This is a genomic window from Halobacillus aidingensis (assembly GCF_900104185.1).
Classification (GTDB): Bacteria; Bacillota; Bacilli; order Bacillales; family Halobacillaceae; genus Halobacillus; species Halobacillus aidingensis.
The window spans coordinates 1-57336 of the sequence record NZ_FNIZ01000005.1 but is presented as its reverse complement, the minus strand read 5'-3'; the positions used below and the strand labels follow the sequence as shown (position 1 = coordinate 57336).

60 protein-coding genes and 5 tRNA genes (1 of these 65 only partly in view) are annotated in these 57336 nt (G+C 42.0%); 17 read left to right on the top strand and 48 right to left on the bottom strand.

All coding sequences use genetic code 11. The annotated features are described in order from the left end of the window. The 4 genes from BLS23_RS06460 to BLS23_RS06445 all read right to left on the bottom strand — a co-directional run. Positions 1-1338: the 5' portion of an LTA synthase family protein gene (locus BLS23_RS06460; RefSeq protein ID WP_089651727.1), read on the bottom strand. It extends 543 nt beyond the left edge of the window; 1338 of the gene's 1881 nt are visible here — the first part of the coding sequence; the start codon lies at positions 1336-1338; the stop codon falls past the left edge of the window. Positions 1339-1637: 299 nt separating this feature from the next. Continuing rightward, a complete protein-coding gene (locus BLS23_RS06455; RefSeq protein ID WP_089651726.1) occupies positions 1638-2594 on the bottom strand; it encodes an ROK family glucokinase in 957 nt (318 codons plus the stop codon). Then, complete coding sequence (locus BLS23_RS06450; protein WP_089651725.1) at positions 2591-2809, bottom strand: YqgQ family protein; 219 nt, start codon at positions 2807-2809, stop codon at positions 2591-2593. The genes BLS23_RS06455 and BLS23_RS06450 overlap by 4 nt, the downstream gene beginning before the upstream one ends. A 66-nt stretch (positions 2810-2875) precedes the next feature. Beyond that, positions 2876-4357 (bottom strand): spore germination protein, encoded by a 1482-nt coding sequence (locus tag BLS23_RS06445; RefSeq protein ID WP_089651724.1) that lies wholly within the window; start codon positions 4355-4357, stop codon positions 2876-2878. Positions 4358-4495: 138 nt separating this feature from the next. Here BLS23_RS06445 and BLS23_RS06440 point away from each other — a divergent pair, with 138 nt between their 5' ends. Beyond that, the gene (locus BLS23_RS06440; protein WP_244157113.1) at positions 4496-5347 is read left to right on the top strand and encodes a hypothetical protein; all 852 of its coding nucleotides are present in this window, start codon (positions 4496-4498) and stop codon (positions 5345-5347) included. Here the strand turns inward: BLS23_RS06440 and BLS23_RS06435 are convergent. The 5 genes from BLS23_RS06435 to rpmG all read right to left on the bottom strand — a co-directional run bounded on the left by BLS23_RS06435 (position 5344) and on the right by rpmG (position 9660). Further along, positions 5344-6876, bottom strand: coding sequence for a rhomboid family intramembrane serine protease (locus tag BLS23_RS06435; protein ID WP_089651722.1), 1533 nt, complete (start codon positions 6874-6876; stop codon positions 5344-5346). The genes BLS23_RS06440 and BLS23_RS06435 overlap by 4 nt on opposite strands. Positions 6877-6985: 109 nt before the next feature. Beyond that, entirely contained in the window at positions 6986-7171 is a 186-nt protein-coding gene (locus BLS23_RS06430) for a hypothetical protein (protein ID WP_089651721.1), read from the bottom strand. A 30-nt stretch (positions 7172-7201) separates the two neighbouring features. After that, on the bottom strand, positions 7202-8185 hold the full coding sequence (locus BLS23_RS06425) for an L-lactate dehydrogenase (protein ID WP_089651720.1): 984 nt from the start codon (positions 8183-8185) through the stop codon (positions 7202-7204). A 92-nt stretch (positions 8186-8277) separates the two neighbouring features. Then, on the bottom strand, positions 8278-8847 hold the full coding sequence (locus BLS23_RS06420) for a 5-formyltetrahydrofolate cyclo-ligase (protein WP_089651719.1): 570 nt from the start codon (positions 8845-8847) through the stop codon (positions 8278-8280). Between the two features lie 663 nt (positions 8848-9510). Further along, entirely contained in the window at positions 9511-9660 is a 150-nt protein-coding gene (gene rpmG, locus BLS23_RS06415) for a 50S ribosomal protein L33 (protein WP_035509116.1), read from the bottom strand. Between the two features lie 183 nt (positions 9661-9843). Between rpmG and BLS23_RS06410 the strand changes: the two genes are divergently transcribed. Continuing rightward, positions 9844-10221, top strand: a complete 378-nt coding sequence (locus BLS23_RS06410) for a hypothetical protein (RefSeq protein WP_089651718.1) — start codon at positions 9844-9846, stop codon at positions 10219-10221. Then, positions 10218-10667, top strand: a complete 450-nt coding sequence (locus BLS23_RS06405) for an endolytic transglycosylase MltG (protein ID WP_089651717.1) — start codon at positions 10218-10220, stop codon at positions 10665-10667. The genes BLS23_RS06410 and BLS23_RS06405 overlap by 4 nt, the downstream gene beginning before the upstream one ends. 190 nt (positions 10668-10857) lie before the next feature. Here BLS23_RS06405 and phoU read toward each other — a convergent pair whose 3' ends face one another. From phoU to BLS23_RS06340, 13 genes are all read right to left on the bottom strand, one after another. Continuing rightward, entirely contained in the window at positions 10858-11517 is a 660-nt protein-coding gene (phoU, locus tag BLS23_RS06400; protein ID WP_089651716.1) for a phosphate signaling complex protein PhoU, read from the bottom strand. 19 nt (positions 11518-11536) lie between these two features. Continuing rightward, on the bottom strand, positions 11537-12385 hold the full coding sequence (gene pstB, locus BLS23_RS06395; protein ID WP_244157108.1) for a phosphate ABC transporter ATP-binding protein PstB: 849 nt from the start codon (positions 12383-12385) through the stop codon (positions 11537-11539). 22 nt (positions 12386-12407) lie between these two features. Then, positions 12408-13286 carry a phosphate ABC transporter permease PstA gene (gene pstA / locus BLS23_RS06390; protein WP_089651715.1) on the bottom strand — a complete coding sequence of 293 codons (879 nt, stop codon included), beginning with the start codon at positions 13284-13286 and terminating at the stop codon, positions 12408-12410. Next, a complete protein-coding gene (gene pstC, locus BLS23_RS06385; RefSeq protein ID WP_089651714.1) occupies positions 13286-14233 on the bottom strand; it encodes a phosphate ABC transporter permease subunit PstC in 948 nt (315 codons plus the stop codon). The genes pstA and pstC overlap by 1 nt, the downstream gene beginning before the upstream one ends. Positions 14234-14311: 78 nt before the next feature. Continuing rightward, positions 14312-15310, bottom strand: a complete 999-nt coding sequence (locus BLS23_RS06380; RefSeq protein WP_089651713.1) for a PstS family phosphate ABC transporter substrate-binding protein — start codon at positions 15308-15310, stop codon at positions 14312-14314. A gap of 209 nt (positions 15311-15519) precedes the next feature. Then, on the bottom strand, positions 15520-17667 hold the full coding sequence (locus BLS23_RS06375; RefSeq protein WP_089651712.1) for a peptidoglycan D,D-transpeptidase FtsI family protein: 2148 nt from the start codon (positions 17665-17667) through the stop codon (positions 15520-15522). 85 nt (positions 17668-17752) lie between these two features. Continuing rightward, positions 17753-18988, bottom strand: coding sequence for an MFS transporter (locus BLS23_RS06370; RefSeq protein WP_089651711.1), 1236 nt, complete (start codon positions 18986-18988; stop codon positions 17753-17755). Positions 18989-19090: 102 nt separating this feature from the next. Continuing rightward, the gene (locus BLS23_RS06365; RefSeq protein ID WP_089651710.1) at positions 19091-19705 is read right to left on the bottom strand and encodes a superoxide dismutase; all 615 of its coding nucleotides are present in this window, start codon (positions 19703-19705) and stop codon (positions 19091-19093) included. Between the two features lie 176 nt (positions 19706-19881). Beyond that, positions 19882-19954, bottom strand: a tRNA-Phe gene (locus tag BLS23_RS06360). Positions 19955-20016: 62 nt separating this feature from the next. Then, a tRNA-Ser gene (locus BLS23_RS06355) sits at positions 20017-20109 on the bottom strand. An 11-nt stretch (positions 20110-20120) separates the two neighbouring features. Then, positions 20121-20197, bottom strand: a tRNA-Ile gene (locus BLS23_RS06350). A 3-nt stretch (positions 20198-20200) separates the two neighbouring features. After that, positions 20201-20276 (bottom strand) — tRNA-His (locus BLS23_RS06345). A gap of 24 nt (positions 20277-20300) precedes the next feature. After that, positions 20301-20377: transfer RNA gene (locus BLS23_RS06340), tRNA-Met, on the bottom strand. 824 nt (positions 20378-21201) lie between these two features. On the opposite strand from BLS23_RS06340, the gene BLS23_RS21325 reads away from it, so the two are divergent. After that, positions 21202-21420, top strand: a complete 219-nt coding sequence (locus BLS23_RS21325) for a hypothetical protein (RefSeq protein ID WP_143015234.1) — start codon at positions 21202-21204, stop codon at positions 21418-21420. A 9-nt stretch (positions 21421-21429) separates the two neighbouring features. Here the strand turns inward: BLS23_RS21325 and BLS23_RS06330 are convergent, their stop codons facing one another. The 7 genes from BLS23_RS06330 to BLS23_RS21700 form a co-directional block, all read right to left on the bottom strand. Then, positions 21430-22179, bottom strand: coding sequence for a GntR family transcriptional regulator (locus tag BLS23_RS06330; RefSeq protein ID WP_167356022.1), 750 nt, complete (start codon positions 22177-22179; stop codon positions 21430-21432). Next, entirely contained in the window at positions 22154-23002 is an 849-nt protein-coding gene (locus tag BLS23_RS06325) for a YitT family protein (RefSeq protein ID WP_089651707.1), read from the bottom strand. The genes BLS23_RS06330 and BLS23_RS06325 overlap by 26 nt, the downstream gene beginning before the upstream one ends. A 347-nt stretch (positions 23003-23349) precedes the next feature. Next, positions 23350-25215, bottom strand: a complete 1866-nt coding sequence (locus BLS23_RS06320) for a PAS domain-containing sensor histidine kinase (RefSeq protein WP_244157107.1) — start codon at positions 25213-25215, stop codon at positions 23350-23352. Between the two features lie 168 nt (positions 25216-25383). Further along, positions 25384-26253 (bottom strand): DNA-3-methyladenine glycosylase family protein, encoded by an 870-nt coding sequence (locus BLS23_RS06315; RefSeq protein ID WP_089651706.1) that lies wholly within the window; start codon positions 26251-26253, stop codon positions 25384-25386. Positions 26254-27067: 814 nt separating this feature from the next. Continuing rightward, positions 27068-27847, bottom strand: a complete 780-nt coding sequence (gene pdaA, locus BLS23_RS06310) for a delta-lactam-biosynthetic de-N-acetylase (protein WP_089651705.1) — start codon at positions 27845-27847, stop codon at positions 27068-27070. 84 nt (positions 27848-27931) lie between these two features. Then, positions 27932-29239: a Na+/H+ antiporter family protein gene (locus BLS23_RS06305; RefSeq protein WP_089651704.1), complete on the bottom strand. Its 1308-nt coding sequence runs from the start codon at positions 29237-29239 to the stop codon at positions 27932-27934. Between the two features lie 111 nt (positions 29240-29350). Beyond that, a complete protein-coding gene (locus tag BLS23_RS21700) occupies positions 29351-29500 on the bottom strand; it encodes an SE1561 family protein (RefSeq protein WP_167356021.1) in 150 nt (49 codons plus the stop codon). Between the two features lie 140 nt (positions 29501-29640). Here BLS23_RS21700 and BLS23_RS06300 point away from each other — a divergent pair, with 140 nt between their 5' ends. After that, entirely contained in the window at positions 29641-30519 is an 879-nt protein-coding gene (locus BLS23_RS06300; protein WP_089651703.1) for a mechanosensitive ion channel family protein, read from the top strand. On the opposite strand, the gene BLS23_RS06295 is transcribed toward BLS23_RS06300, so the two are convergent. The 3 genes from BLS23_RS06295 to BLS23_RS06285 form a co-directional block, all read right to left on the bottom strand. Beyond that, positions 30489-31283, bottom strand: a complete 795-nt coding sequence (locus BLS23_RS06295; RefSeq protein ID WP_089651702.1) for a YfkD famly protein — start codon at positions 31281-31283, stop codon at positions 30489-30491. The genes BLS23_RS06300 and BLS23_RS06295 overlap by 31 nt on opposite strands. Before the next feature lie 62 nt (positions 31284-31345). Next, positions 31346-31957 carry a YczE/YyaS/YitT family protein gene (locus BLS23_RS06290; RefSeq protein ID WP_089651701.1) on the bottom strand — a complete coding sequence of 204 codons (612 nt, stop codon included), beginning with the start codon at positions 31955-31957 and terminating at the stop codon, positions 31346-31348. Positions 31958-32698: 741 nt separating this feature from the next. Continuing rightward, complete coding sequence (locus BLS23_RS06285) at positions 32699-33091, bottom strand: OsmC family protein (protein ID WP_089651700.1); 393 nt, start codon at positions 33089-33091, stop codon at positions 32699-32701. Positions 33092-33244: 153 nt separating this feature from the next. Here BLS23_RS06285 and BLS23_RS06280 point away from each other — a divergent pair, with 153 nt between their 5' ends. Further along, entirely contained in the window at positions 33245-34417 is a 1173-nt protein-coding gene (locus BLS23_RS06280) for an MFS transporter (protein WP_089651699.1), read from the top strand. A gap of 87 nt (positions 34418-34504) precedes the next feature. Here the strand turns inward: BLS23_RS06280 and BLS23_RS06275 are convergent, their stop codons facing one another. From BLS23_RS06275 to BLS23_RS06250, 6 genes are all read right to left on the bottom strand, one after another. Next, a complete protein-coding gene (locus BLS23_RS06275) occupies positions 34505-35572 on the bottom strand; it encodes a metal ABC transporter solute-binding protein, Zn/Mn family (RefSeq protein ID WP_089651698.1) in 1068 nt (355 codons plus the stop codon). A 136-nt stretch (positions 35573-35708) separates the two neighbouring features. Next, positions 35709-36119 (bottom strand): Fur family transcriptional regulator, encoded by a 411-nt coding sequence (locus BLS23_RS06270; protein WP_089651697.1) that lies wholly within the window; start codon positions 36117-36119, stop codon positions 35709-35711. Then, positions 36119-36973 (bottom strand): metal ABC transporter permease, encoded by an 855-nt coding sequence (locus BLS23_RS06265; protein ID WP_089651696.1) that lies wholly within the window; start codon positions 36971-36973, stop codon positions 36119-36121. Before BLS23_RS06265 ends, BLS23_RS06270 begins: the two co-directional genes overlap by 1 nt. Next, positions 36966-37751 (bottom strand): metal ABC transporter ATP-binding protein, encoded by a 786-nt coding sequence (locus BLS23_RS06260; protein WP_089651695.1) that lies wholly within the window; start codon positions 37749-37751, stop codon positions 36966-36968. The genes BLS23_RS06265 and BLS23_RS06260 overlap by 8 nt, the downstream gene beginning before the upstream one ends. 371 nt (positions 37752-38122) lie before the next feature. Next, a complete protein-coding gene (locus BLS23_RS06255; RefSeq protein WP_089651694.1) occupies positions 38123-38815 on the bottom strand; it encodes an amino acid ABC transporter permease in 693 nt (230 codons plus the stop codon). Positions 38816-38825: 10 nt separating this feature from the next. Continuing rightward, positions 38826-39707, bottom strand: a complete 882-nt coding sequence (locus BLS23_RS06250) for a transporter substrate-binding domain-containing protein (RefSeq protein WP_089651693.1) — start codon at positions 39705-39707, stop codon at positions 38826-38828. Between the two features lie 233 nt (positions 39708-39940). Here BLS23_RS06250 and BLS23_RS06245 point away from each other — a divergent pair, with 233 nt between their 5' ends. After that, positions 39941-41851, top strand: coding sequence for a heavy metal translocating P-type ATPase (locus tag BLS23_RS06245; RefSeq protein ID WP_089651692.1), 1911 nt, complete (start codon positions 39941-39943; stop codon positions 41849-41851). A 46-nt stretch (positions 41852-41897) separates the two neighbouring features. On the opposite strand, the gene BLS23_RS06240 is transcribed toward BLS23_RS06245, so the two are convergent. The 3 genes from BLS23_RS06240 to BLS23_RS06230 are packed head-to-tail and all read right to left on the bottom strand — an operon-like array spanning position 41898 to position 43559. Next, positions 41898-42728 (bottom strand): YihY/virulence factor BrkB family protein, encoded by an 831-nt coding sequence (locus BLS23_RS06240; RefSeq protein WP_089651691.1) that lies wholly within the window; start codon positions 42726-42728, stop codon positions 41898-41900. A gap of 22 nt (positions 42729-42750) precedes the next feature. Beyond that, complete coding sequence (locus BLS23_RS06235) at positions 42751-43080, bottom strand: YtxH domain-containing protein (RefSeq protein ID WP_089651690.1); 330 nt, start codon at positions 43078-43080, stop codon at positions 42751-42753. Between the two features lie 11 nt (positions 43081-43091). Then, positions 43092-43559 carry a low molecular weight protein-tyrosine-phosphatase gene (locus tag BLS23_RS06230; protein ID WP_089651689.1) on the bottom strand — a complete coding sequence of 156 codons (468 nt, stop codon included), beginning with the start codon at positions 43557-43559 and terminating at the stop codon, positions 43092-43094. Between the two features lie 221 nt (positions 43560-43780). Here BLS23_RS06230 and BLS23_RS06225 point away from each other — a divergent pair, with 221 nt between their 5' ends. Then, entirely contained in the window at positions 43781-45172 is a 1392-nt protein-coding gene (locus BLS23_RS06225; protein WP_089651688.1) for an alanine/glycine:cation symporter family protein, read from the top strand. A 652-nt stretch (positions 45173-45824) separates the two neighbouring features. Here the strand turns inward: BLS23_RS06225 and BLS23_RS06215 are convergent. From BLS23_RS06215 to BLS23_RS06195, 5 genes are read right to left on the bottom strand one after another with little or no spacing between them, the layout of a single operon-like run. After that, positions 45825-46490 carry an SOS response-associated peptidase gene (locus tag BLS23_RS06215; protein WP_089651686.1) on the bottom strand — a complete coding sequence of 222 codons (666 nt, stop codon included), beginning with the start codon at positions 46488-46490 and terminating at the stop codon, positions 45825-45827. A gap of 60 nt (positions 46491-46550) precedes the next feature. Continuing rightward, positions 46551-46922: a DnaJ family domain-containing protein gene (locus BLS23_RS06210; protein WP_089651685.1), complete on the bottom strand. Its 372-nt coding sequence runs from the start codon at positions 46920-46922 to the stop codon at positions 46551-46553. A gap of 11 nt (positions 46923-46933) precedes the next feature. Next, positions 46934-47389, bottom strand: coding sequence for a nucleoside deaminase (locus BLS23_RS06205; protein WP_089651684.1), 456 nt, complete (start codon positions 47387-47389; stop codon positions 46934-46936). A 14-nt stretch (positions 47390-47403) separates the two neighbouring features. Beyond that, on the bottom strand, positions 47404-48045 hold the full coding sequence (locus BLS23_RS06200; RefSeq protein ID WP_089651683.1) for an MOSC domain-containing protein: 642 nt from the start codon (positions 48043-48045) through the stop codon (positions 47404-47406). Beyond that, positions 48035-48778: a YkgJ family cysteine cluster protein gene (locus tag BLS23_RS06195; RefSeq protein ID WP_089651682.1), complete on the bottom strand. Its 744-nt coding sequence runs from the start codon at positions 48776-48778 to the stop codon at positions 48035-48037. Before BLS23_RS06195 ends, BLS23_RS06200 begins: the two co-directional genes overlap by 11 nt. A gap of 163 nt (positions 48779-48941) precedes the next feature. Here BLS23_RS06195 and mreBH point away from each other — a divergent pair, with 163 nt between their 5' ends. From mreBH to BLS23_RS06175, 4 genes are all read left to right on the top strand, one after another. Beyond that, positions 48942-49949 carry a rod-share determining protein MreBH gene (mreBH, locus tag BLS23_RS06190; RefSeq protein WP_089651681.1) on the top strand — a complete coding sequence of 336 codons (1008 nt, stop codon included), beginning with the start codon at positions 48942-48944 and terminating at the stop codon, positions 49947-49949. 438 nt (positions 49950-50387) lie between these two features. Beyond that, positions 50388-50693: a hypothetical protein gene (locus tag BLS23_RS06185; RefSeq protein ID WP_089651680.1), complete on the top strand. Its 306-nt coding sequence runs from the start codon at positions 50388-50390 to the stop codon at positions 50691-50693. Between the two features lie 26 nt (positions 50694-50719). Continuing rightward, positions 50720-51091, top strand: a complete 372-nt coding sequence (locus BLS23_RS06180; RefSeq protein WP_089651679.1) for a DUF1428 family protein — start codon at positions 50720-50722, stop codon at positions 51089-51091. 21 nt (positions 51092-51112) lie between these two features. Beyond that, the gene (locus BLS23_RS06175) at positions 51113-52033 is read left to right on the top strand and encodes a ketopantoate reductase family protein (RefSeq protein WP_089651678.1); all 921 of its coding nucleotides are present in this window, start codon (positions 51113-51115) and stop codon (positions 52031-52033) included. Positions 52034-52072: 39 nt separating this feature from the next. On the opposite strand, the gene BLS23_RS06170 is transcribed toward BLS23_RS06175, so the two are convergent. Continuing rightward, the gene (locus BLS23_RS06170) at positions 52073-52633 is read right to left on the bottom strand and encodes a M15 family metallopeptidase (protein ID WP_089651881.1); all 561 of its coding nucleotides are present in this window, start codon (positions 52631-52633) and stop codon (positions 52073-52075) included. Between the two features lie 154 nt (positions 52634-52787). Here BLS23_RS06170 and BLS23_RS06165 point away from each other — a divergent pair, with 154 nt between their 5' ends. The 5 genes from BLS23_RS06165 (at position 52788) to BLS23_RS06145 (ending at position 56700) form a co-directional block, all read left to right on the top strand. Continuing rightward, positions 52788-53516, top strand: coding sequence for a hypothetical protein (locus tag BLS23_RS06165; protein ID WP_341845036.1), 729 nt, complete (start codon positions 52788-52790; stop codon positions 53514-53516). Between the two features lie 399 nt (positions 53517-53915). Then, positions 53916-54551 (top strand): hypothetical protein, encoded by a 636-nt coding sequence (locus BLS23_RS06160; RefSeq protein ID WP_089651677.1) that lies wholly within the window; start codon positions 53916-53918, stop codon positions 54549-54551. Positions 54552-54665: 114 nt separating this feature from the next. Continuing rightward, positions 54666-54857 carry a hypothetical protein gene (locus tag BLS23_RS06155; RefSeq protein ID WP_089651676.1) on the top strand — a complete coding sequence of 64 codons (192 nt, stop codon included), beginning with the start codon at positions 54666-54668 and terminating at the stop codon, positions 54855-54857. Positions 54858-54878: 21 nt separating this feature from the next. Next, entirely contained in the window at positions 54879-55880 is a 1002-nt protein-coding gene (locus BLS23_RS06150) for an acrylyl-CoA reductase family protein (RefSeq protein ID WP_089651675.1), read from the top strand. A gap of 421 nt (positions 55881-56301) precedes the next feature. Further along, on the top strand, positions 56302-56700 hold the full coding sequence (locus BLS23_RS06145) for a hypothetical protein (protein WP_089651674.1): 399 nt from the start codon (positions 56302-56304) through the stop codon (positions 56698-56700). An 85-nt stretch (positions 56701-56785) separates the two neighbouring features. Here BLS23_RS06145 and BLS23_RS06140 read toward each other — a convergent pair whose 3' ends face one another. Continuing rightward, on the bottom strand, positions 56786-56980 hold the full coding sequence (locus tag BLS23_RS06140) for a YwbE family protein (RefSeq protein ID WP_089651673.1): 195 nt from the start codon (positions 56978-56980) through the stop codon (positions 56786-56788). Between the last annotated feature and the right edge of the window lie 356 nt (positions 56981-57336).

Here is a 57336-nt window from a genome sequence, read left to right as displayed (position 1 = left end):
TTCATCCGTGTAACGAGCGGTTTGAAAATAAGAATTCAACGTTTTTGAATTGGAATCATATTTATCGATATTCGCTTTTTCCTCAGGAAGTTCAAATGGAAAATGGTGAGTCAAAGTAATGAACTTACTGTAGAACGGTTTTTCCTGGGATTGCAAATATTTAATGGATTGTTCAAAAAACGCTTTGTCTTCCAGTCCCCAACCAAAAGAATTTTCAGGGGTCACTTCGTAAGATTTCTCATCATAGAACTGGTCATACCCTACATTGTCATACATAACGTCCCTGTTCCAAAAGCTTGCGTTATTGGCATGAAAAACAGATGTTTCATAACCTTCTTCATTCAATATTTCAGGCAAAGCATTGTATTCATTCCCTGCATGTGTGAAATACACAGAACCTCTTCCCAGCGGGTAAAGGGAATTTTCAACAATAAACTCCGAATCGGATGTTTTCCCTTGTGCTGTTTGATGGTAGAAGTTTTTAAAGGTGATCGTGTCATTGCTTTGTTTCAAATCATTAAGGAACGGCGTCGTTTCTGTACCATTGATCTCTGAATCAAACAGGAAGTTCTGGAAAGACTCGACACTGACAAAAATAACGTTTTTATCTTCTGCAATGCCATATAGCTCGGAATCTTTATTTGTTTGATCAGGAGAAGTTTCTTTTAAATACGTTTCTATCTCACTGATTTCACTGCCATCAGCAAAGACGCGCTGAGCCTTTGTTTTCGTTTGCATCGTAGCATCATAAAGGTGGTAGTTGTATATACCAATATTCTTCACAAGGTATTCCCTGTCAAAGGCCCGTACAAAAAGCATCGGACGTTCAATCTCTGCAAGCACAACATTCCCAGCCAAAAGCAAAAATGTAACAGCTGTAGCTGCAATTTTCCCACGTTTCGGGAGTTTTACAGTAAGGTCAAACTTTTGTCGGCTCAAATACCATACGAGTGCCACATCAGCGAAGATGAAAATGTCTTCGATGTGAAGCAATGTCAAAAAACTTCCTGTAAGGTCTGCGGCGTTGTTCCCCTGGAATAATACAGGAATGGTAATAAAGTCTGTAAAGTTCCTATAGAAAATCAAGTTTAAAAATAAGACCAATGAACCGATCAACGTCGTCCATCGTAAATATTTCATTTGATTTTTAGGTTTCATCCATACACTGATGGCGAAAATCAAATAGGCACTGGCAATCGGATTAAATAAAAGTATGAATTCTTGCATTGGATTCTCAATCGATAAATCGAACATGAATCTATACACGACATATGTCTTCAGACCAAATAACAATGTCGCAATGATAAATAATGGCATGTTCTTCATTCTCCATTGCATCATGGTTCCTCCTCTAGTACGATACTGGTCCTTTTTAACAAAAATTAACCAGGTTCCTTATCTTCTTTAACAATTTCCACTTATAATCCATATTAAACTCTTTCTTCATATATGACGTAAATGGTCCCATAAAGGTTTCATTAAATTTACAATTTCCATCATTTTCAAAATGATGTGATGGAGCTTTTCTTATCATAAGACAAAAACATTATAAAAAGAAGTCCTAGCGGTTAAAATCTTTTTACAAATTTTATACAAATGAAACATAAAAAAGTTGGAGCCCCGAGGCTCCAACTTTTTTAATTATTCTTTTTAACTAAGAAAGCTCCACCAATGACACCGGCATCATTCCCTAATTCCGCTATGCCAAAACTCGATGCTTCAGCCGTTCTTGGTAAGGCATATTTCCGATAAGCTTTTTCAAGGGGTTCCAGCAGCAATTCTCCTGCTTTGGATACTCCGCCGCCAATCACGATTTTTTCCGGGTTGATAGCAATTGCCATGTTTGCAATCGCCATTCCAAGGACATCTGTGATTTCCGCAATCACACCACTCGCTGCTTTATCGCCATCCTTGGCTGCTTCAAATACATCCTTGGAGGTCAACGTCGCATCATTTAAATACGCATTCAGCTTAGATTCGGGGTATTTTTCCGCTGCTTCTTTTGCCTTTCTTACAATACCAGTCGCTGAAGAAACGGTCTCAAGACATCCGGTTTTTCCACAGTTACAAGGAGCTCCACCATCAGGTACAACTGTAACATGGCCTAGTTCTGCTGCTGTACCATTGGCTCCATTAAGAATCTGCCCGTTTGCAATAATGCCACCACCTACACCTGTACCAAGAGTAACCGCAATCAGTTCTGTGCACCCTTCTCCAGCACCGAGCCAATTCTCACCTAAAGCAGCCAAATTAGCATCGTTATCTACCCATACAGTCATTCCTGTCAATTCTTTGAGAAGGTTTCCGAAGTCAAAATCTTTCCAACCAATATTCACGGCTTCATGAATATAACCTGTTGTCGTATCAACAAACCCTGGTGCTCCTGCACCAATCCCTGCAACCATCGACGTGTCGATGGCCTCTTCTTTCAAAGTGTTTGAAATGGACGCTGCGATATCAGAAGGAATGGCTTCTCCCTGATTGTCAGTATTGGTTGGGATCTCCCACTTTTTAGTGATTGTTCCGTTTTCCTCAATAATAGCCAATTTTACTGTTGTTCCACCGATGTCTGCACCAATATAGTAATGACTCATCGCTTTTCCTCCCCTAATTGACGATCCTTTTGTTTCGCGATTTCACTTCTTAAAAGCAGGATGGCCATCTGATAGTCTTCTGACGGCATGCATTGGGCCTTGTACAACTCCCTTACTTCATCTTCCATCATTTCTAAATCGGCCAACCTGTCACCTATGTAAATGATCGTTCCAAATTTTTTCAAGTACTGCTGAATATCATAAATCGTTTTCATTCTTCATCACCACCATTCATTATACCAATACCTTTCAAACTTGAAAACGTAAAAAACCCCGATCGATCAACGATCAGGGTCATCTGGGTGTAAAAATGCCGGTCTCCGGTTTTTCAAAGGTATCGGAGAACGCAGCAACACATCTCTTAGTGGTTTCCATGAGAAAGGTAGGAACGGCCATAAGTATGGTGTTTTGAATGACTTCATGCTGGAAATATAAAGCAGCCAAAGAGTAATCCCTAACACATACCCTTTTAACCCGAATAAGCCAGTAATGAGAAGCAGCACAAGCCTTGTTATCCGATCAGCCAGTCCAAATTCGTAACTAGGAGTAGCAAATGTCCCAATAGCAGCAAGGGCTAAATATAAAACCACTTCGCTTGAGAACATCCCAACCTCTACAGCCACTTGGCCAATTAATATGGCAGCCACTAAACCAAGAGCGGTCCCTAACGTAGACGGAGTATGGATCGCTGCCATACGCAGCATATCGATGCCTATTTCTGCAATTAGAAACTGGACGATGAGCGGCAGGGTTCCCGTGTCCGTAGGTCCAATAAATGCGAGGGCTTCAGGAAGCAAATCCGGTCTTTTAGAGAAAAGAAAATACAGGGGCAAAATAAAGATCGACGCAAAGAAAGCGAAAAATCGCACGGCACGCAAATAAGCGCCTACCAACGGTTTTTGTCGATATTCTTCTGCATGTTGTAAATGGTGCCAAAAGGTTGATGGAGTAATCATGACACTCGGTGATCCATCAATAATTACGAGAATATGCCCTTCATAAAGGTGGGCAGCTGCCGTATCAGGGCGTTCTGTGTATCGGATGACTGGATAGGGGTTCCAATAACGACCACTGATATATTCATCAATGGTCTTTTCGGCCATCGGAAGCGCATCGGTATCGATCTCCTGCAATACTTTCTTCAATTCATCGACCCGGTCGGAATCTGCAATATCTTTGACGTAACAAATACACACGTCCGTTAATGATCGGCGTCCGATTTGCAAATATTCCATTCTTAAAGAACGGTCTCTGATTCTTCTTCTCGTCAAAGCCGTATTGAAGATAATAGTCTCTACGAAACCATCTCTCGATCCTCTCACTACTCTTTCGAGATCAGGCTCTTGCAGTCCACGAACAGGATAAGTACGAGCGTCAATCATAATGATTTCATCTACGCCTTCGACGACTAACGCTGTTGGGCCTGCTAACACCCAATCCGCAGCTGTATTCAAATCTTTTTTCTTCTCTAACTCCACATAAGGAAGATGGGTTTTCAATAACTTCTCAAGAGGATCCGGGTCCAGTTGATCTGGGTCCAACTTTGAGAGGAGCTTCATTAAATAGTGAAGAATATCATCTTTTACAAAGCCATCTACGAGAAATAAGGACATGCCTCGTCCAGCGTAGACAAGATCAAGATGAACCATGTCGAAACTTTCTTCCACTCCAAGCCGATCTTTGAGATACGATACATTTTTTTCATAACTATCAAATAAACGTTGTTCTTCCAAAACGCATCCTCCTCTTAACCTTCTTTGCATAGTTTCTTCCAAATTTAATTATTCATACACAGAAGGAAGAGGTAGGATTATACGCATGTCCGCGGAAAATGGGACATATCCTGAACTATAGATCACCTATGCAGAGAGGATGTATGAGGAGATGATGGTTTGAGAAAAGTGTGGGTACATTGGGTACTTGTTCCTTTGGCCTTAGCCATATTCATCGCATTATATACTCAATATTTTAATGAAGAGGCAGTCATCAAATATTTCCCTTTAGATGAAGGAAGTGGGTTTCATTCTTACGGGACTACCTTGAATTTCGCTTCCGAGGAAGATGAGGACGAATATGAGATCCTATGGAATATGTTCTCAGAGAGTGATAAAGCCATGTACTTGAGACAGGACGTCTCCCTTTTATATGTAAATGGGAGACTAAAAGGTGTGGTGAGCAAGTGGGAGGAAAACACATCAAAAATAAAGAAAGAAACGTCATTACACGGAGAAGATAGTCAAAAATACCAGGCTATCTCTTTCCACCACGGGGAAATACATGAGGATAGTGGTCCGATAAGAAGCATCCAAGCAAGCTCGAAGGACGAGCTTTATGTTATCGACTCTCCCCATTCAAAGAGAACCGCATTCAAAGAACCAGCAAATCAAGAGGAGGAAGAATGGAAACAGCGACTGGATCATTCCATTCAGCAACAACTCGAAGTCCAATGGGAAGAGTTGCTAACATACTACGGCATCAACAAAGAAGATTACACCCTTGTTCCATTGACTGAACTCGCAGCATTTGAAGACAAGCCGCTACCTGGAACGAATGAAGATGACTCAGAACGAATAAAAGGACAACTGTGGGAAGGTTTGTATAAAAACTATGTGCTGGGCATTAGTGATACAAAATCCTCCCACCCTATACAAAGCTATATTCCACTCATTCTTTTTGATAAAAAAGGAAAGCATTTGATCGTCCTTTATGAGGATGATACTGGGAAAAAACATCGCCTCATTCAGTCCTATTAACGGAGGTTGTCGAAGAGTTCTTTAAAATCATTTTGATCAGGATTAATGTCAGCGGCTCGTTCCGCATGGTCAGCCGCTTTCTCTTCTTCTCCTACCTGTTGGTATAAGAGGGCTAAATTATAATGAGCTTCTGCCATCTCAGGGGAGAGTTCAAGGACACGGAGCAAATCTTTCTTTGCTGCACTGGTTTCGTCTTTTTGTAAATAAGCAAAAGATCGATTGAATAGAAGAGCAGCTTCATATTTACCAGGTTCCTCCAAGGCTTTACTAGTGATTTCAATCACTTCGTCATAGTCACCCGATTGATTTAACTCCTGTGTCTCCTGGACCTCGCTCAACCCTTCCTCATCATTGAAAAGCCCCATATAGCCAGTAACCGCCATACCTGAGATAAGCAATAAATAAATCACAAAAGCAATTAACTGTTTAGATCTATCCCTCTGCTTCGGCATTCGTACGACCGAAGTGGCAAAGAAACCGCCGATCATTCCTCCGATATGTGCTCCATTATCAATTTGAGGAACGAGCAATCCGAATGAAATATTGATGATGACGATAAAAATGAGATTCCAACCCATTGTCCGGAAAAACAACTGTTTATGCTGGACACCAAAGAACAAGAGCGCCCCAAACAAACCGAAAATGGCGCCTGATGCTCCAGCTGCCACATGAGGATTCAACATAAAACTCGCCATACCGCCAAACAAACCCGAAAGTAAATAGGTCCAGGTGAAACGCCACGTCCCGTACAACTTTTCAACGGCAGTACCTAAATAGTAAAGGGCGAACATATTCATAAATAGATGGAGAAACCCTATATGTAGAAACATAGAAGTGGCGATCCTCCACCATTCCCCATCCATGATTGCTGGATTGAATTTTGCTCCGTATTGTATAAGGGTTTCTACTGAAGTACTATCACCCACCCATTCAATGTAAAGAAAAATGAATACATTGACAGCAAGTAAAAAGTAGGTCATTCGAGGTTTGCCATAATCGAATATCGACATGACTTGTCTTCTTTGATCTTGTTGTTTTTTGACAAGCTGATGTTTCAAGTATGGAAGCATGGCCTCCATTTCGATTTCACTAATCTGCTGATCAATGAGAGGTTGTTCTAATTGAAAGGCATCATAAAGCTTTTTCTTTTCTAATGTTTTGTTTTCATCATCCATATAGTAAAGAAAGATTGGATTTTTTTGTGATGAAGGGATGTCATTTTCAACATTCTCCCACTCTTCCACAGGAGGGTACTCCGAAACATACAGAGCATGGAATTGGACTTTTCCGCCTCGGAATATTTTTTTGTTTTGAGACAACTGTCGATATGATTTTTCCAGGTCCCTCCGCAATTCATTCTTCCAATTGATTTGTTTATGAGATAAACGGATGACATGCGTCTGCCAATCATGTTCTTTCTCAAGCCAAACTTCCCCTCGTTCTGTACTCATGTTAAGCACTTGAAAGTCTTGTGCTACAACCAGGTCATAGGTAAGTTTCCATAAATAATATTCTTGTTCAATAAACACGTTGCATCCCCCTCAATAACACCTACATCATATCATGCCCCTTTGTTAAGGAGCTAACTGAAAGCATTGAAAAAAGCCGCCAGGAATATATCCTGACAGCTTATTATATTCATAGCCCACGGAACATTTGTGAAAGAAATTTTTGCCGAATCCAAGGAATGTTCATGGACAACCGGACAAGGAGCTTCCGAAGAAAAGGGATTTTCGTAACGAAGTCCAACGCTTTGTATCGGTACTTATAAATCGTTGCTACAACCGAGCCGATGATCATGACCCATCTGAAAAATTGACGCATCTCATCCACCTCTTCTTTTGTTAGGTGAACTTATCTTTCACTAGAGTCCCCATCCTTATACACATAGTTATGAATGACAGGTTTCATCGTTTCCTTTAATAAGGAAGCAGACGCATGAAACTTTTCCATTTCATCTTGATCAAGATTCAATTCAATGATTTCTTGAATTCCTCTTCGATTAACAATCGCAGGCACACCTATAAAGAGATCATCCATGCCATACTGCCCCTGTAGATAACCCGATACAGTCAAAACCGCGTTTTCATTGTGAAGAATCGCTTTTGTTAAACGAACAAGCCCCATTGCGATCCCATAATGAGTGGCTCCTTTGCGTTCGATAATGTGATAGGCGGCATCTCTGACCTGTTCAAAAATACCTTCAAGGTCTTTTTCATCATACAAATCAGGATGGTCTTTGATACGGTCGAACACAGAGCGTCCAGCGACGTTTGCGTGACTCCAAACCGGGAGCTCAGAGTCTCCGTGCTCCCCCATAATATACGCATGGACATTACGTGTATCGATATTGAAGTATTCACTGAGCTTGAAACGTAGTCGAGCTGTATCAAGGATTGTCCCTGACCCAATAACACGTTCAGCAGGAAGGCCGGAAAACTTCCATGTCATATAGGTTAAGATATCAACAGGGTTTGTTGCTACAAGGAAAATACCATCAAAACCACTCTCCATTACGGAATCAACAATGGACTTAAATATGGCCGTGTTTTTTTCAAGCAAATCCAACCTTGTTTCGCCAGGTTTCTGATTCGCCCCTGCTGTAATGACGACAATATCCGCACTTTCACAATCAGCATAATCCCCAAACCATATCTTCTTGTTTGCAGGAGCAAAAGCAAGGCCATGATTCAGATCCATCGCATCGCCTTCCGACTTTTCTTTGTTCAAATCAATCATGACCAATTCATCTGCAACTCCCTGGTTCAATAAAGCAAACGCATAGCTGGAACCTACCGCACCCGTACCGATTAGTGCCACTCGATTTACATGTTCCAATCCAACCCCTCCTCATTTAATCTAACCCCATTATAACTCATAAGTTTGCTCAATACTTCACAATGAATGAATGTTTTGTGACATCCTCAGAACTAAAGATGGTATGTAGATCGAACGCCGCTTTCTGTAAGCACGTATTCCACTCTCTGATCAAATTCTTCGAAAGGAAGTGGTGAGTATTCTTGTCGATCCGATGCAATCATTAATGTCTTCCCCGGGAACCCTTCTATGAAACGATCAAAATATCCCCCGCCGTAACCTATTCTGTATCCTTTTTCATTAAACAATAGCCCTGGTACAAGAAGAAGGTCAATATCATTTTTCTTCACCAGCGCTGAGGCTTCAGGCTTGGGTTCTCTTAAACCAAAATAGACTCTCTCCAATTGATCATACTTCTCCAGGTGGTAAAATTCCATCTGCCTACTCTCAGGAATACATTTTGGCACGACCATCTTCTTGCCGGTCCGCCACCCTTCCTCGATAATAGGTTCTGTAGACCATTCATGCGTATGAGATAACGTGACACCCACGACATCGGCATCCTTCCATATTTCACTGTTGAACAATTCCTCCTGCATTCTTGCTTCTATAAAGAGTCGCTCTTTCACACTAATGTCCTGAAGAATCTTCTTTCCTTTGAACCTGAGTTCGTTCTTTTCCATTTTCCACACCTCATCTTCTACTCATAAAATTAATTTCACAAAAGCTCCCTTTTCTGGAAGACTCAGTTTCGAGATGTTTCCGGGATTCGTTGCCCTGTTGGGCGTCAGGGGTGGTTGGGAAGCTACTCGCTTTCCTGTGGGGGAGCGCCGAGCTTCCTCGGACTACGTCCTGCGGGATTCGCCTATCTCCTTTCTCCCACGGGAGTCCCGCAGCTTCCCAACCACCCCATTCGATGTATGTGAGAAACGAACCCCTTTACCATGGGGCGTCTCCCATCCCCACTTAGAAGTAGGCATAAAGCGCTCTATATCAAGCTTTCACATTCGGATTCACACCGGGGAGAGTCTTATATTATCCACTTCACTTGAGCATACAAGCAGAGTTTCTGAGAAGTGGTTTCGAGACACTTACATAGTAAAGGGGCGGAGGGGAATGGGGAGACTCCTGTGGGAAAAAAGTGCATGGTGAGACCCCGCAGGACGCAGTCCGAGGAGGCTTACCGCGCTCCCACGGAAAGCGACTCATTCCCCGCAGCCCCATTCACTCAACAAAAGTCTCGAAACTGATTTTTCAACAATCCTGTCATATTGTTTAATAACGAATATACAGGCGATTAGCAGAGGTTTGGATATAAAAAAAACAGTAGGAAATAATCCTACTGCTTACTTTGTTTCACGGTGAAGCGTGTGCTTCCCTACGCGTGGGCTGTATTTCATAAGCTCTAGACGCTCTGGGTTTTTACGCTTGTTTTTTGTGCTAATATAATTGCGGTCACCAGTTTCGGTGCATGCAAGTGTAATGTTTACGCGCATTATTATTCCTCCTAATCATAAAAGCTATTCACTGTCTCATTCACATTATCAGACTAATTCATAATACCAAAAACGATTGAACCTTTCAAGTAGTTATTCAGCTAAAAACGGTGAAATATCCCATAGCCACGCATCTAATTCTATGATATAAATAAATGTGGACAATCAAAGGAGTGATACAGCTTGATTTATGTTATCAGTACAATGGCTGCTGTTGCCCTCGGCCTTTTTGTTCTTTCATTTTTCATGAATGACCGCATGAAAGAACTTGAAAACCAAGTCGAACAGGTCAATATGACAATGATGCAAAGCAACTACCAGCTCAAAAAGAAAATGAAGGTTTTGGAAGAAGAGCTTCTGGCTGAAGATTTAACTCAAGAAATAATGAACCAGCCTCCGAAGAAAAAAGAAGCACCTCAAACCCTTCCATTAGTCGATACTGTTCGATCCATGTATCAAAAAGGCTATAAGACCCATTACATAGCAAAACAGACGAATTTGAGTGAGCATGATGTCCATTCGATGATACAACAGCAAAAAAGTGGCGGTGTTCAAACATGAAACAATGGACACGATCTTACGCCCTAGGTTTACTTACGGCGGTTCTTGTGTTTGCTATATCCTACTGGAACACAGATGCGACATCCACGACAGCCGTAGAAAAAGAGTATAAAACGGAAGAGTTGATTGAACAGCTCGAAAGGGAAGGATATCGAACTTTAACTACGGATGAGTGGGAAACTCTCAAGGAAAAAAATAATAGAGAAGCATCGACTCCTACCCCTGTTGAGGAACCTATATCGACCTTTTCCATTGACATCGTCTCAGGTACTACAACAGATGATATCAGTGAAAAACTGCTGCAGGCCAATATCATTAAAGATGATGCTGCGTTTGAATCCTTTATGAAAGAAAATGACTATAGCCGTTATATACAAATTGGTCAAGCTACTCTAAATTCAGAAATGTCGCTTCAAGAAATTGCTGAAGCTATTACATCGAAGTAAAAGAAGCCGTATTTTTTGTGGCTTCTTTTTTCTTTTAAAATTAACGTAATCTCCCCACCCTTTTAAGCATCTAAGGAGGTCTATACATCATATATAGAATCATATAATCGTCATCTAATAACGAAAGACGGCAAATACGTTAATACTAAAAGACATGAACCGAAACAATCGATTCATGTCTTCTCTTCTATTATTTATTCAAATCGTAAGTTCTTCCCTTTACCAGATAAAATATACTTTCGCCGATGTTCGTTATATGATCAGCGAACCTTTCAATATACCTGGCTACATAAGCCATCTGCATAATGTGCTGGATCTGTTCTGGATTAATCGCCGTCAATTCCAGCATTTCTTTTACAATCGAACCATACTTTTTGTCTACAACATCATCCATTTCAGCAAGCTTCTTCGCTAACGATATATCTTCATACTCAAAGGATTTGATTGCCAAATCCACCATATCCATAGCAAGGACAGCCATTTCACGTAGCTCAGGGTCAATTTCAATGCCATGCTCTTCACCTAAATGAATCGTTGCCTTCGCAATATTGGTGGAGTGATCGGCCATACGTTCTAAATCGCTAGAAATTTTTATAGCAATGATGATCCTTCTCAAATCCCTTGCAACCGGCTGTTGCTTTGCCAGCATCAGAATAGCATCATCGTTTATCTTTTCTTCCTTACGATCGATGGCTGCATCATCCTCCAGGATTTTTTTTGCCGCCTCAACGTCCCCTTGATATAGGACATAGATCGCTTGGTCGAGTGAATCTTTTACATTATGAGCTAACTCTTTAATTTGTTTCTTTAAATCTTCGAGTTCTTCTTCAAAATGAACACGGATTGACATGGATATCCCCCCTAAAAAATTAGCCGAAGCGTCCAGTAATATAGTCCTCTGTTCGCTTATCGTGAGGGTTCTGGAACAAGTTATCTGTGTCAGCGAACTCGATTAATTCTCCATTTAAGAAGAAGGCTGTTTTATCTGAAATACGAGCGGCCTGCTGCATGTTGTGCGTGACAATAATAATGCTGTATTTTTCTTTTAACTCCTGAACAAGCTCTTCTACTTTTGCCGTAGAAATCGGGTCTAGAGCTGAAGTCGGCTCGTCCATTAAGATAACATCCGGTTCAACCGCTAGAGCACGTGCGATACATACACGCTGCTGCTGACCACCAGATAGACCATAAGCATTTTCATTTAGACGATCTTTCAGCTCATCCCAAATCGCCGCACCTTTTAAACTTTTCTCAACGATTTGATCTAATACTTCTTTCTTTTTAATTCCATGGATTCTTGGTCCGTAAGCTACGTTATCATACACACTCTTAGGAAACGGGTTAGGCTTTTGGAAAACCATACCTACCTTCGTACGAAGGTATTCTTCTTTATATTTACTGCTGAAGATTTCCTGGTCACGATATTTAATGGAACCGGAAGTCTTTACAATCGGCACCATTTCCACCATGCGGTTTAATGTCTTTAAGAATGTCGATTTTCCGCAACCCGAAGGCCCGATAATTGCTGTCACCTGTTTCTCTGGTACCTCCATGCTTACTTCGTATAAAGCTTGATCAGAGCCATACCATAAGTTCAAATCATTGACTTCGATAATGCTATTCGTTTTCTCTTTTTTAATTCTCTCTTTTTTAACCTCAGGCTTCGCTGTTCTCTGGTTTACCTTTTTATTTGTTTTCTCTTCCATTACTTTATTCATATTGAAACCCTCCTCATCCTAATTAAAGACGACGTTGATATTTGTTTCTGATCAAAACAGCAATTGAATTCATGAGTAGCAACACGGCTAAAAGAACAATGATTCCTGCTCCTGCTACATACTGCCATTCTTCCTGTGGTCTACCTGTCCAGTTATAGATCTGAATCGGCATCACCGTGTATTTAGCAAGTAATGACTCCGGTAATGTGTAGATCGCAGTGGCTGCACCTACGATAATCAAAGGCGCAGTCTCACCAATTGCACGAGACAAAGCGATAATTGCTCCGGTAAGAATTCCCGGAATAGCAGCTGGTAAAATCACGCGTGCAATGGTTTGCCATTTAGAAGCTCCCATGCCATAGGATGCTTCTTTAATTTCTGCCGGTACCGAACGAACAGCTTCTTGGGCAGCTACTACGATAACAGGAAGAATCAACAATGCCATCGTTAGTCCACCAGCAATGAGTGTATAACCGAAATTAAACATATAAACGAAGAACGTTAATCCTAGTAGTCCGAAAACAATGGAAGGCACCCCAGCTAAGTTTTGAATGTTTACTCTGATAAATTCTGTAAACTTATTTTTAGGTGCGTACTCTTCCAAATAGATCGCTGTCGCAACACCTATAATGACAGCAAAAATAGCAACAATAATCATTAAGAATACTGAACCGATCAAACCAGCATAAATACCCGCTTCTTCCGGATAAGGTGCTGGGAAGTTCAAAATATAGTCAAGACTTAAATAACCAATTCCTTGAGTCAATACACGATAAAAAAGTAAGACTAGAAAGACTAATCCCACTGCAGTAGCCATACCAAACAAGACCATTAGGACTTTGTTGATGGCTACTCTCCCTTCCATACGTTTCTTGATATTTTGTTCATTTTGACCAAGCATCAATATTCCTCCCTGAACTTACGAGAAATGTACTGAGCAATAAGGTTCATGACGAGTGTAAAAACAAACAATGTCATTCCTACTGCATACAAACTGTAATAAATGGTAGATCCGAAAGTGGTGTCACCTGTTGCTGCCTGCACAATGAAAGCAGTCATGGTTTGGATCGATTCTGTCGGATTGAAAGTCAGATTAGGTGTAGCGCCTGCTGCGATCGTTACAATCATTGTTTCTCCGATAGCTCTTGAAATAGCAAGAACAATGGATGCGATGATTCCGGATAGTGCAGCAGGTAAAACCACCTTAAATACAACTTCTAATTTTGTTGCACCTAATCCGTAAGCTCCTTCCCTTAAAGCATTAGGAACAGAGTTCATAGCATCTTCTGAAAGAGATGCAACCATAGGAATAATCATGATTCCGACAACAAAGCCACCACTTAGGGCGTTGAAAATCCCTAAATCAGGAATGAAGGATTGAAACATTGGTGTAATGAATGTCAAAGCAAAATAACCATAAACGACAGTCGGGATTCCTGCTAAAACTTCGAGCACAGGTTTGATCACACGTCTTACTTTATCATTTGCATATTCACTCAAAAATATGGCAGACATGAGCCCCAAAGGTACAGCTACAAGCGTGGCGATCAAAGTGATGAGTAATGTACCCCCAATCAATGGAGCAACCCCATACTCACCGGACCATGGTGACCAACTTGTTCCTGTATAAAAATCAACTAAAGACACATTGGAAAAGAAGCCAATAGACTCTCTCAACAAAGTAAATAATATCCCTACAGTTGTTAGGACACTAACTGCAGCACAAAGAAGCAAGAAAAAAGGAATGATTTTCTCTATTCTTTCCCCGAAACTCTTCTTCTTCTTATTCCTTTCAATCATTTGTTGGACGTCAATCATTTTCCCCTCTGATTGTAACCCCTTGTCCATGTTAAAAACTCCTCTCATCCATAAGGCAAGGTGAGACCCCGATAAAGTCTCACCCTCCTTGTTAGGTTTTCAAATCCATTACTCTGCCCAGCTTTTCGCTGTTTCAAGTTGCTCTTGATACTTATCTTCTGGAAGAGCTACATACCCAACTTCTTCAGCAGCTTTCCCAGCATTGTTCAATGTGTACTCTACGAAGTCACGAACTTGTGGTTTTTCTTTATATGCATTCACGTTTACATAAGTGAATAGCGGACGGGAAAGTGGTGTGTAAGAACCATCTTGGATTGTTTCAGGGTTTGGTTTTACAGCTTCGTTTCCGTCTTCAGAAATTCCAAGAACTTTCAATACATCTTCGTTCTCAGCATAGTACGCATATCCGAAGAAACCGATTGCGTTTGGATCGTTTTCAATACCGCGCACAAGTACGTTGTCATCTTCAGAAAGTGTAGTATTTTCTCCTTCTTTCATCGGCTCTTCTTCAAGAATTACTTCATTGAAGTAGTCGAATGTACCGGAATCATGTCCAGGGCTGAAGATTTTGATTTCTTCTTCTGGCCATTCTGGATTGATATCAGACCACATTTTAGCTTCGGAAGACTCAAGGAAAATTTGTTTCAACTGATCAATTGTCAATTCTTCAACGAAATCATTCTGTTGGCTAACCACTACGGAAAGACCATCATATGCAAGTTCTAGTTCTTCTAATTGAATGCCGTTTTCTTCAGCTGTTGCCATTTCTTCTTCTTTGATAGGACGAGAAGCATTACTTAAATCAATTTCACCTACTGTGGATTTTTTGAATCCACCGCCGGACCCGGAAGAGTTTACTGTTACGTTCACATCAGGGTTTTCCTGATTGTAAGTGTAAGTCAAGTTTTCCATGATCGGGAATACAGTAGAAGATCCATCAATCGCAATTGGTCCGGATACTTCTTCAGAACCTTCAGCGTTAGTGCCTTCTTCTGAGTTGTTGCCTTCTTCAGCTGCTGGTTCCTCTTCAGATCCTCCGCATGCAGCAAGTACTCCCAGCACTAGGATGAACATTAGCATTAGTGCTAAACTTTTAAAGTTTTTCATTTCTTTCTCCCCCTATATTTGTGGTTATGTTTTGTGTTCGACGGCTTGGCCATCTCACATTTTATATATTAACGAGAGAGTTTTAATGACATATGAACCAAACGTAAAGGTTTTGTAAATTGGTGATTTTTGTTGAATAAACACCCTTATGTTTGGATAATCCACACAACTCTTCCGTTAATATAAAAAAAGGAGTGATACTTGTCGTATCACTCCTCAGTTTCTGCTTCTTCATCTGAATTATTCGCTTGTATGCCGTTCTCTTTACGTTCCTCTTTCAGTTCAAAATACGCTTGTCCGATCCGCGCACCAATTTTGTTGCTGATATCAAACGTGCTTGTTGCGTTTTCTCCTAAATAAGGGGAGACAATGGAGAAAGCAATTTCCGGATCATCCGAAGGTGCATATCCAACTAAGGTTTTATTCAATAGATCCTTATAGGTTGTTCTTTCTCCATTTTCATCAAACACGGCTTTGAATGCTTGTGCTGTTCCTGTTTTGACAGCCATATTATACTTTGCATAAGGCTCTTTAGAAAACACATGACTGGCTGTCCCCTGATTTGTTTGAGCCACTTGCCTGAACCCTTCCTGGACTCTTTCAATATATGACTGATCCATTTCTAATTGGTTCAACACCTGTGGACTATAATCTTTGTACAAAGGACCCAGTCCATCTTCTAGTGACGGCTCATGAACACTTTTCACCAATCTTGGCCTCATTCTGTCACCGCCATTAGCTATGGTGGATACATATTGGTTTAACTGCATCGGCGTATAAGTGCTGAATTGTCCGATGGAGAAGTCCAGGATGTGTCCTGGGTTCCCAATTTCACCAGTGACTCCTAAACCTTCATAAGGGAAGTCTATACCTGTTTTTACGCCAAGGCCTAGCTGATTAAAATTAAAAATGAAATTATCAAATGTTCCATCTTTTAAAGACAGATAGTTCATATCATAATTGTTGCTATACTCTTCACCCAAGTACATCGCAAGGAAGTACATATATACGTTTGAGGATTGTTGAAGAGCTGCAATATCATTGACTGTACCTATATTAGACGTGTAAGAACCTTTTTGCCTTCCAGCAATTGTTATAGGTTTATCATTGATCCAAGTATTAGGTGTCACGGCCCCTTCATGTAAACCAGTCAAGACAGTTGCTCCTTTTACTATAGATCCAGGCATATAGGAATTATAAAGAGCCTGATGGGATGTATCGGAGAATCTGGATTCCCCCTCTTCAGGATTTCTGTTGTAGGTTTGACCTGTAATCGCCAAAATTTCTCCTGTATTTGGATCGGAGACGACCGCAACCGCATTTTCCAGGTGTCTGTTTGGACCAGGCGCTTTGCGAATTGCTGCTTCCAGCTCCTCCTGAACAATCTTGTTGACTCGTTCTTGCAATTCCATATCAATCGTCAGGACGAGATCTTTGCCTTTCTCTCCTTCACGAATCACCTTGGAATTAATCACATTATTGTTCTTATCCGTTTCGTATTGGACCTTTTCTTTCGTACCTCTCAGTACATCCTCATACTCTTGTTCCAGCCCACTTGTACCTACTCGATCATTACGGCTGTAATCCAGCGACATGAAATAATCCAGTTTATCTCTCGGAACACCTTGTTCTTTCGAAGTAATGCTGCCAATATAACTGCGGAAAACAGAATCATATGGATATGTACGCTCCCAATCCGATGTCACGTTGATCCCGGGCAACTCAGCTAAGTGTTCGGCCACAACAGAATATTCCCTTTCAGAGATATCCGTATTTTTCAAAACGTGAGGAGCAAGTGCATAGGCTTTGTCTAATTCCTTCTTAATTGCTATGATCTCCTTCGTTTGGTTGTCATAACCAGCAATTTCGTCTTTTCTAATGCTATCTAATTGAAGTTGATAAACTTCACCATTATCCAATTCTGATGTATCCTCATCTTCAATACGCGCAGTAACTTCTTCCTGATTTTGAAGAAAGAAGTACTCCTTAAGGTCTCTATCCGTTAACTTCCCTTCAAATTCCATATCTATATACTTAGATATTTCTTCAGCTAATTGCAGCTTATCTTTAGGTTGAACACCTTTTGGAGGTGTATAGGTAATCGAATACAACGGCTGGTTATCAACCACTACACGGCCATATCGATCATACATTTCTCCCCTGGGTACTGGTATGCTGGTCGTTGTGTTTTCTGTACGGTTAATTTCTTCCTGGGCCTCTTCCCCGTTTAGAATTTGAACGACCCCAAGTTGAAGTATGATCCCAGAAAATATTAGGAATACAACAAAAAACACCACGTTCAATCGGAAAGAAAGGTGTGACTTGTGCTTCGATTTGTTTTTTTGCTTCTTTCCCATGAACTCCTCTCCTTCTTTTCATGCTTCATTCATTATAGCATTTTTTATGCACCATAGAATAGACGAAGCTCATGGGTTATTGGGTTCAATTATGTGACGATTCTGTGCACTGCGTGTCAATACCCTTCACAAAGAAATAGATAAAGAAATGACCGCCTCCAACAATCAACAAAATATAAGGGATTCCAGTTTCCGGCGGGATGAGAGTTATGGCTAAAAGGAAAATTACAATGGACAATACTCTCCCGATATTAAGAAAAATTTCTCTGACTACAATGTATTCAATCCGCATTTCAGCTGCATTCCACGATTTTCCTATAACGTCGTACGTCAAAGAAATATATGGCACATAGAGTAATGGGAAAAATACACCGGCAACCCCTGCATAGATGAGCAAAAGAGCCATCGTATCACTGAACAGTAAAATCAAAACGCTCAGATATAAAGCCAATCCTGATATGAGAATCGCCTTCTTCCTCCTCCTCGGTTTAACCCACCGACTGACAAGAAAATAAAATAGAAAAGAAAAACCAGAATAAACCAAGTTGAATACACCTAAAGACAACTCATCTTCAGTCATTAAAAAGATCCAGATAGAAACCGCAAATAAGAAGGTCCCTTCTCTGAAGCCCTGCGAAACATGAGCATTCAATATACGTCTCCAATTTGAGTTATTCTTTCTCTCTGATACAATCCTACGGAACGAAAAATTGCCCTTAGCCTTTCTTCTGGATAAACCAAAACTTACAAGGACAGCAATTATGAACAAGCCGAAAGAAATTGTGAAAATAACGGTGTATCCAGTAAAATTGTTCAACCTGGAAATGATATAACCGGCAAGTATCGGACCGGTCATTCCACCAAGAGATTGCAGCACACCAAGAAATCCATTGAAAAAATCCCGGGTATCAGGTTCGGTAATTTCAAAGGTCAATACATTGTAAGCAAGCCAATAAAAGCCATACCCTACCCCCAATAGTGACCCCAGCATAATATTAAACGTAGCGGCCCGTTCACCCACGAGTAACACGGTTAAAAAAAACAAAGAGAGAACGGTCACTCCGGTTCTCAACACGATTACACGATCTATTCTCTTCGCGCACTTGCCCGCTAATATGAAAGTTAATGGTTGAAAGACATAAATGGCTAAATTATATAGAGCTATGTCAATGTAGCTATTGGATTGTTTCCATAAGTATATGTTCACAAATGTACTGGATAAGAATATACCGAGAGAGTATAAGCCTCCAATGAGAAGTAACAGCAATAAATCTTTTGATACATTTTCGTGGCTGAGCCACACACGCAGCTTACTCACCATATCCATGTCTCCTTTGTGTTCACCTTTAGTGTTTTCAGAACAAAAGGAGATATACAAAAAGAGAGGCATGGATTAATATCCATGCCTCTCGGTTATTTTCAATTATTTAGCTGCGTCGAAACGCTTAGCCACTTCATCCCAATTTACAACGTTCCAAAATGCTGAAACGTAATCAGGACGACGGTTTTGATAGTTCAGGTAATATGCATGCTCCCAAACGTCAAGACCCAAGATTGGAGTTTTACCTTCCATAATCGGAGAATCTTGGTTAAGAGTATCGATTACTTCAAGGTCACCATTATTGACTACTAACCAAGCCCAACCAGATCCGAAGCGGCCTTTTGCCGTTTCTTCAAACTTTTCTTTGAACTGGTCGAAACCGCCGAACGTATCATTGATTTTCGTAGCAAGATCACCTGTTGGTTCACCGCCACCATTCGGAGACATGATTGTCCAGAAAAGGCTGTGGTTTGCGTGGCCTCCGCCGTTACGGCGCACCGCTGTGCGGATATCCTCTGGTACAACAGAAAGATTATTGGAAAGAAGCTCTTCCAAAGACTTGTCTTGAAGATCCGCATGCCCTTCAAGTGCATTGTTAAGCTTTGTCACATAACCGTTGTGGTGCTTCGTATGGTGGATGTTCATTGTTTCCTTATCAATAGTAGGTTCTAGTGCATCATAAGCGTAAGGTAGTTCTGGTAGTTCAAATTTAGCCATAATGTAACTCCTCCTTTAAAATAATATGTAAAACAGAAGCATTCCGCTTCATATTTTACATTATCAAACGGAAAATTGATTAGCAAATGTTTTGCATCACGATATTAAGAATTCCCTGAAAGGAAATTTTAAAACATAAAAAAACAACCAAGCATCACTTGATTGTTTAAAATGAGTGGCTCGGGACGGAATCGAACCGCCGACACACGGATTTTCAGTCCGTTGCTCTACCGACTGAGCTACCGAGCCATAATTATATTTATTATTTATTATTGGCCATGCCTCGATAATTTTTCATCAATTATGTATCATGGCGGAGGAGGAGGGATTCGAACCCCCGCGGGCCGTAAAGCCCCTGGCGGTTTTCAAGACCGCTCCCTTCAGCCAAACTTGGGTACTCCTCCGTAACATGTTGTGGTGGACCCTGCAGGACTCGAACCTGCGACCGATCGGTTATGAGCCGATAGCTCTAACCAGCTGAGCTAAGGGTCCACATGGGGCGGTTGATGGGAATCGAACCCACGAATGCCGGAACCACAATCCGGTGCGTTAACCACTTCGCCACAACCGCCACGTTTTTTTATTTATGTATGTTTGGTGGCGGTGGAGGGAATCGAACCCACGACCTCACGGGTATGAACCGTACGCTCTAGCCAGCTGAGCTACACCGCCAATTGATATCGCTTGTGAGCGACTTTAATAATATAACATTTCCATTTAAAAGCGTCAACTGTTTTTTTCTCTTTCAAATCAGCGACAAAAATAATATATCACGCTCTTCTCTTCCAATCAAGGGTTTTTTTAAGAAAAATAATGTATTGAATATACTTTTACATATGCTCCCGATTGTGGAAGACTCAGTTTCGAGACTTTTGTTGAGTGGATGGGGGCTGCGGGGAATAGCTCGCTTTCCGCGGGAGCGCGGTGAGCCTCCTCGGACTGCGTCCTGTGGGGTCTCACCATGCACTTTTTTCCCGCAGGAGTCTCGCCATTCCCCTCCGCCCCTTTGCCATATAAGTATCTCGAAACCACTTCCGGAATAAGCTGCTTTTATGCCCATGGTAATTGGAGGGGAAGGAACTCCTAAGGACGCTATTCTGCATACGAAAAGCTTGTTATAGAGTGCTTTATGCTTATAACACCAGGATAGTGGAAGGCACCCTCCCACAGGAATGGGGTTCGTTTCTCACCTTCATGGAATGGGGTGGTTGGGAAGCTGCGAGACTCCCGTGGGAGAAAGGAGATAGGCGAGATCCCGCAGGACGAAGTCCGAGGAAGCTTGCCACTCCCCCACAGGAAAGCGAGTAGCTTCCCAGCCACCCCTAACGCTCAACACGGCAAACGAACCCCCAAAGTCTCGAAACTGAGTCTTCCACAATCCTGCCAATTAGTTGAATAAAGAGGAGTATTTGGGGGTATGGTACATATACTTGAATTGACAAATTATTTTAAGTTTTCATATAATACGTGTAAGCATAAACAGGGAGTGATCAGCAGTGGAAGCTCGCCCCGTTCGCAGACAGCTTGGCCTTACCAAGTACCAATTATTTCTCATAACCTCCATTATGGTCGTCGCATTCTTATCTGTATCCATGATTACGAAGAATTTCAATTATACGCTGGCTTCTTTAATCACAGTGGTTGTTATTAACCTCAGTATTTTACTTAGAACTGTACGCCTTCAAAGAAAAAGAGCCTTTAAATCCGGACTGTAAATGTCTGGATTAAAGGCTCTTTTTCTTTTCTTCTATCCTATCTTTTCTCTGGGTTATAGACATATAATTCAAGCTTTCTTCCATATGCTGATCGATCAGCTGGAGCAAGCGTGACAAATCTTTATTTCTTAATGCTTCAAGCAATAATTCATGTTCTTTGAAGCGCTGCTTTTCGTACAGGTCTTCATCTACAAACACATCATACAACATAAGATATACATTGATTTGATTAAGGATTCGTTCAGTAAAGTCAATCAAAAACCTGTTTTTTGTTTTTAACGCAAGGGTCATATGAAATTGCTTGTTCACATCCAGGTACTCCAGAATATTCCGGGTTTCGTAAGTTTTTCTTTCATGTTCAATCCATTCTTCCAAATGTACGAAATCTTCTTCATTCATCTGATCATAAATTTGTTCAAGTGTCATTTTCTCTAAATGGCGCCTCATATCAAAGGCTTGTCTTATTTCTTCAAGCGTCGGTTCAACTACAAAGGCACCGCGATTGGAGTAGATTTTGACTAACCCTTCTTGTTCCAGCTTTTTCATCGCATTCCGGATAGGGGTTCGTGAAACTTGTAATTCTTTTCCGATCATGTTTTCAACAAGCTGAGTCCCTGGTGGTAGTTGGCGAAACATAATGTGATTCTTCAAGTATTCGTATACGTCGGCCGTTCTGGATCGGCGCTCATTGAGCGTGTCTGTAAACATACGGTTCTGGATGTTATCCCACCTTTTATGCCAATCGTTTAAAGTTTTCACCGAGAATTTCATTCATCGAGTGAACCGTAATGAAAGCTTGTTCATCTATCGCTGTCATATATTTTTTCAAACGTGTGTAGTCTTTGCGGCTTAGAATCGTTGTAATGACTTCTTTGTCTTCTTGATTAAAAGCTCCTTTTGCCTGGTGGATGGTAGCCCCTCGTCCGAGCTGATGGACGATGAAATAACGGACTTGTTCACTTTCACGACTGATAATGACGATCTCTTTATTGTCTTCAAATTGTTGCAACATGTAGTCGATAACTAGGCCATTCAAAATGACACCGAAAAACGCGTACATTCCGACGGTTGGTCCGAATAGGAAGATGGACGATGTTGCAATCGCAATATCAGAGAATAAGACACCTTTTCCAACTTCAATGGAAAAGAATTTATTCAGGATCATAGCAAGGATATCTGTTCCGCCCGTAGAGGCTCCCTGATGGAAAACAAGTGCCATTCCTGATGCCGCGATAATTTGGCCGATAATCAACTGGATGAGAAGGTCATCACTTAAAGCTTCCTGCATCGGGAAAAATGCTTCCAGCCCCCATACCATAAAGGACAAAGCAAAACTTGCATAAATGGTCTTGAGACCGAATTGAAAACCTAAGAATATAAAACCAACGATAAAGAGGATAATGTTCAAGATAATCATGATCATTCCTAGTGAAAGATCAGGAATGACTTTATTCAATACAATTGAAGCACCACTTACTCCTCCTGTGGCAAGATCGTTTGGCGATAGGAAAAAATGTACGTTGATGGCTACCCCGAGCGCACCTAAGTTCATTAATAGAAAAGACCATACTTTTTTCAGCATCAGAAAGCCTCCTTTTTATGTGGGAATAAGTTAGAATTTGTCGAACAAAATTGTAGTACAATCGGGATTATAGAGCCCATAAATACGTTTGTAAATAGCTTTGAGTGTAAAAATATATTTTATTTTTTGTAAGCGATTGAACGTAGAATTTTCTAATAACTATAAGGGTTGAATCGATGAAATTTCAAAATTTGATGAATCCTGACACATTAAAAAGAATGAAGGTGTCATTTGCAGACAAGGTTTCCGTTAGTCTTTTTGTCGCAAGGACCTCTCTCCTTCCCTTTAATCACTAATAAAACATAAAAAAATCATCATCCGCTGGGATGATGATTTTTCAAAGATTTCTATTTTGGTAAAGTGACGGTAACCGTTGTACCGGCCCCTTTTTGACTTTCGTATGATATTTCTCCATTCAGGTCTGAGACGATTTTCTTTGTGACCATCACTCCTAGACCGGTTCCTTTTTCTTTGGTTGTAAAGAAAGGTTCACCAATTTTGGCAAGCTCTTGTGGTGTTAATCCAGGTCCATTGTCTCTAACGGAAAGCGTTAGGTTAGAGCTGGACATTTGTATGCTTACACGAACCTCTCCTCCTAGATCCACAGCGTCGATGGCATTTTTGACAAGGTTGATAAGAATTTGATTCAACCGCTTCGGTTCTGTTTCGAATTTGTCTTGTATAGGATCACAATCAAAGAGAAGGTAAATTTGCTTTTCGTTCGCTTCTGGTTCCAACAGCCGCAACACATAGGAAACCAGTTGTTCAGGATCTACCTGTTCAAGCTGAATAGAGGATTTCGGCTTGGACAACATCATGAAGTCCTGGACGATGGCTTCGATGCGATTGACTTCGTCGAGAATAATTTCCTGATAGTTATCCCTCAACTCAGGATTAGCTGCCCCAATCTGGAGAAATCCTTTAATCGCGGTCAAAGGGTTTTTAATTTCATGGGCAATACCGGCCGACATTTGCGTGATCGTGGACAGCTGCTGGGATTTCTCTTTAAGTTCTAACATCTCTTTGTATTCCGTAACATCCTCATGAATACCAAGAACATAAGAATTCCCATAATACTCAACAGGAAAACCTTTCGTACGAATCCATTTCGATTCTTCTTTAGGACCTGAAAGACGATATTCTACTTCACTTTCTTTCTTTGCCATTTCATCTAGAGCAGTTCTTAATGAAGCGCGGTCTGATTCATGAACTTTTTCCATCAACGAATTTGGATCCAGGAAAGCTTCCCGTCGGGAGATTCCGAACATTTCCTGAAAAGCAGGACTGACATAGTGCAGTTCTTTAAAGTCCGGCTGGCTAATCCAGAAGACATCTTTAATATTATTTGCAAGTAATGCAAACCTTTCTTCTGACGCCCTCAATGCTTTTAATTGATTCTTGTATTCTGTTATGTCCTGAAGGAAGACAGTGATCCCCATTTCGGTAGGATGAACTGTAACCTGGACATCTGTATTAGTTTTCTTAAGATATCCTTCAAATTCCACCGTCTCTTGTGTCTCCATAGACCTTAAATACTGTTGAAAGAAATGATAATGTTCACGAATCGGAAAGATATCCCACAACTTCTTAAAATAGTTTTGTAAGAAAGGAACCTCTGTCATCTCTTCCATTTTTGGATTGGCATACGTGACTTCCCAGTTGTGATTGATCAATGCCAGTCCGTGTGGGAATTTATCGACAAGGTGCATCATTCGATTTTTCATAGGGGAAGACTCGGTTCCAAACATGTGTATCATATTACGATGGTGTTGATAACCGACAGATTGGTTCAATGACAAAGGGGCTTCTTTATGCTTATTCGAAGAGAGAGTCATGGGAACAGGACCATCGTTCAGGCCCTTTATACTTTTCAAGGAAAAAGCAATCTGACCATTCGTCAGATGAACCATTTTGCATTGATATTTATACTTGTTGATATCTGTCAACTGGACAGACGATTCCCTATTACCATCTGTCAGGAGATTATGCAAAACCTGTTGAAGGCGTTGCTGTCCTGTGTGACCAAAACTACGGATCCATTGAGAGAACGACATGTCCGACTCTTGCAGTTGAAGTGTTCCTTGCATCTGCTGATTAAGCGTAACCGTTTGTAGACGCAAATCCAGTAAACATGCAGGTGTACCATTCAAACTTAGAACATCCAAAATTTCGCCGCTATGCACTTGGTCAGAATACCTCTCTCTAATTACCAATATTAAGACCTCTTTCCTTTTAGCCGTTCAATATTTTCCAGTACGGTTATCATTATAACGCAAGCCTGAACAATTTTGAATATTTTCAAAACAATTCACCCATTATTTTTCTATTTACTACAAATTATGAGACAGAAGACAAGTTTATGACTATTTTCTTGTTTGTTTTCACCCTTCAATACTTCTCCAGAGCGTTAAGGAAGCATAACTCAAATAAGGCTCCCATTCTTTACTCCACTGCTCCATTTGCTCGTATGTCGGCTTAGTTTCCAAGTCAAAATAAAACTTCAAAGCATTTTGAATACCAATATCGGCTTTTGGAAAAAGGTTCGGTCGACCAACACCGAACATCATCCAGTTTTCTGCTGTCCAAGGCCCGATCCCTCTAACCTTAACCAGTTGCTTCATAATCTCCTCATCTGATTCATTCGCCAATGCTTCCAAATGCAGCTTCCCATCCACAATCAAACGCGATGTATCAATAACATATTCTGCTTTACGCTGACTGAATTGCAATTCTCTCAACGTTTCATAAGGGGTATCGGCTACAGTTTCAGGATCTGGGTAAAACCATACCCCGTCTTTTTTTGTCCCAAGCGTTTCCACGAAACGAGTACTCAACGTATAAGCGAATTTCATATTCAACTGCTGGTGGATGATGACTTTCATCAAACAATCATAGAGATGAAAATCTTTCACAATCGGTGTACCTGGATGTGCTTGAAACATTGTTTTTAAATTTGTATCTAAGAAGTGGTGATGCACTTTTTCTATATCTATATTCCATTGAAATAAATCAGATATGTGGGAGAGCAACGCTTCTTTATCTTCCTCACTGTCACTCGACACTTCAAAAGAAGGATCAGCGGTTGTGCCGAGTCCCTGGACACGGACAATGTGATGATTTCCTCCTAGCTTCACTGGAACATCCACCCAACGCTCTTCTCGGTTTAGCCGGGTTAGAGGATCAAAAGCCCATCGAAGCAATGTGTAATCAAAATCATAAAAAGTGTTTGCTTTAAACTTTTCTTTCCACAAACTGTTTTTCCTCCCTTTTGTCGGACGATTTGTTTATTATTTGTTAAGAATGGGAACTATGCCCTAATATCCTCTTTTACTCATTTCCATCTTCATTCCTTTTCAAACATTGTTCTACATCCACATACATATGTCCACCCTCAATGTTTCCTTTAACTTTTCAGCGTTCATTCAATTTCATATATGCTCCCAATTGTGGAAAACTCAGTTTCGAGACTTTGGTGAGTGGATGGGGGCTGCGGGGGATAGCTCGCTTTCCGCGGAGCGCGGTGAGCCTCCTCGGACTGTGTCCTGTGGGGTCTCACCATGCACTTTTTTCCCGCAGGAGTCTCGCCATCCCCTCCGCCCCTTTGCCATATAAGTATCTCGAAACTACTCCCAAAATAAGCAGCTTTCGAGCGTAATAGAAGTTGGTGAATTCACTCTTAAAACAAGAGCACTTATATTCTGAAGCTTGCTATACAGTCCCTTTTTAACTAGAAAGCTGTTGATTTGGAAGATGCTCCTACTGTGTTTATGGGTTCGTTTCTCACCTACAGAATGGGGTGGTTGGAAAGTTGCGAGACTCCCGTGGGAGAAGGAGACAGGCGAGATCCCGCAGGGCGGTAGCCCGAGGAAGCACGGCGCTCCCCCACAGGAAAGCGAGTTGCTTCCCCGCCACCCCTGACGCTCAACATGGCAACGAATCCCGAAAACATCTTGAAACTGAGTCTTCAACAATCCTGCCATATTCTTCAACAACTTATTATCTACATCAAATTTAATTCTTAATGAATATGAAAAACCACTGCACGGAATGTGCAGTGGTTTGGACTCAGAGTCCCCAAACAGGCGCTGGAACCATCTGTTTGATCATAAGATCATTCAAACTTCCAAAACTGTACCCTCTTTTTCTAAGCTCATCAATAAGTTGAGACAAGGCTTCTGCATTATCTTGAGAGACGGTGTGTAGGAGGATGACGGCACCTGGGTGAATTTGATCGATGACGCTTCTATACGCATATTCCCAGCCCCGTTGTTTGTCTGTCTCCCAGTCCACAAAAGCAAGCGACCAAAACGCATGAGTGTACCCAAATTCTTTTGCCCATTCTAGAGTTTTCTCATTAAAGGTTCCGCGTGGTGGACGGACGAAAGTCATCACTTCCTGATCCGTCAACTCTTTTACAGCCTGGTCTACTCTTTCTAACTCCTGCTTCATTTTCTCTTTCGATACTTTTGTAAAATCAGGATGGCTCCAGGAATGATTCCCAATTAAGTGCCCTTCTTTCGCCATCCGCTTTAATAGTTCTGGTGCACTTTCAATATAATGACCGGTAACAAAAAAAGTGGCCGGTACACCTTTTTCCTTCAATACGTCGAGCACTTGCCCTGTGTACCCTTGCTCATAGCCATTATCAAAAGTCAAATAAACAACCGGGTCACCGGAAGGATCCGCATAAAAACCATCATACTTCTCAATCATAGGACCGTATCGACCCACATCAGGGACGGAACCATCTTTCTTCTTACTGAAACCCCAGCCTTCAGCCAATGTCTGGTTGGGCAAAATCAAAAGGAATAACACCAGTAAAACGGCGAATGTTTTTTTCCACATACGTACCACTCACTTTTTTCTTAGTATGTGTGGACACACACTGAATATAAAAAAAGGCAGGTGGGAATATTACCCACATGCCTTTTATAAAAATAGGGACGCCGCCCATCCGAAGATGAACAGTGGAATATTGAAGTGTAAGAATGTCGGAACACAAGTATCCCAAATGTGATTGTGTTTTCCATCTGCATTCAGACCGGAAGTCGGTCCAAGTGTACTATCAGATGCAGGAGAACCAGCATCACCTAAAGCTCCAGCGGTTCCTATTAAAGCAGCAGTTGCCATTGGTGAAAACCCTGCTGACAAACAAATTGGCACGAAAAGTGCAGCTAAAATCGGAATGGTCGCAAAAGAAGATCCTATTCCCATAGTGACGATTAAACCGACAAGTAACAATAAGAATGCGATAAATGCCTGATTGTCACCAAGATATTCGGAACTGACTTCGACAAGAGCTGATACAGACTCAGTTTCTGTCAAAACGTTTGCATAACCTGCAGCCACTAACATGACAAAGGCGATGAAGCCCATCATTCCGATTCCTTCATTCACTACTTTGTCTCCTTTGTGATAAGGGACTACACGGAAGATAAACATAAGGATAATTCCTGCAAGAGCAGCTAGAATAAGGTTCTGCCATACCGCTTGAATCACTAAGGTGACAACGATCGCGACGATGGTCCAAATATGCTGAAGGTTGAATTTAGCCGTTTCCACTTTCTTGACTTCAAACCCTTGTCCTTCTGTAGCCACATCTGGCAAATCACGTTTTTTCCGATACGTAACAAAAATAGCAATGAATAGACCGACAATCATACCTGAACCAGGAATAATCAAAGATTGGGCGATTGAACCAATGCCAAGATCGATTCCACTGCTGCTCATAGAAGATTGAATCGTTTCATGGAAGATGTATCCAAAACCAACCGGCAACATGACATAGGGTGCTTTCAAACCGAAGGTCAACGCTGCCGCTACTGCCCGGCGGTCCAATTTCATTTCATCAAACAACTTCAGTAATGGTGGAATTAAGATAGGAATAAAAGCAATGTGTACAGGGATAACATTTTGGGACAAGCTCGCAACAAATGCGATGACAAGTACCATCATCGTTCGTTTATCCTTCAAAACTCTAAGCAGATATCCAATCAGCAATGAGGTGATCCCTGAATAACTGATGGCTACCGCAAATGCTCCTAACAATATATAACTAAGCGCCACGCTCGCCTGTTCGCCCATACCGCCGACAAGCAGTTCTAATGAACTCACTAAGGTCTCACCGTTCATGAGTCCTGCAGTCAGTCCTGCGGCAAGAATGGCGATAATGACATTCACACGTAACAAACTTAAGATTGTCATTACGAGGACAGAGACAACAACTGCCCATGCCATAAAACATTCTCCTCTCATTCTTTTCATGCATTAACGATTTATCATGATAAAGCACGAACGTAAAAAAATCAACCCTCAAAAAAATTGAGAGTCAATTCTGACGATAACCGTTTATTCCATGTTCTTTTCAAGATCTTCCAACATGGAAATAAGACGATCGATATCTTCAACAGAAGTTTCTTCCGGGTCTAACTTTTCAATACGTCCCATAAAATCCGCCAGGCGCACTTTCAGATCCTCAATCCGTTCTTGTTGTGACATTCCTCTGCACCTCTTTTCTGCAAACTTTCACGTTTTGGCCACGTCCATCATAGTACATGTCACTGGGCCTGTCCACAAAGAAGAAATCCATCCACCACTAATGCTATAATGCTTGATAGAACATATAGGAGGACGAATCCATGTCATTAGCCGAGTTCAATGCTTACCTGGAAGAACACGCCGTTATCAGGTTGTTATTAATTGCAGCTATTCTTTTTGTAGTTGTTCTCATTCTCCGTAAAGTCATTCACACGTTTTTCAAGAAAACGGACTTCATTGAAGAAAGAAAAGAAAACACTCTAGAATCCATGCTCAATTCCATCATCAGTTATGTGGCACTCATTGGGTTCATTCTTATCGTTCTTGATGAATTCACTTCGATTGAAAAATTACTTGCCGGAGCCGGAGTCATCGGTATTATTGTAGGTTTTGGTGCACAGAGTCTGATCAAAGACTTCTTTGCCGGCCTGTTCCTTTTATATGAAAAGCAGCTCCATAAAGGTGACTTCATCTCCGTCAACAACACCTTCCACGGGACGGTTGAGGACATTGGCCTCCGGTTCTTAAAGGTACGCCAATGGAGTGGAAAGTTACTCACCATAAGCAATGGTCAGATCAACACGATTGAAAACTATAACTTTGAATATATGCGCGTGATTGAGAAGGTAACGACAAGTTTTCATCAAGATCCGAAACAAGCGTATCAAGTCTTAGAAAAAGCTTGTGAGCGTCTCAATGAGGAATTGCATGAGTACTTGAAGAAAGATTTGACGAATAAGCCTTATGAGCCTTTCCAAGTGTATGGCATGTCGTCTTTGAACCATGAGCACCGCGGATATGAATACACAGTTGTTGGTATGGTCAATGACTTAGTCTACTGGACGGCAGCAAAAAAAACGCGCCTCATTCTTGCTGAAGAATTGTTTGAAAACAACATCTTCATGGCAGAACAGCGCGTCGAATTGAATTCATCCGGTCATGAGGACCATCATTTCACTTCAAATGAAAAGCTCACGTGATCTTGGATCGGAATCCATGCTCCGATTCCTTGCCGCGTGACGTTCTTTACGTTCAACGTTTTTTTCGAACCTTTAAGCTGAATGTACACATCACCAAAGGTCACTTCCCCTTTTTCATTGACAGCTGGTGCATAAGCATGCAGAATTCCTACTTTGTTCGTTGGTACACCATAGGTATTGTTTTGCTTTGTGCCTTTACCAATGACAGTGTTGAAGGAAAGTGGAAGTTTCGTATTCTTTTGTGCTTCCAGAAGAATAAGCTTCATCATTTGGTCGCTGTGACTGATTCTTGAAGTTAAACCACCTTTGATCTGCTTTTCTTCTTTCTGGACATAACTTAACTTCTCTGTTTGCTTTCCACCATGGTTGCTGTATTCATTCGTATTGATCTCCTGATATTCCCAATTGATATTTGTTTCTTTGGATTCGTAAGCAAGCGGCCATCTCCCTAAAAAAATCTCGCCTCTGTAACCAATGGCGAACGGGGATGGTTTCAATGACGTTTCATTCAACATCTCAATCAATTGCGGGTTCGTCACGCGAATATCCGTATCTTCCATCAATTCTTTCGTAATTTCTTCTGCTTCCAACAACTCTTGATCATCCGTAGAATTCGGGTACGTATTGTCTTTGGATATGTTCAGTACATGGTTCGGAATAGCACTTTCTTTTTCTGCTTTCTTATTTTCAGCTGATATAGATCCAGCACTGATGAACATGAAGATCCCAATAAATATGATCAGTCCTAACCATTTTCTTTTCACATCATGGGCCACCTTTCTTTTTTTATATTTTGTGAAAAATGGCCCAGACTATACACAGGGAATCACGAAAGCATCTTGTTCATGACGTGGTTCGCCTTCCCATCAAAAAACTGAATGAATGGTCCGATCAAGACAATAATAATGACGGTACCGATTCCAATCGGCCCTCCTAGTGCTAGAGCAAGCACAAGAGCAAAGACTTCCGTCAACGTTTTTGCCGTTCGTAAACTGAAACCGAATCTCTTCTGTAGAGCAACCATGAACCCATCGATGGGGTTCAGAGAAAATTTCGGTTGTAAGTATAAAGAAACTCCAAAGGCAATAATGGCAATCCCACCCACCAGCACCGTCAATTGAATCCAAAATGATGCGAGCCCGAAAGTATCAAAAACCGATAACATCCAGAAATCAATGAATTGTCCAATGACAAAGATCGTGATAACAGCCAATAAATCCGGTTTTTCTTTCGCAATGATAGCGTTTGTAAAAATCAGCATAGCACCGATAATAATGACCCAGCTCCCCACAGTAAAACCGATGGTCTCAGACAGGCCGACATTCACAGCATCCCACGCACCAGCACCAAGATCTGATTTGATCGTTAGTGTAATCCCAAGGGAAATGATGATTAACCCTATCAGATAAAAGAAAGCTTTAATAAAAATATTCCTCATTCCATCTCTCTCCTCATTCTTTATATAACGCCAGACATAATTTTTGGCATATCAACATTTATTCAACTATATGACAGTATTCTTGAAGACTCAGTTTCAAGATGTTTTGCGGGGTTCGTTGCCTATATGGGCGTCAGGGGTGGTTGGGAAGCAACTCGTCTAGCTCCATCGCCCAGACACTCGCGTCATAAGCAGGGCGATTCCGCATTTGAACACTTTCCTGTGGGGGAGCGCCGAGCTTCCTCGGACTACGTCCTGCGGGATCTCGCCTATCTCCTTCTCCCACGGGAGTCTCGCAGCTTCCCCCCCCCCCATTCGATGAGTGTGAAAAACAAACCCACATACACATTAAGAGCATCTTCCAAAATAACTGCGTTCTAGTAAAAAAAGGCTCTATAGCAATCTTCAGAATATAAGTGCTCCTGTTTTAAGAGTGTACTCACCATCTTCCATTACGCTCGCAAGCTCCTTATTTTGAGAGCAGTTTCGAGACACTTATATGATGAAGGGGCGGGGGGAAACGGTGAGACTCCTATGGGACGTGTGGGACAGGTGAGACCCCGGAAGGCGTAGCCTGAGGAGGCTCACCGCCCGCCCCATGGAAAGCGAACTGTTTCCCGGAGCCCCCAAATTCCAACAAACATCTCGAAACTTAGTCTTCAAGAATAAGAAGCTTATGCGCAATAGGATAAAGCACAAAAAAAGAGCGCTTATCCAAATTCAGGATAAGGCTCTTTCATTTTACTTGCTTAGTTGAATGCACTCAAGCGTTTCTTCTACTTCTATACTATTTTGAACCGATTGAACCATGGAACAATTTTTCTGTGAAATATCCAGATTCTTCAACAACTTATCCTGATTTAAATGATACCCTTTAATAACATAATGAAGATAAATTTTTTCGATACGATTGGCTTCATCAGGATTTCTCTCGACCTCGGCCGTCACTTTAATATCCTCATAGTCCGTCCGTTGCTTATCCAGGATCTTTCTAAAAACTCCGATGCTGCAACCTGCAATGGAAGCAACCATAAGCTGATAAGGGCGGAAACCAAACGTCTCATCACCAGAAATATTCATTTGGCCGTACTCAAATGACGTGCGTACACCGTTTTCTTTTAAATAAAAGTCCATGATTCATTCACTCCTTTGACAATATGCTGCGCCTTTAGTTTTATAATAACCGTTTTCAGTAAGGAAATAACCTTCTTATGAGAAAGAAAAACTTGTCCCCTCCTATCGATTTCTTATACGATAAGGAAGTATGAAAAAGGGGGCAGTCAGTTTATGGTATCCAAACAAACACGATTCTGGATTTTAATAGGTCTCGTGACCATTTCAGGATTTTCCCAGGGGATGCTCCTTCCATTGATCGCTGTCATCCTTGAACAGAACGGCATTTCTTCTTCTATCAATGGATTGCATGCAACTGGGCTTTATATAGGAATTTTACTTTCCTCTCCATTCATGGAAAGACCGCTTCAACGAGTCGGTTATAAACCAATGATTATGGCTGGAGGGGCCCTGGTTATAGTGTCTCTTGCCTTATTTCCCTTCTGGCAGGCGCTATGGTTCTGGTTCATTTTAAGAGTCACCATTGGGATTGGTGACCAAATTCTTCACTTTGGAACTCAAACGTGGATCACAGCCACAGCTGAAAAACACAACCGTGGTCGAAGCATCGCTTATTACGGCTTGTTTTTTAGTGTAGGCTTTACACTTGGACCGTTGATGACCAACTTGTTATCTTTCGGTATCTATGTCCCATTCATCATTTCCTCATTCTTAAGTTTAATGGTCTGGTTATTCATGATCTGGGTGAGAAATGAAACACCTGAAAAAGACCATACCACAGCCTATGGAACAAGTTCAATCAAAAGGTTTGCCAAAGCCATTCGTATGGCCTGGGTTGCTTTTTTGCCACCACTTGCCTATGGATTTCTAGAAGCGACCCTTCATGGAATCTTCCCTGTATACGGGATGAGGATTGGACATGATGTTAACTTATTATCCTTGATTATTCCGAGTTTTGCTGCTGCAAGTTTATTTTCTCAAATTCCTTTAGGTGCTTTAAGTGATCGGATTGGAAGAAAAAAAGTCATCTTGACCGTGGTAGCCGGGGGAATCATTGCCTTCCTTGCCGCTGCTCTGTTTGAAAACTCCGTGGTCGCTCTTTTCGCCACTTTCGCACTGGGCGGTTTATTCGTCGGTTCTTTGTTCTCTTTAGGCATTTCATTTATGACAGACTTGCTGCCAAAGGACCTTCTTCCTGCGGGTAACATTTTATGCGGAATGGCATTTAGTGTCGGAAGTATTCTAGGACCTTTCTTGTCCGGATTTTTCTTGGACCTTTGGCCGAACCTATCGTTTTTCTACGTCATTGTTACGCTGTTAATCATTGTTTTTGCAGCTACCGTTTCCAAAAAAGATCCAAGTGCTTCAGAACCACAGCACGCTTGATACAATTCTTGATTCCTAAAAACTAAAACTTCCACTAAAAGAATATGTATGAAAAAAAGCTGCGGCCATCATGTCCGCAGCTTTTGTTTATTCTGATAATGCTTGAGTCAGTACATCTAGATTTTGTTCCATCAAAGTAAAGTAATTTTCATCGCTATCCACATTATCTTCCGTTAAAACAGACAGGTTGTGGAAACGAAGCGCTTCTGCCCCGATTTCTTTTTGGATCACTTCTGAAACTTTCGGAGTGATGTTCTGCTCGAAGACTACATACTCGAGGTCATTTGACTCGGCGACTTGAACGATATTTTCAAGATCTTTCTGAGAAGGCTCATTTGTCGGACTTAGTCCTGACACAGCAATCTGCTCAATCCCATAAGCCTCTTCCCAGTAACCATAAGCAGCGTGAGAAACGATGACTTTGCTTTTAGTTTTTGATTCTACACGATTATGAAACTCCTGATCTAAATCCATCAATTTCGCTTGTAATTCTTTATGGTTTTCTTCATAAAGCTCTTTCTGTTCTGGATTCATTTTAATCAACTGACTTTTGATTCCTTCTGCCATTTGTGCCGCTCGAACGGGATCCAACCAAACGTGAGGATCCATTTCTCCATGGTCGTGGCCTTCATGATTATCTTCTGCATTGGCAAGTTCATCTGTTTTGTGGGCGTCTTCTTCATTTGCTTGCTCATCTTCTCCGTGGCTGTCCTCTTCATGGGCATGATCCTCTCCCTCCTGAGCATCTTCTCCATGGTTATGAACATGTTCTTTTAGGTCGATATCCCCTGCTGCTTCGAGGATCTCCACACCCTCTGGCTGAATAGATTCAGAAATTTTCTTTGCATAACCTTCTAAACCGGCACCATTGTAAATGAAAAGATCCGCTTCCGCCATTTTCACCATTTCCTTGGTCGTTGGCTCATATGTGTGTGCGTCTGAACCGGGAGGCAGAATGGATTGTACATTTACCGTCTCTCCACCTATTTGTTCAGTAAAAAATTGTAAAGGATAAACCGTTGTATAAACATTTAGCTCCCCATTCTCGTCATTTGCTGTTTCCTTATTCTGCTCGGTTGATGTCTCTTCATTCCCACAAGCAGTAACCACTAGAATGGTAAGTATAAAAGATAATAAGATTGCTAGTTTTTTCATTCGTCGACCTCCTCGTCTTCCAAAAAGATTATATCGTAACCGTTACACTTTGTAAACAGTAACCATTACTTTTTGCCGCACACAAAAAAGATACCCGCGTTAAAAACGCAGGTTCCTTCTCCATCCAGTGCATAGATCAGTGACACTGTGGACATTTACCATAAATTTCGAACTTGTGGTTTTCGACATCATATCCATTGAGGTTCTCATTGATACTATCCATTGGGCAGAACTCGATCGACTTCGTTTTTCCGCATGTAGTGCAAATGAAGTGATGGTGATGGCCATGCGTATCACATCCTAAACGAAAATGCTTTTCGCCTCCAAGCTCTGTAGCTTCTAAAATATCCACGTCTGTCAGCATATAGAGATTTCGATAAATCGTATCGTAACTGACACCCGGGAAATCATTTTGAATCTCTTTTAAAATTTCTTTTGCAGCAATATATTGATCTTGTTTTACAAAAATTTCTAATATGCGTTCACGCTGCTTTGTCCTCTTATATCCCTTCTCCTTCAACTTCTGCAAAGCTGTCTCTACATTCATTATGCTTCACCCTTTATCCATTGTTGAGCTCGTACTCGTTTGTAAAGAATCGACATAATCAAAATTAAAATAGCTGTCACTACAATCGTTCCTCCTGGAGGTACACTGAGATGATAGGACGAAATGAGACCTACCAGAACAGAGGTTTCTCCAAATGCGATCGATAAACCAATCGTTTGCTTGAAGCTTTTTGCAATACGGATCGCTGAGGCCACTGGTAAGGTCATTAAGGCGGAAACAAGTAAAATCCCAACCACCTGCATAGAGGATGCAATCACTAGTGCGACCATGACGATAAACAACAAATGAATCCATCTTCCATTCACACCAGACACAGACGCATGCTCCTCATCAAAGGATAGGACGAAAAGTTCCTTATAAAACAGAATAACGATAAGAATGACAATGGAAGTAATCACCAGTACTGTCCACATACTATCACGGCTGACGGCTGTTACACTTCCGAATAAATAACTAAATAAATCCGTATTAAAACCATCTGCAAGAGAAATGAGAATAACACCAACGCCGATTCCTCCAGAAAGAATAATAGGAATGGCAAGTTCCTCATAGTGTTTATACACTTTTCGAAGCCGCTCAATCAATATCGCTCCGAACACGGAAAAGACCATCCCCATATAAATCGGGTTCCAGTCATTGACGGCGGTCACTCTTTTTTCAAGCAGCAGGCTTGCGGCAATCCCTGTTAACGTGATGTGGGATAAGGCGTCCGCAATCAACGAAAGGCGTCTAACCACAATGAACACTCCTAATAATGGAGCAACAATCCCAATTAAGATCCCTGTTATAGCGGCGTTTTGTAAAAATTCATATTGCAGAAAACTATCAATCATTGTGGTTCACCTCATGATGCTCGTGATTATGGGTCAGCTGCTGGACGGAATGACCATAAAGCTGATTGAGATCCTCTTCACTAAACTCCTTATACTCCTCTGAAGCTCCGTGGAAGTGGACCGTTTTATTCATACAAATGACGTGTGTCGCATGGTCTGTGATCGTCCCAATATCGTGGGTGACCATCAAAAGGGTAATCCCCTGCTCTTGATTCAGTTTACCGAGCAAATCATAAAATTCCGTTACGTGCTTGGCATCTACTCCGACCGTCGGTTCATCTAGGATTAATAACGATGGATCACTTACTAAGGCCCTTGCAATAAACACACGCTGCTGCTGTCCTCCAGATAACTCTCCGATATTGGAGTAGGCGTATTCCTCCATCTCTACAACTCTCAAAGCTTCTAAGGCTTTTTCTTTATGTTTTTTATTGAAAAATTTAAATGCTCCAATTCGGGAGACAAGTCCTGTCTTCACGACTTCAATCACCGTCGCCGGAAAACCAGAATTGAAACTGTTGGCTTTCTGTGAGACAAATCCAATCTCCTGCCAATCCTGATATTGTTTTAAGGTTTGACCGAATAAGTGAATGGAACCCTGATCCGGTTTAACAAGCCCCAGCATCAGTTTAATCAATGTGGATTTCCCTGACCCATTCGGACCGACAAGACCGAGGAACTGGCCAGATTGGATGTCCAGGTTTACGTCTTTGACGACCCATTCTCTATCATATTTAAAAGATACATTTTCTAACTTTACGATTGTTCGATTTTCCATGGTCAATCCCTTTCGAAATAATAATCATTACGAATTAAATTATAATGGATACGTACGTCAAAGTAAAAACGTCTGTTTTCTAGCATTCCCTTTTCAGGATATAAGTTAATTGATAATCATTACGATTTAAACACACAAGGTCCATCATAAAGGATGAACTCTTTCGAATCAAGGCTATTTTTCAATCCTTTTAGTTCTGTACCCGGTACGAACTTTCAACTATGTGTACCTGGTACATTCATCGATCATCTTGGTACCAGGTATGAGCTTACTTACATTTCGCACCCGGTACATGTTCACGTTGGAGTGATGCGAAATATTAGTAAAATAGAAAAAAGCCAGAGCTGACTATACGGCTCTGGCTTCATCGTTTATAGATATCGGTTGTGACGCTTCTCCAAGTAATCTTGAAGCGCAGAAAAAATCATGGTAAGCGGCCAATACACGAGGGCTGCTGTAATATACATCGTCATCGAATCGACCGTTCGTCCTGCTGCAATTTGTGCTTTGTTCAAAATCTCAGGTACTGAGATCATGGCAGCAAGTGATGTAGCTTTCAGTAAATCAAGAAAGACATTCCCAAGCGGCGGGATGGCGATTCGAGTTGCCTGTGGCATGATGATTCTTCTTATCGCCTGCCAATACGTAAATCCCAGCGCGCGGGATGATTCCCATTGACCATTCGGAACACTGTTCAGAGAAGCTCGATTGATTTCTGCAATATAGGCTGCACTGTTTGTTCCGAACCCGATAATCGCAGCTACGGTTGCCGGCATTTTTATTCCTACAACAGGAAGACCGAAATACAAAACGAATAAATACACAAGGATCGGCGTACCCCGCATAAATGAAATATAAAACCGAGCCGGCCATCTAAGCCAGACACGATCCGATCCTCTCGCAAGTGCTAAAAAGAAGCCTAGAACGAGTCCTACCAACATGCCACTTAAAGCGACCAGCAAAGTCAAAGGCACACCTTCAAGAATAAAAGGAAGGTTCGCCCAGGCACGCTCCGCGTTAAATAACTTTTCGATTTGAATTTCGTTTATTTCAATACCTAACATAAGGATCTCCTTACAGTTCTAGACCTTCGATTTCACGGATGTCCGCTTCTGGTTTTTTAGAAGCATCCTTGCCACCGAAGAACTCTTCAGAAAGCTTCGTAAGGGTTCCATCTTCTCGCATCTCTTGGAGAACAGCGTCGATTTCCTCTTTCATTTTGGATGCATCATTCGGCATAACAATGGCTGAGTTCGTCGGATGGAACTTCAAGTCTGGATGTAGTTGAACTTCAATATTAGGCAGTGCTTTTAATGCAAGGGACTGCAAGTAGTAATCATTGATAATGAAATCTGTTCTCCCGCCTTCAACATCGCGTAAATAAACATCATTGGTTACATTACCATAAGTTTTCGTCTCTGCCCCAAAGTGTTCAGCAATTTGGGAGAAGACGGTAGTCGCTCCACCGCCATGTGTTTTTCCTTCGAGGTCTTCCAATTTCTCAATTCCGGATAAGTCAGACTCACGGACAATCATTGTGGAATAAGAATATTTATATGGTTCACTAAACGTAAACTGTTCTTGACGAGCTTTCGTCACTTCCATGTCGTTAATCACTGCATCAATACGGCCACTGTTGATGGCAGAAAGCAGTCCGTCCACTCCATATTCTTCAAATTTTAATTCAAGACCAAGACGGTCCGCTATTTCTCTCATAATTTCTACGTCATATCCAGTCATCTCATCAGAGTCTTCTGGATAATAAGAAGCTGGGAAAAGCGTCCCGGAAGTTCCGACGACAATCTCCCCTTTTTCTTGGATTTCACTCCATTTGCTATCGGAAGCCTCTTCGCTTCCATTGCTATCTGAACTGCTTTCTCCTTCATCACTTGAACCACAAGCAGCGAGGAATCCGGCAAGCATAAGCATAAGTATGAATAAAAGACCTTTGCGCATTCGTTATTTCCACCTTCCATATGTTTATTGCACCTGTCTAATATAGCAACTTGACACCTGTAATATCAACTGCCTTGATTCTTTTTTACCCATTCCATTATTTACACTTGTATTATCACCCTTTCATGATATGATAATAATATGTATTAAATTAAAATTATTATAAATAAACACTCTTGTTCCCCATATTAATTGACTTTGATTCTCAATTAACAAAAGGAGTTGAAAATTGTATGAATCAATCACGAACCTTCCCTTCCTTGAAGTGGTGGAAATTACCATCGTCTTCATCTCTTAAGGAACACGCTGAATTGATCGCAGCCATAAGCAGTGGATTACTTATCTTACTAGCGTGGTATGGTGAACACCATTGGACGCCTTCTTTTTATGTCAGTTTATATGTGACGGCCTTCCTTATTGGTGGATTTGCTAAAGCGAAAGAAGGATTAGAAGAAACGGTAAAAGAAAAATCACTCAATGTAGAATTGCTCATGATCCTAGCCGCTATAGGCTCTGCTTCGATTGGATACTGGACAGAAGGGGCCATCCTCATCTTCATCTTTGCTCTAAGCGGAGCTCTGGAAACGTACACGATGAACAAAAGCCATAAAGAGATCTCTTCATTGATGCATTTGCAGCCGGAAGAAGCCTTCCTCATTACAAATGCCGGGTATGAATGGGTACCTGTAAAAACACTTCAAATCAGCGATCAAATATTAATTAAACCTGGAGAACGTGTCCCTGCAGATGGAACTATTGTGAAGGGGAGCTCCAGTTTAAACGAAAGTGCCATAACAGGAGAATCCCTTCCTGTAAGCAAAGGAGAAACAGGAGAAGTTTTCGCGGGGACGATGAATATTGACGGTAGTCTTGTGGTCTCGGTCACCAAACCATCGAATGAAACGCTTTTTCATAAAATCATTGCCATGGTTCAAAACGCTCAAAGTGAGAAATCCCCCTCACAATTGTTTATTGAGAGGTTCGAAAGTACGTATGTAAAAATCGTATTAGCCGTCGTAGGCCTGATGTTATTCCTCCCTCACTTTCTATTTGGGTGGACGTGGATGGAGACCATTTACCGGGCGATGATTCTACTTGTTGTAGCATCTCCATGTGCTCTTGTCGCTTCCATTATGCCTGCAACGTTATCAGCCATATCTAAAGGCGCACGCCATGGGATCTTGTTTAAGGGTGGCGTCCACCTCGAACACCTTTCTCATCTAAAAGCAATCGCCTTTGATAAAACAGGCACGCTCACGAAAGGAGAGCCGGAGGTCACTGATTTCCTTCCATTAGAAAATGGCAGGGAACGTTCCATTCTTTCTATCGTTTCTTCCATTGAGAATGAATCCAATCACCCTCTCGCCCAAGCGATTGTAAGTTATGCGAAAAAAAATGACTGTGTTTTTTCTTCGATCGAAAACGTAAAAGATCACAGCGGCATGGGGGTAAGTGGGCATTATAAGAACAAGGAGTGGAAAGTCGGAAAAGCCGATTTCGTCGGAAAAGAAGAAGCAACGGCTTATAAAGATAACTACGCAGAAGTCCTGGCATCAGAAGGGAAGACCGTAATTTTCGTTTCAGAAAATGAAAAAATCGTCGCACTCTTCGCCCTGAAAGATACGGTCCGAAAAGAAGCAAAGGCAGCAATTTCAACCTTAAGAGCGCATGGTATTTACACCATTATGTTGACAGGTGACAATGATCGCACAGCAAAAGCCATTGCTGAAGAAGTGGGAATGGATAACTATATCGCTGAGTGTATGCCTGACCAAAAACTCCAGGAAATCAAAACCTTAAAAGACCATTTCTCTCATGTCGCTATGGTCGGGGATGGAATCAATGATGCGCCGGCGCTTGCAGAAGCTGATGTCGGTGTCGCGATGGGCGAAGGTACAGATGTCGCGTTAGAAACTGCCGATGTGGTCTTAATGAAAAATGACCTCCCGAAGATTGGTGAAGCGATTCAAGTTTCCCAGAAAATGAACAAAATCATCAAACAGAACATTATTTTTTCCATTATCGTGATCATGCTTTTGATTGTGAGCAACTTTTTACAAATTCTTGATCTTCCTTTAGGTGTTATCGGACACGAAGGGAGTACGATTCTTGTGATATTGAATGGGCTCAGACTATTGAAATAAAGAAGAAAGGCGGAACCTTACATGGTCCCGCCTTTCTTTATCTGTTCTACCCCCATGTCTCTTTCGTTCTGCGATGATGACTCATAGCATTGATTTCCCCTCCCAGAATAATGACGACTCCTGAAAGGTATAACCAAATCATCAGCACAATCACTGTACCTAAACTCCCATATGTCGCAGAGAAATTCCCAAGACTACTCACATAAAAAGAAAACAACAAGGAAACTAACTGCCAGCCGAATGTGGCAAACACCGCCCCTGGGACGGTATCACGGTATTTTAACCGTTTATTTGGTGCCATAACGTACAAAAAAGATAATACGATGTAAAAGATGATGGATGAAATCACCCACCTCATCCCATTCCATAACGTCAAAAAGTTTTCAGAAAGTCCAAAGACGGAAAACAGTTGGACGCCGATCGTATGACCGAGAACAGGCAGCAGAAAAGCAATTCCGATAACGAAAACCATTGCCACTGTCAGGACAATCGCGATGATGCGTGATACAAGAAATGAACGATTCTCACTGACGTTATGAGCACGGTTGAATGCTCGCATAATAGCATTGACCCCATTAGATGCAGCCCAAAGGGTGCCTAGTAAACCGATGGATAGCAAACTTCCATTTTCACTGCTTAATAAGGACGAAACATTTTCCGTAATCAAATCGAACGTTTCAGGCGGCGCATAGGTACTGACGAAAGCAAGCACTCGTTCTTCGTCAATATGTAAATATCCGAGCAGTGTAAGCAGGAATATCATAAAAGGAAACAAAGATAGTAGAAAAAAATACGACAATTGAGCTGCCATTCCTCCGACATCATCTTCACCGAAGCGAGTAAACAGCTCTTTGCCAAAATTCTTGATGGTCTTCACGATATTCCCTCACCTCTTGTGATCAAGAAGCTTCTTTTGAATCGTCTACAGCTCTCAGCTGCTCTTTCACTTCTTGATTAATTTCCCCTACTTTATTCAGCATACTCTCCGCCTTATCCAATAATTCCAGAAGATCTTCCACTCCTTTATTTACCTGGGAAGAAAATGCCTCATAATTCACTCTGATCCTGTGGATTGCTTCTGAAGGCTGCTTCACATAACTTTGACACTTGGAACCTGTAGCTCGTGATTTCTCTCCTACATACTGTCTCGTTTCTTTATCCATAAGAGCAGTTATTCCTCCAACCAAAGCTCCTATAAGAACACCTTTCCAAAGTTTACTCTGTCCCATAAACATCCTCCTCAAAGATTATGATCGTTTTTTATTTTCTCTAAAAGTTTAAAACATCCCTCATGGACGAGGTCATACACATATTCAAAATTTCCTGTGAAATATGGGTCAGGCACTTCACTTTCCTTCGAATGAGGAACGAAGTCGAGAAGTTTAGCGACCACTACATCATTTTTTTCTCGAATTCCATTCAAGTCCTGGATGTTTTTATTATCCATCGCAATCAAGTAATCAAATTCATCCCAGTCGGATTCCTTCACTTGCCTTGCACTCATCCCCTCATAAGAGATGCTTTTATCATCAAGGATGGCCCGAGTCCCTTCATGAGGTTCAGCACCAATATGCCAATGGCCAATCCCTGCAGAATCGACGGTTATTTTTTCATCCAATCCTTCTTTTTTCACCAGATCTTTAAAGATTGCTTCTGCCATAGGAGAACGGCAAATGTTACCGAGGCAGACAAATAATACACGAATCATAATTATGTTCCTCCAATGTAGTATTTCTCATCTGTTTATTTTCTATGAAAGCGTCGAAAATCCTGCCCATATAAAACAGTTCACCCAAATATCTTCCCTTTTTATGTCGAAATCAACCGTTCTTTTTCATTTTTGTACTGAAATGACCTTGACATTTGTTCCTAATTTTCGGAATATTTAATATATGAACGAATACTAACTATATGGATAGGGGGAAGATGATGGGTGAAGGTAGTGCACTACACAGTTTTTTAAGTGAATTAAGTGGAATCGTCTGGGGACCGTTCCTCTTAGTTTTATTAGTCGGAACAGGGGTTTATTTAACACTCCGTCTGGGGTTTCTTCAGTTTAAAACGCTCCCCTACGCTCTAAAGCTTGCTTTCAAACCAAGCAAAGAGAAGAAAAAGAATGAAAAGGGGGATATTTCTCATTACCAGGCGCTCACCACAGCTCTTGCGGCAACCATCGGAACAGGAAATATTGCTGGTGTTGCAACGGCCGTTGTCCTAGGGGGGCCAGGCGCCGTTTTCTGGATGTGGGTGACAGCAGTTTTTGGTATGGCGACGAAATATGCCGAAGCTGTCCTAGCCGTTAAATACAGAATTGAAGGAAAAAACGGTGAAATGTCCGGCGGACCGATGTATTATTTGTCCCGCGGTTTGAAAACGAAGTGGCTTGGGCGGCCTCTCGGTTTCTTATTCGCAATCTTCGGTGCGGTCGCTGCATTCGGAATTGGGAACATGGTACAGTCCAACTCTGTTTCTGATGTCATGGAAGGCACGTTCAATGTTTCTCCATGGGTAACGGGAGTTCTGTTGACCCTTTTGGCAGGTTTAGTATTGCTTGGAGGGATTAAAAGTATCGGGAAAGTCACGGCTTTCTTTGTTCCAATCATGGCTATTTTCTATGTCATTGGTGCATTAATTATACTTATACTCAATTACAACATGGTCATCCCGGCATTTGGTACCATCTTTAATGATGCGTTTACCGCAAGTGCCCTTGGAGGCGGTTTACTCGGAACAGTCATTCGTTATGGTGTCGCACGCGGGGTGTTCTCAAATGAAGCAGGCCTCGGTTCTGCACCGATCGCTGCTGCTGCAGCCCGTACCGACTATGCAGGACGCCAGGCTCTTGTATCCATGACCCAAGTATTCATTGATACTATTATCGTTTGTACAATGACAGGGTTAACGATCGTCATGGCTGGTCAATATCAAGGCGGGCTGGACGGCGCCGACTTAACTTCTACTTCATTCCAAATTTTCCTTGGTGATGTAGGGGCGTATATTGTAACCATAGGCTTAGTCTTCTTTGCCTTCTCTACCATTGTCGGTTGGTCCTACTATGGAGAAAAATGCTTCGGTTACTTGACGAAACAACGATTCATCGGTGTTTACAAGATAGTATTCGTAGCATTCGTCCTTGTAGGAGCCGTATCCCAACTGAGCACAGTATGGGTTTTCGCTGATGTCATGAATGGCTTAATGGCCTTCCCGAACTTGATCGGACTATTACTCCTATCCGGGGTCGTAGCGGCCGAAACGAACAAGTTCCTGAAAGTCGCCAAGAAAGAAAAACAACAAGAACGCGAACAACGCCAAGCCGGTTAACCTTAGAATCTAATCAACCATTCAAAAAGAGCTTACAGCCACAAATTGTGCTGTAAGCTCTTTTTTTTGATGCCCAACTTCAGAAATACTCCCGATTGTGGAAGACTCAGTTTCGAGATAACCGGGGTTCGTTTGCCGTATTTGGAGTCAGGGGTGGTTGGGAAGCCACTCGCTTTCCTGTGGGGGAGCGCCGAGCTTCCTCGGACTTCGTCCTGCGGGATCTCGCCTATCTCCTTCTCCCACGGGGGTCTCGCAGCTTCCCAACAACCCCATTCCATGTAGGTGAGAAACGACCCCTATACCAAGATGGGGCGTTTTCCACCCCAACGCAGTAGCAGGCATAAAGCGCTCTAAATCAAGCTTTCACGCTCGGAATGACCACTGGGGAGAGTTTTATATTATCAACTTCGTTTGAGAATACAAGCAGAGTTTCCAGGAAGTGGTTTCGAGTTACTCACATGGTAAAGGGGCGGAGGAGATGGCGAGACTCCTGCGGGAAAAAAGTGCATGGTTAGACCCCGCAGGACGCAGTCCGCGGAGGCTCACCGCGCTCCCGCGGAAAGCGAGCCATTCCCCGCAGCCCCATCCACTCTACAAAAGTCTCGAAACTGAGTCTTAAACAATCCTGCCAGATTATTTAATAAAGGTATGGTCACGCTAAGGGGGTGATGCAGTCTGGGCCTTCGTTTTTTGCGGAGTTCACATAGTCGCTAACTTCATAGGCACGGAGGTCGTTCATGGTCAGTTGTTCAACAAAGCCTTTGGCATCTGACGGTGACCATTTCACTGGTTCAATCCACTGATCCTGCTTTCCTTTCGGCAGTATGACAGGCATCCGGTTGTGGATCGGAGCCATGAACTCATTCGCATCCTGAGTGAGAATCGTGCAGGTGTAAAGAGACTCTTCCTCCCCTTCCCACTGATCCCACAATCCGGCAAAAGCAAAAAGGGAACGGTTTTCCGGTTGAATTCTAACGGGTTGTTTTCCTGATTCAGTTTTCTGCCATTCATAAAAACTATCCGCTACAATTAAGCAGCGCTTTTGACTCATCAGCCTTTTGTAGCTGGGTTTTTCATGAGCTGTTTCACTTCTGGCGTTAATCATTTTATAGCCAATTTTAGGATCTTTGGCCCACGATGGGACAAGCCCCCATTTCATATAACCTGCACGCTTTTGCTTTCCATCATGGATGACCGCCAGTACCTTTTGCCCCGGTGCGATGTTGTAACGTGGTTCATAGCCGTCAATTGGTCTTTCTATTCCGTACTCTCTCAATATTTCCGCTTCTTCTGCTAATAGAGTGTATCTTCCGCACATATCATCGCCTCCTTTTGTTACACCGTGAGCCAATGCTAAAAGTAAAAACCCCGCCCGAATTCAAAATCCGAAACGCCGGTCAATCTTGCTTTGATATTGTTTAAATGCCCCTGACTGGTTCAACTTCCTCTTTTCCATCATCATGTCAAAGCGCAGTTTCTTCTCTTTCCATTCTTTTTTATAGTGAGCGGATAACTGAGGATCTGCAATTTCTGTTAGGAGATCTTCAATCTCTACCATCTCTTTTTTTAGAATCATTTCTTCAGGCAGCATGTTGGCATTCTTCAAAATTCGGTAACTGTTTCTAAGTTCTGGAGGCAGATGAGCGAATTCGTCTTTGGGCAGCGGTTTTCCTTTCCCCGGCAAGTTGTCGAAATCCCCTTTTTTCATGGATTGTTTAATCTTTTCTTCAATCAAATGTCCATAATCCATCTTTCTGCCTCCTATCCTTTCTTCGTCCCATAGGCTTTCATTGCATCTAACTCTTTATTTTCGATTGGTTCATGGATCATCTTGATTTCACGTTGGTCCTTCGGTTTTTCAAGGTCTTGATAAAATTTCTCTGAAAGGGTAAGTCCAACACGACTTGCATCTTCGACGGACTGGGAGTATATGACTTTTTTCAGATTAGAAAAATACATGGCTGTGAGACACATCGCACAAGGTTCCCCACTTGCATACATCGTACAATCACTCAAATCAATCGACCCCCGTGCTTGTTGAGCTTTCTTGATCGCTACCAATTCAGCATGAGCACTGACATCTGGTCGTAGATGCAGTTCATTCACACCCTCAGCGATAATTTCTCCGTCACAGACAAGGACAGCTCCGAACGGGTGGCCGCCATCCTCCACATTTTTTAAAGCTAATATTAAGGCCCGTTCTGAAAAAGGATTCATGACCTATTCCCCCCTCACTTTTGTAGACGCTTGTTCAGTGTTTGTTTCAAACCATCGGCTAGTGGTTCAACAGCTACAATCCGTCTAATTTTAGCGGTATTATCTCGATCGTGGTAGCGCACTTCATTGACATCATCCACCGTCACTCCATCGGGGTGGGACTCAATCAAAGTCATGTCATCCCCCGGGGACACTCTTCCCTCCCGTAACACCCTCAAATAAAATCCTGAGAACCCTTTTTCCATGACACGAGCTGGAAAGTCATCGATTCCATGAGTGCGGGCTATGATATAGCATGGTTTCCTCGGCTCAGACACTTGCAGGACTGCGTCTCCGAGCTGAAAAACATCCCCAATACGGACATCCCGTTCATCAATCCCTTCCACAGTCAAATTCTCCCCAAAAGAAGGAAAACTAAATTCTTGGCTGTAATGATCTTCCCAGTGCCTATAGTGCTGGGCTGGATAGAGACAGACGGCTTTATCACGACCGCCATGATTCTTTTTATCTGCTTGTTCATCCCCTTCAAAGTTCAAGTAAGTTAAATGAACAGGACCTTTGACAGGGGTTTTCCGATAGGCACTGTTCAACTCGCCTTTATCTGTTTCATAAGTTTCCGGACGGCCGACATTCAAAGATAAGAGTTTATACTTCACTTAAGGTCCCCTCTTTCCACTGCTTGATCCAGGCTGGAAGGTAATCATAACTCCACGCATCCATCGGGTAATCAACAAAAACATCCTCTCCATTTTCATAGAGCGCCTGTATTAACTCATTGATACTTCCGAAATAAAATTGATAAAGAAATTCATAGCTGAACGGTTCTTTTGGCATATGCTGATCGGCACAAACCTGCGGATCACTATAGTTCAAATACGTACGACAAGGAATCGGCCGCACTTCATAAGCCATACACAATTGAGTCTCTGGATCCAGCATCGGACAAGGCAGATTCAACTTTTTGTATTCCAGCTTCGTCTCTGGTGCTTCATAATCCATGGCCATGGCTAATTGCAATTTATCCTGCTGTTTTTCATAGTAATTTTCCCAATGCGCATAAATCGCTTTTTTTCGATCTCCCGAGAAGTTCTCGATGGAACGAAACAACATTTTCGCTTCCATTTTCGTGATGACAATTGGGAAGTAGCAGCAAAAAGCACACCCCATAAAACAATTCGGCTTCATGGAAGTGAATTCCTCCATCCGCTCGATTTCGTTGTCTACTTCCGTCAGGAGACGCTGAAAACCACTCAATATCACAGTTTCCGTATCCTGTTCACTATCCAATAAATCATCAACAATCCCATCGAAAAAAGAAGGATCAATTTCATACAATTGGTTTATTTTTTCACACCGTTTTATAATCTCTTCATGTTTCAAAAAACTCATAGAAAAACTCCTCTGTCTATCGTTAGTCCCATTATACACGGGGGGAGACTTATGACACCACTTTCTCCCCGACCACGAATTTCCTGTTGTTCAACCCCCAAAAAAATCCTATGATATGAGAAGATATATAAATAGATTATTTCACCTTTGGAGGTACGTCTACATGTTATCAAACGCAGAAATCGGTATCGATCTTGGTACTGCTAATATATTGATTTATTCGAAATCAAAAGGAATTTTACTTAACGAACCGTCTGTTGTCGCCTACAACACAGAAACGAAAAACGTGGTAGCTGTAGGAAAAGAAGCAAAAGAAATGGTCGGAAAGACACCGAGAAACATCATCCCTGTCCGCCCGTTGAGAGATGGTGTCATCGCTGATTATGATATGACCGCGCAAATGTTGAAGGAGCTTTTGAAAAAAGTATCCAAAAAATCCGGAATCTCCATGCGTAAACCGACCGTCGTTATATGCACACCTTCAGGCTCAACATCTGTAGAACGTCGCGCCATTCACAATGCAGTGAAAAGCTACGGAGCCAAAAATGTACACTTGATTGAAGAACCAATCGCAGCCGCAATCGGTGCTGACCTTCCCGTTGATGAACCCATTGCTAACGTAGTCGTAGATATCGGTGGCGGAACGAGTGAAGTGGCCATCATTTCCTTCGGTGGTGTCGTATCCTGCAAATCCATCCGTACAGGTGGAGACGTCATGGATGAGGAAATCATCCAGCACGTCCGTAAAGCTTACAACGTATTAATCGGAGAGCGCACAGCCGAGCAAATCAAAATGGAAATTGGCTACGCACTGATCGAGCACCCAGAAGAAACAATGGAAGTAAGAGGTCGCGACATGGTCACAGGTCTTCCAAAAACCATTGAATTGAAGTCCACGGAAGTTCAAGGAGCCCTGAAAGAATCCCTTGAACAACTGCTTGAAACGATTCGTGCAACCCTTGAAGATTGCCCACCGGAACTAAGTGGAGACATCGTAGACCACGGTGTTATCCTTACCGGAGGCGGTTCCTTGCTCAACGGCATGCAAGATTGGCTGTCCAACGAAATTTCCGTACCCGTACACATGGCCCCAAGCCCACTAGAATCCGTAGCCATCGGAACCGGCCGCAGCTTGAAAATGATTCAGAAACTGCAAAAAGCAAGTAAGTAAGAATGAAGTGTGGAACCACCCTGGGAGACTCGACAAGCATAAGACAAGCGGCGCAGTGGAGCGGTCTTCCTCCACGGAGGCGATTGGCTTATGTCTCGAGAGTCTGGGTGGTGGAACCGGACAATTCGAAATGCGGAAACGCCCTGGGAGTTCGGCGTTCTAATAAAATTCAAAAAATGAAAAACCTCCGGCAATCCCGGGGGTTTTATTGTTTTCTGCCTTCCTACTACCTTAAAAGTAACAATATTCAAAACGAAAATCCCCTCCCAAGAGAGGAAATAGCATTAGTTGTGTCGAAATATGCTAATGAAAGTAGAGATTAATTCACGCTTTTGGTAGAATGTTTCGAAAACCCACGGAGTGGAAAGATGAGGGTAAGGCCGATTATTCCACTCTTCCATCTATCGCAAAAGATTACGCAATAAGGAGCAGATTCCAATGAAACTATCTTCTTTACTCAAGTGGTTAACAGGTGGGAGTGAAGCATTCTTAGCTATTCCTATAGCAGGCGGAGCGTTCATTTTCAGTAACGGATGGCTGCCACTTTTATTCATGTTTGTTTTCCACTTGATCACACTCGTAGTATCAGCTAAGGATAAGCGTTCCTACGCAGGAAGTATTCTCGGTATGATCACAAGCGCCATAGGAGCAATTCCTATTGTCGGCTGGGTCATGCATACAGTGACTGCCATTGTTCTTTTAATAGATGCTGGACGGTCCACAAGTCTGGATAATAAATCCTGATAACCTATAGTGCAGGGGGAGTAGAGATGTTTACAGTCATATGCCTATTTCGAGTAAAACAAAAGAATTTGGATGAATTCATAGAATTGAGTAGAAAATCAGGAAATCTCTTAAAATCTCATGGTGCTCTCGATCATAATATTTATTTTTCCAATAAATTGACCGGCAGCCAAGGATCCATGGGATTTTTGAATGTTGTTGATGTGGAGGAAGATGAGGAACTCGTTCTCGGTCAATCCATATTCAATAGCGAAGATCATTATCATGAGATCATGAGAACAGCAGGATTCGACGATATCATCCAATATTTAGATGATCACATTAAAGATGTTGTAGAAACGACCAGAATTATTACTTCAAGCTTTACAACAGAGCGCAGTAAAGAGTTAGAAGCATAATTTCTTCGGAGGTGTCGGAATATGAAAATCGTAGTTTTAGGTGCAGGAGCCCTCGGTGCCTATTTTGGAGCACGCTGGCAGGAAGCTGGTCATGAAGTCATTAACCTTGTCCGCGAAGGAAGAGCCGAGCAGATTGAAAAAAACGGTTTGAAGCTACATAGCGAAATGGGGGATTACGAAGTTCCAGATCCTGTGATTGCGAGGAGCCCAGAGGAAATCGAAAGCCCTGACCTTGTTTTTCTTGCCGTCAAAGGCTACCACCTTCATGGTACATTGGACTGGCTGAAAGCTTTGGTAAATAAAGGAGCAAAAGTGTATCCCGTTTTAAATGGCATGGAACACATCAGTATTTTGCAAAAAGAATTGGGAGAGGAAGCTGTTATCGGTGGACTTTCTTACATCATTGCAACCCTTGATGAAGCTGGTCATGTTGTCCATACGAGTCCATTCCATGACCTTGTATTTGGCCCGCTCCATACTTCTCAGCAAGCCATCTGTGAAGAACTTGCCCTCGCGTGTAACCAGGCGAATATGAATGGAACGTTAAGTACGAATATTTTAGAGGACATGTGGAAGAAATACATGTTTATCACTGCATTTTCCGGAATTACAACAGCTGTTAATCAACCCATTGGTGTTGTACGAAGTTATCCTCAAACATTCCGTATTGCAGAGCGAATCCTTACAGAAATGAAAGAACTCGCAAATGCTCACAACATTAGTCTGACAGACGAGCAAGTGCAGCAAGCATTTGAACACTTACGTGGATTCGATCATGAAATGACTTCTTCGATGCATCAAGATCGACGAAAAGGCCTGCCCCTGGAAGTTGAACACCTTCATGGCGGAGCTTTACGCCTAGGCAGCGAAGTCGGATTGAGCATGCCTTATATCGAAACCATCCATGCGATGATCAAACCTTACGAAGAATATCAACAATGAGAAAAAAAGGGTGCTCCAACTCGGGGCACCCTCTTCTATCTATTCTTCATCTGCATACTCGTCTACTTCCGGCCGCTTTCCTCTTTTCAATTCCCTGATCGATAATCCGAAGTCCATTTGCAAATGAGGATAATCCTTAAAATTTTCCCAGTCGCCTCCCCACTCAAACCCAAGACCTTTAGCTACATCTACAATTTCCAACCAATCCGATCGTCCGTTTCCATTTCCATCGTATTCTGTATCCCAAATGACCCGGCCGTCTTCGTGCTCAAGTGCAAAATCGATAGCAAGACCATAATTATGATAGGACTCACCACCCCTTGCATAAGTGACGATTTGCCCCTCAGAAGAACGGCCTTGTTTATAGAGCTTATCCTGTCTTTGAACAGAACGGTGACCTTCCGTAATGACGATGTTAATTCCTGCTTCCTGTACCGTTTCGACCAGCTGATCTTTGCGTTTTTCTACCGTCGGGTGAAGGTTCGTGGGCATGGGGACATCTTTTTTATAAAAAACACCTTGAGGAAGTTCCTTTTCTACTTGTGGGACCAAAAAGAAAATTACTAGAGCAACCACGCCAGCAAAAAAGAAAAAGTTCATCAGGTTCGTTAGAATGCGCACTTCCAGCTTCCCTTCTATTCATTTAGTGATTAATTTGAGAATACCACAAGGAGCTTAATAGAGAAATGAATAACTTCCTTTTCATAGTCTCCTATAGTATATTTACAGAAACATCCAATTTGGAGGAAGCCTTATGAAATCCGTCTACTTATTACTATCAAACACAGGTACGATCACAAATCAGGCCATCAAAGCATTCACTGCAGCCCCCTATAACCATGCTTCTCTCTCCCTAGATAAAAACATGAAGCGTTTATATAGTTTCGGAAGGCGTCGACCGACAAACCCTTTTTGGGGCGGATTCGTTCAGGAAGACCTTGTTCAAGGGACCTTCAGCTGGTATCCTTACGCGACTTGTGCGGTTTATGAATTAAAAATGACAAGAAGAAAATATCAAAAGCTCGAGCGTCTTCTTAAAGCGTTCGCTAAAAACTATAAAACTTACTTTTACAATTACTTAGGTCTCTTAGGGGTACCTACAAACCAGCCCATTCATGTAAAATCCAGTTATTTTTGCTCCCAATTCGTAGCTGAAGTACTTAAGCGAGCAGGATGCAATCTTTTTCACAAAACCAGTGCACTTGTCACTCCAGATGATTTCCGCGGCCACGAAGAACTCCAGTTGATTTACGAGGGCACTCTTTATGAATATCCACATCTCTATTCCAGACCTTTTTATCATCCAAAGAAATACAGATCCTTTCCATTCCGGAAGTACATGAAGCAGCAGGTAAGATCGGAAGTGCTGGGGATTCAAGAAGAGAACGGAGAGCTCTACCAGTTTAGGGACGGCTTCATCAAACCTAAGAAAATCTTAATCTCAAGAAAATGGTACAGAATTAGAAAGTTCCTGAAGCTATAAATCTCACCTCCCACAACAGCTCCCTATTTCGGAAGACTCATTTTCGAAACTTTTATTAGGTTTTGAGAAATCACCGCTTTCCGCGGGGGTCCAGTATCATCCTCAACCTCTGATCGCGAGGTCTCAGCCAGGGCTCTTTTCCCACCAGGAGTCTCGTGGATGCTCAAATGAATAAAAAAGTTTATTTCTCAAGACGAATCCATCTCTTTATCAGAACAGCAGATTCGTAGAGTGTTGACAGAGTTAAAAGAGAGAGGATTCGTTACAATCAAACGCGGCGGGGCAGACACACAGATCACAGAGGCCGGGGCTAATTACATCCGCCAAAATTAATGTTCTCTACTTAAGAGAATGATATAATAGTGTCGAATCGACAAAATCAGGGAGAGAGACGTGACGATGGGACTACAGACTAGAAAATCCAGTAAAACGTTCTATGAATTATTCATGGTCGCTCTTGCCGCCCTTTCTGTCGCCACTATATGGCAGCAAACCGGCTATAACAGTGTGATCGTTTGGACGACATGGTCCATCTTCTTTCTCGACTTCCTTTATCGTTTATATAAAGCTGATAGCAAATGGGGATTCATAAAGAAACACCCCTTCATTGTCATTGCTGCCATTCCCCTTGATGCGATTTTTCAGTTTGCGAGATTTGCTAGAATCATTCATCTCTTGAGGTTGAAGTCCATCACAAAGTATTACACAATGCCCTTCATACGTTTCCTTAAAAGACAGCATCTCTTAACGGTGACTGGAGCCACATTCATTCTTGTATTCCTTTTGATCATCCCCTTAAATTTAATTGAAAATGAATTAGACAGTTATGGAGATGCGTGGCTAAGCGCCATCCTTTCCCTCACCTTCTTCGGGAGGTCTGGATTTGAACCAGAAACGATGGCTGGACATATCATCATCGTCGTCTTCACCATCCTCGGAGTCATCATTCACGGGCTGGTGATCAGCACAACGTTTGATTACTTAATGCAAACTCCACTGATTCAATCCATAAAAAACAAATTCACCGATAAATAAAAAGCCGCCATAATATGGGCGGTTTTTTTCATGACTCACTTGGTTGATCAACGTTTAACTCCTTATTGAAAAAGGAATCATAACCGAGACACCCATTTTTTGGAGGTGAAAGAGATGGCTGATCAAAAACGAAACAAAGTATCTGAAAACGACCAAAGTTTTCAAGAAAAATTAAAAAAAGAACGCTTGATTGACGGCATTCCTGATGAAGAAGTAAAAAAAGAAGAACGAGAACAGGATAAAGGAAGAAAATCCAAACAGGACTCGGTTACGGAAGAAGACTACGATGAGGACCTTCGTCCTTAAAAGCAGAAATGAGGTGAAACGTTGACAAGTTTCAAGGCATATAAAGTCGATCAGAGCGAAGAAGGTGTACATGGTTCGGTGCAAAAACTTTCTTTCTCGGACCTACCTTCAAGCGATGTTCTAATTAAAGTCCATTATTCCAGCATCAACTACAAAGACGGGATGGTTACCCAACCGGATAACCCCCTCGTCAAAAATTATCCGATCATACCAGGCATTGATTTGGCGGGAGAAGTGGTTCGTTCCTCTGATGAAAAGTTTAAAGAGGGCGATTACGTGATCGCTACCAGTTATGAAATCGGCGTCAACCATCATGGTGGGTATAGTGAATACGCGAGCATCCCGGCCGAATGGGTCGTCCCTCTTCCAGAAGGATTAACGACAGAAGAAGCGATGATTTACGGCACAGCCGGTTTCACCGCTGCCCTCTCCCTTCACCGATTAGAAGAGAACGGCTTGACTCCTGAGCAGGGACCCGTGCTTGTGACAGGAGCTTCCGGCGGTGTCGGCAGCATTGCAGTTGCTATGCTTGCTAAAAGAGGTTATACCGTGGAAGCGAGCACAGGGAGCCCTGAACATGAAGAATACTTAAAAGACTTAGGCGCTTCTAAAATCATTTCTCGTGAAGAGGTTTATGATGGAAAGCTTCGATCCATAGCAAGCGGACGTTGGGCTGGCGCTGTCGATCCTGTTGGGGGAGAACAGCTCGCCTCCCTTCTTGGTCAATTGAAGTATGGAGGTTCTGCAGCGGTAAGCGGATTAACAGGAGGTACTAAAGTGCCGACACAGGTTTACCCTTTTATTTTACGGGGTATAAGTCTTATTGGTATTGATTCCGTCAATTGCCCAATGAACCTTAGGAAAAAAGTGTGGCATCGCATGGCCAATGACTTAAAAACCAAAGAAGTCTTCGACCGGATTAAAGTCGTTCATACTCTGGACGAAGTTCCTGAAACACTCGAAAATATTCTACAAGGAAAAACACGCGGTCGGTCGATCGTGAAACTTATGAATGGATGGTAGTTTCCCAAAACGTATACTATTGACAACTATAAATATAGAGTTTATAATGTTTTGATAGTGCCTTCAAAAGAAGGTAACTCGGAAAAGAAAAGAGTGATTTGTATGAGACTGGCATTCTGCTACGTTTTGATACAACTTAATCACACTGGATCAGCTTCGGAGCTGTAAGGATGCAATAGAGGTAGGGATTGCGTCGTTTAAGTTGCCAAAAACTACCATGTAGAATTTTTGAACCGCGGCATTAACATGGACAAAGTTCCACAACACTTGTTTTAAAAACAAGTAGGTAAAACTTGATATTTTCCGAAAGTATACAAAGCGAGAAGGACTGCAGTCCTTCTCGCTTTTCCAATTTATATAGGTTTAAAGAGATTCGTTCATGGTAATATAAGCCATAGAAGTATAGAAGGAGGCTTATGAAATGTCCCGGTACTTAGACCGTATTGAACCGGAAGATGTCCGCTTTCTCATGGACTTATCAGAATTCAAAACCATCGTACTGGATATGCTCGGCGAAGCCCGGAATTTGGTAAACATACAGATTAACTACGATTTTCTTGATGAACCTGAAGGAGACACACTCGTCCGTCCAATGGTCCAGCTCAATGAAATCAGTAAGTTCACAGAAGAAGACCGTCATACATTGCTGAAAACGGGATTTTCCATTGATGGCGAGCCTTTCGATAACGGGGACTATGCCATGGAGCAAATCTTCGGTGCGGAGTACACGATTCTTGCGATTACAGAAGATGAAGATGGTGCTTTTTTTACGATTGAAATGCCATATAGAAATTTTGAAAGACAAAAGAGCCATATGTAACCATACTTACTTTTTAAATATCTCTCTAAAAGTCAAAGAGCCCATGTTTTTTCATGGGCTCTTTCTTTTTGCAATGGAGCTATTCCTAGGAATGTATGTTTTTCACTCGACCGACTTGACCGTCTTCCAAGCGTACTTTTATTCCGTGAGGGTGGTTCGGGGACTTTGTGAGAATGTCCTTTACTTTCCCGCTGGTCAGCGCACCTGTTCGCTGGTCTTTTTTCAGGACGATATCTACTTCTGCCCCTATTTTAATGTCACTTCTTTTTTGTCCATTCATTTTTGGAACCTCCACATTCAGTCTCCCCCGTATTCTATCACAATTCCCAAATCATTAAGTCTTATTCAACTAAAGCTCCCGATTGTGGAAGACTCAGTTCCGAGACTTTTGGTGAGTGCATAGGGGCTGCGGGGAATAGCTCGCTTTCCGCGGGAGCGCGGTGAGCACATTCCCCGTAGCCTTAAGGGCAGCCTTACCTAGTTGAAATAATGAATGACAATTCCTGGCCATGGATACGGGGTCAGGGAAACGACGATTTGGAGTGTTTTGGATCAGTCAGTAGAAAAACACACACGTTCGTGTCTCCATTCGCTTTTCATGCGGACGTTTCCCAGACCCTGTTCCCACACCTTATT

What these genes read in the sequence shown, in the direction of transcription:
- BLS23_RS06455 (WP_089651726.1), bottom strand. Translation starts at nt 2,594, where the DNA reads ATGAGTCATTACTATATTGGTGCAGACATCGGTGGAACAACAGTAAAA.
- BLS23_RS06450 (WP_089651725.1), bottom strand. Translation starts at nt 2,809, where the DNA reads ATGAAAACGATTTATGATATTCAGCAGTACTTGAAAAAATTTGGAACG.
- BLS23_RS06445 (WP_089651724.1), bottom strand. Translation starts at nt 4,357, where the DNA reads ATGCAAAGAAGGTTAAGAGGAGGATGCGTTTTGGAAGAACAACGTTTA.
- BLS23_RS06430 (WP_089651721.1), bottom strand. Translation starts at nt 7,171, where the DNA reads ATGCGTCAATTTTTCAGATGGGTCATGATCATCGGCTCGGTTGTAGCA.
- BLS23_RS06420 (WP_089651719.1), bottom strand. Translation starts at nt 8,847, where the DNA reads ATGGAAAAGAACGAACTCAGGTTCAAAGGAAAGAAGATTCTTCAGGAC.
- rpmG (WP_035509116.1), bottom strand. Translation starts at nt 9,660, where the DNA reads ATGCGCGTAAACATTACACTTGCATGCACCGAAACTGGTGACCGCAAT.
- BLS23_RS06405 (WP_089651717.1), top strand. Translation starts at nt 10,218, where the DNA reads ATGAAACAATGGACACGATCTTACGCCCTAGGTTTACTTACGGCGGTT.
- phoU (WP_089651716.1), bottom strand. Translation starts at nt 11,517, where the DNA reads ATGTCAATCCGTGTTCATTTTGAAGAAGAACTCGAAGATTTAAAGAAA.
- pstB (WP_244157108.1), bottom strand. Translation starts at nt 12,385, where the DNA reads ATGAATAAAGTAATGGAAGAGAAAACAAATAAAAAGGTAAACCAGAGA.
- pstA (WP_089651715.1), bottom strand. Translation starts at nt 13,286, where the DNA reads ATGCTTGGTCAAAATGAACAAAATATCAAGAAACGTATGGAAGGGAGA.
- pstC (WP_089651714.1), bottom strand. Translation starts at nt 14,233, where the DNA reads ATGGACAAGGGGTTACAATCAGAGGGGAAAATGATTGACGTCCAACAA.
- BLS23_RS06380 (WP_089651713.1), bottom strand. Translation starts at nt 15,310, where the DNA reads ATGAAAAACTTTAAAAGTTTAGCACTAATGCTAATGTTCATCCTAGTG.
- BLS23_RS06375 (WP_089651712.1), bottom strand. Translation starts at nt 17,667, where the DNA reads ATGGGAAAGAAGCAAAAAAACAAATCGAAGCACAAGTCACACCTTTCT.
- BLS23_RS06370 (WP_089651711.1), bottom strand. Translation starts at nt 18,988, where the DNA reads ATGGTGAGTAAGCTGCGTGTGTGGCTCAGCCACGAAAATGTATCAAAA.
- BLS23_RS06365 (WP_089651710.1), bottom strand. Translation starts at nt 19,705, where the DNA reads ATGGCTAAATTTGAACTACCAGAACTACCTTACGCTTATGATGCACTA.
- BLS23_RS06325 (WP_089651707.1), bottom strand. Translation starts at nt 23,002, where the DNA reads ATGCTGAAAAAAGTATGGTCTTTTCTATTAATGAACTTAGGTGCGCTC.
- pdaA (WP_089651705.1), bottom strand. Translation starts at nt 27,847, where the DNA reads ATGTGGAAAAAAACATTCGCCGTTTTACTGGTGTTATTCCTTTTGATT.
- BLS23_RS06305 (WP_089651704.1), bottom strand. Translation starts at nt 29,239, where the DNA reads ATGGCATGGGCAGTTGTTGTCTCTGTCCTCGTAATGACAATCTTAAGT.
- BLS23_RS21700 (WP_167356021.1), bottom strand. Translation starts at nt 29,500, where the DNA reads ATGTCACAACAAGAACGGATTGAGGATCTGAAAGTGCGCCTGGCGGAT.
- BLS23_RS06300 (WP_089651703.1), top strand. Translation starts at nt 29,641, where the DNA reads ATGTCATTAGCCGAGTTCAATGCTTACCTGGAAGAACACGCCGTTATC.
- BLS23_RS06290 (WP_089651701.1), bottom strand. Translation starts at nt 31,957, where the DNA reads ATGAGGAATATTTTTATTAAAGCTTTCTTTTATCTGATAGGGTTAATC.
- BLS23_RS06285 (WP_089651700.1), bottom strand. Translation starts at nt 33,091, where the DNA reads ATGGACTTTTATTTAAAAGAAAACGGTGTACGCACGTCATTTGAGTAC.
- BLS23_RS06280 (WP_089651699.1), top strand. Translation starts at nt 33,245, where the DNA reads ATGGTATCCAAACAAACACGATTCTGGATTTTAATAGGTCTCGTGACC.
- BLS23_RS06275 (WP_089651698.1), bottom strand. Translation starts at nt 35,572, where the DNA reads ATGAAAAAACTAGCAATCTTATTATCTTTTATACTTACCATTCTAGTG.
- BLS23_RS06270 (WP_089651697.1), bottom strand. Translation starts at nt 36,119, where the DNA reads ATGAATGTAGAGACAGCTTTGCAGAAGTTGAAGGAGAAGGGATATAAG.
- BLS23_RS06265 (WP_089651696.1), bottom strand. Translation starts at nt 36,973, where the DNA reads ATGATTGATAGTTTTCTGCAATATGAATTTTTACAAAACGCCGCTATA.
- BLS23_RS06260 (WP_089651695.1), bottom strand. Translation starts at nt 37,751, where the DNA reads ATGGAAAATCGAACAATCGTAAAGTTAGAAAATGTATCTTTTAAATAT.
- BLS23_RS06255 (WP_089651694.1), bottom strand. Translation starts at nt 38,815, where the DNA reads ATGTTAGGTATTGAAATAAACGAAATTCAAATCGAAAAGTTATTTAAC.
- BLS23_RS06250 (WP_089651693.1), bottom strand. Translation starts at nt 39,707, where the DNA reads ATGCGCAAAGGTCTTTTATTCATACTTATGCTTATGCTTGCCGGATTC.
- BLS23_RS06245 (WP_089651692.1), top strand. Translation starts at nt 39,941, where the DNA reads ATGAATCAATCACGAACCTTCCCTTCCTTGAAGTGGTGGAAATTACCA.
- BLS23_RS06235 (WP_089651690.1), bottom strand. Translation starts at nt 43,080, where the DNA reads ATGGGACAGAGTAAACTTTGGAAAGGTGTTCTTATAGGAGCTTTGGTT.
- BLS23_RS06230 (WP_089651689.1), bottom strand. Translation starts at nt 43,559, where the DNA reads ATGATTCGTGTATTATTTGTCTGCCTCGGTAACATTTGCCGTTCTCCT.
- BLS23_RS06225 (WP_089651688.1), top strand. Translation starts at nt 43,781, where the DNA reads ATGGGTGAAGGTAGTGCACTACACAGTTTTTTAAGTGAATTAAGTGGA.
- BLS23_RS06215 (WP_089651686.1), bottom strand. Translation starts at nt 46,490, where the DNA reads ATGTGCGGAAGATACACTCTATTAGCAGAAGAAGCGGAAATATTGAGA.
- BLS23_RS06210 (WP_089651685.1), bottom strand. Translation starts at nt 46,922, where the DNA reads ATGGATTATGGACATTTGATTGAAGAAAAGATTAAACAATCCATGAAA.
- BLS23_RS06205 (WP_089651684.1), bottom strand. Translation starts at nt 47,389, where the DNA reads ATGAATCCTTTTTCAGAACGGGCCTTAATATTAGCTTTAAAAAATGTG.
- BLS23_RS06195 (WP_089651682.1), bottom strand. Translation starts at nt 48,778, where the DNA reads ATGAGTTTTTTGAAACATGAAGAGATTATAAAACGGTGTGAAAAAATA.
- mreBH (WP_089651681.1), top strand. Translation starts at nt 48,942, where the DNA reads ATGTTATCAAACGCAGAAATCGGTATCGATCTTGGTACTGCTAATATA.
- BLS23_RS06185 (WP_089651680.1), top strand. Translation starts at nt 50,388, where the DNA reads ATGAAACTATCTTCTTTACTCAAGTGGTTAACAGGTGGGAGTGAAGCA.
- BLS23_RS06180 (WP_089651679.1), top strand. Translation starts at nt 50,720, where the DNA reads ATGTTTACAGTCATATGCCTATTTCGAGTAAAACAAAAGAATTTGGAT.
- BLS23_RS06175 (WP_089651678.1), top strand. Translation starts at nt 51,113, where the DNA reads ATGAAAATCGTAGTTTTAGGTGCAGGAGCCCTCGGTGCCTATTTTGGA.
- BLS23_RS06170 (WP_089651881.1), bottom strand. Translation starts at nt 52,633, where the DNA reads ATGAACTTTTTCTTTTTTGCTGGCGTGGTTGCTCTAGTAATTTTCTTT.
- BLS23_RS06165 (WP_341845036.1), top strand. Translation starts at nt 52,788, where the DNA reads ATGAAATCCGTCTACTTATTACTATCAAACACAGGTACGATCACAAAT.
- BLS23_RS06160 (WP_089651677.1), top strand. Translation starts at nt 53,916, where the DNA reads ATGGGACTACAGACTAGAAAATCCAGTAAAACGTTCTATGAATTATTC.
- BLS23_RS06155 (WP_089651676.1), top strand. Translation starts at nt 54,666, where the DNA reads ATGGCTGATCAAAAACGAAACAAAGTATCTGAAAACGACCAAAGTTTT.
- BLS23_RS06145 (WP_089651674.1), top strand. Translation starts at nt 56,302, where the DNA reads ATGTCCCGGTACTTAGACCGTATTGAACCGGAAGATGTCCGCTTTCTC.
- BLS23_RS06140 (WP_089651673.1), bottom strand. Translation starts at nt 56,980, where the DNA reads ATGAATGGACAAAAAAGAAGTGACATTAAAATAGGGGCAGAAGTAGAT.